At 42.1% G+C, this 57,671-nt stretch carries 42 protein-coding genes (1 of these 42 running past the window's edge); 19 read left to right on the plus strand and 23 right to left on the minus strand.

All coding sequences use genetic code 11. The features are described from left to right. Window positions 1–24: 24 nt before the first annotated feature. Window positions 25–1,539: an OmpP1/FadL family transporter gene (locus AC04NP_RS05995; RefSeq protein ID WP_482858609.1), complete on the minus strand. Its 1,515-nt coding sequence runs from the start codon at window positions 1,537–1,539 to the stop codon at window positions 25–27. Window positions 1,540–1,629: 90 nt separating this feature from the next. Beyond that, window positions 1,630–3,024 (minus strand): hypothetical protein, encoded by a 1,395-nt coding sequence (locus AC04NP_RS06000; protein ID WP_482858610.1) that lies wholly within the window; start codon window positions 3,022–3,024, stop codon window positions 1,630–1,632. 138 nt (window positions 3,025–3,162) lie between these two features. Between AC04NP_RS06000 and proS the strand changes: the two genes are divergently transcribed. The 3 genes from proS (at window position 3,163) to floA (ending at window position 6,188) form a co-directional block, all read left to right on the plus strand. Further along, window positions 3,163–4,638, plus strand: coding sequence for a proline--tRNA ligase (gene proS, locus AC04NP_RS06005; protein WP_482858611.1), 1,476 nt, complete (start codon window positions 3,163–3,165; stop codon window positions 4,636–4,638). A 61-nt stretch (window positions 4,639–4,699) separates the two neighbouring features. Then, window positions 4,700–5,179 (plus strand): NfeD family protein, encoded by a 480-nt coding sequence (locus AC04NP_RS06010; RefSeq protein WP_482858612.1) that lies wholly within the window; start codon window positions 4,700–4,702, stop codon window positions 5,177–5,179. 1 nt (window position 5,180) lies between these two features. Beyond that, entirely contained in the window at window positions 5,181–6,188 is a 1,008-nt protein-coding gene (gene floA / locus AC04NP_RS06015; protein WP_482858613.1) for a flotillin-like protein FloA, read from the plus strand. A 59-nt stretch (window positions 6,189–6,247) separates the two neighbouring features. Here the strand turns inward: floA and AC04NP_RS06020 are convergent, their stop codons facing one another. Together AC04NP_RS06020 and hemA are read right to left on the minus strand one after the other, a co-directional pair. Then, complete coding sequence (locus AC04NP_RS06020) at window positions 6,248–8,563, minus strand: WG repeat-containing protein (RefSeq protein WP_482858614.1); 2,316 nt, start codon at window positions 8,561–8,563, stop codon at window positions 6,248–6,250. Window positions 8,564–8,707: 144 nt separating this feature from the next. Then, on the minus strand, window positions 8,708–10,009 hold the full coding sequence (gene hemA / locus AC04NP_RS06025; protein ID WP_482858615.1) for a glutamyl-tRNA reductase: 1,302 nt from the start codon (window positions 10,007–10,009) through the stop codon (window positions 8,708–8,710). Window positions 10,010–10,215: 206 nt separating this feature from the next. Between hemA and AC04NP_RS06030 the strand changes: the two genes are divergently transcribed. Both AC04NP_RS06030 and AC04NP_RS06035 read left to right on the plus strand, forming a co-directional pair. Further along, a complete protein-coding gene (locus AC04NP_RS06030) occupies window positions 10,216–11,139 on the plus strand; it encodes a ComEA family DNA-binding protein (protein WP_482858616.1) in 924 nt (307 codons plus the stop codon). Window positions 11,140–11,203: 64 nt separating this feature from the next. Continuing rightward, the gene (locus tag AC04NP_RS06035; protein ID WP_482858617.1) at window positions 11,204–15,232 is read left to right on the plus strand and encodes an AAA domain-containing protein; all 4,029 of its coding nucleotides are present in this window, start codon (window positions 11,204–11,206) and stop codon (window positions 15,230–15,232) included. Window positions 15,233–15,239: 7 nt separating this feature from the next. On the opposite strand, the gene AC04NP_RS06040 is transcribed toward AC04NP_RS06035, so the two are convergent. The 4 genes from AC04NP_RS06040 to recQ form a co-directional block, all read right to left on the minus strand. Continuing rightward, complete coding sequence (locus tag AC04NP_RS06040; RefSeq protein ID WP_482858618.1) at window positions 15,240–15,722, minus strand: gliding motility lipoprotein GldH; 483 nt, start codon at window positions 15,720–15,722, stop codon at window positions 15,240–15,242. Between the two features lie 7 nt (window positions 15,723–15,729). Continuing rightward, window positions 15,730–16,863 carry a PSP1 domain-containing protein gene (locus tag AC04NP_RS06045; protein ID WP_482858619.1) on the minus strand — a complete coding sequence of 378 codons (1,134 nt, stop codon included), beginning with the start codon at window positions 16,861–16,863 and terminating at the stop codon, window positions 15,730–15,732. A gap of 139 nt (window positions 16,864–17,002) precedes the next feature. Beyond that, the gene (purD, locus tag AC04NP_RS06050) at window positions 17,003–18,292 is read right to left on the minus strand and encodes a phosphoribosylamine--glycine ligase (protein WP_482858620.1); all 1,290 of its coding nucleotides are present in this window, start codon (window positions 18,290–18,292) and stop codon (window positions 17,003–17,005) included. Between the two features lie 84 nt (window positions 18,293–18,376). Beyond that, complete coding sequence (recQ, locus tag AC04NP_RS06055) at window positions 18,377–20,566, minus strand: DNA helicase RecQ (protein ID WP_482858621.1); 2,190 nt, start codon at window positions 20,564–20,566, stop codon at window positions 18,377–18,379. Window positions 20,567–20,644: 78 nt separating this feature from the next. Between recQ and AC04NP_RS06060 the strand changes: the two genes are divergently transcribed. The 4 genes from AC04NP_RS06060 to AC04NP_RS06075 all read left to right on the plus strand — a co-directional run bounded on the left by AC04NP_RS06060 (window position 20,645) and on the right by AC04NP_RS06075 (window position 25,425). Beyond that, on the plus strand, window positions 20,645–21,613 hold the full coding sequence (locus AC04NP_RS06060) for a KpsF/GutQ family sugar-phosphate isomerase (RefSeq protein ID WP_482858622.1): 969 nt from the start codon (window positions 20,645–20,647) through the stop codon (window positions 21,611–21,613). A 112-nt stretch (window positions 21,614–21,725) separates the two neighbouring features. Then, entirely contained in the window at window positions 21,726–22,796 is a 1,071-nt protein-coding gene (locus tag AC04NP_RS06065; RefSeq protein ID WP_482858623.1) for a mannose-1-phosphate guanylyltransferase, read from the plus strand. After that, window positions 22,796–23,836: a ligase-associated DNA damage response exonuclease gene (locus AC04NP_RS06070; protein WP_482858624.1), complete on the plus strand. Its 1,041-nt coding sequence runs from the start codon at window positions 22,796–22,798 to the stop codon at window positions 23,834–23,836. Before AC04NP_RS06065 ends, AC04NP_RS06070 begins: the two co-directional genes overlap by 1 nt. 2 nt (window positions 23,837–23,838) lie before the next feature. Continuing rightward, the gene (locus AC04NP_RS06075; protein WP_482858625.1) at window positions 23,839–25,425 is read left to right on the plus strand and encodes an ATP-dependent DNA ligase; all 1,587 of its coding nucleotides are present in this window, start codon (window positions 23,839–23,841) and stop codon (window positions 25,423–25,425) included. On the opposite strand, the gene AC04NP_RS06080 is transcribed toward AC04NP_RS06075, so the two are convergent. After that, a complete protein-coding gene (locus tag AC04NP_RS06080; RefSeq protein ID WP_482858626.1) occupies window positions 25,404–26,411 on the minus strand; it encodes an esterase/lipase family protein in 1,008 nt (335 codons plus the stop codon). The genes AC04NP_RS06075 and AC04NP_RS06080 overlap by 22 nt on opposite strands. A 311-nt stretch (window positions 26,412–26,722) precedes the next feature. On the opposite strand from AC04NP_RS06080, the gene AC04NP_RS06085 reads away from it, so the two are divergent. From AC04NP_RS06085 to AC04NP_RS06095, 3 genes are all read left to right on the plus strand, one after another. After that, on the plus strand, window positions 26,723–29,161 hold the full coding sequence (locus tag AC04NP_RS06085) for a ligase-associated DNA damage response DEXH box helicase (RefSeq protein WP_482858627.1): 2,439 nt from the start codon (window positions 26,723–26,725) through the stop codon (window positions 29,159–29,161). A 107-nt stretch (window positions 29,162–29,268) separates the two neighbouring features. Then, window positions 29,269–29,895, plus strand: coding sequence for a ligase-associated DNA damage response endonuclease PdeM (pdeM, locus tag AC04NP_RS06090; RefSeq protein ID WP_482858628.1), 627 nt, complete (start codon window positions 29,269–29,271; stop codon window positions 29,893–29,895). A gap of 10 nt (window positions 29,896–29,905) precedes the next feature. Then, window positions 29,906–30,826: a glutaminase gene (locus AC04NP_RS06095; RefSeq protein ID WP_482858629.1), complete on the plus strand. Its 921-nt coding sequence runs from the start codon at window positions 29,906–29,908 to the stop codon at window positions 30,824–30,826. A 17-nt stretch (window positions 30,827–30,843) separates the two neighbouring features. On the opposite strand, the gene AC04NP_RS06100 is transcribed toward AC04NP_RS06095, so the two are convergent. Then, on the minus strand, window positions 30,844–31,503 hold the full coding sequence (locus AC04NP_RS06100; protein WP_482858630.1) for a DUF2461 domain-containing protein: 660 nt from the start codon (window positions 31,501–31,503) through the stop codon (window positions 30,844–30,846). A 164-nt stretch (window positions 31,504–31,667) separates the two neighbouring features. Between AC04NP_RS06100 and AC04NP_RS06105 the strand changes: the two genes are divergently transcribed. Beyond that, a complete protein-coding gene (locus AC04NP_RS06105; RefSeq protein ID WP_482858631.1) occupies window positions 31,668–31,853 on the plus strand; it encodes a hypothetical protein in 186 nt (61 codons plus the stop codon). 47 nt (window positions 31,854–31,900) lie between these two features. Here the strand turns inward: AC04NP_RS06105 and AC04NP_RS06110 are convergent, their stop codons facing one another. Together AC04NP_RS06110 and AC04NP_RS06115 are read right to left on the minus strand one after the other, a co-directional pair. Next, entirely contained in the window at window positions 31,901–33,058 is a 1,158-nt protein-coding gene (locus tag AC04NP_RS06110) for a fibronectin type III domain-containing protein (RefSeq protein ID WP_482858632.1), read from the minus strand. Window positions 33,059–33,364: 306 nt separating this feature from the next. Continuing rightward, window positions 33,365–33,490, minus strand: a complete 126-nt coding sequence (locus AC04NP_RS06115) for a hypothetical protein (protein WP_482858633.1) — start codon at window positions 33,488–33,490, stop codon at window positions 33,365–33,367. Between the two features lie 352 nt (window positions 33,491–33,842). Here AC04NP_RS06115 and AC04NP_RS06120 point away from each other — a divergent pair, with 352 nt between their 5' ends. Together AC04NP_RS06120 and AC04NP_RS06125 are read left to right on the plus strand one after the other, a co-directional pair. Further along, entirely contained in the window at window positions 33,843–36,803 is a 2,961-nt protein-coding gene (locus AC04NP_RS06120) for a protein O-mannosyl-transferase family (protein ID WP_482858634.1), read from the plus strand. Between the two features lie 39 nt (window positions 36,804–36,842). After that, on the plus strand, window positions 36,843–37,718 hold the full coding sequence (locus tag AC04NP_RS06125; protein WP_482858635.1) for a CPBP family intramembrane glutamic endopeptidase: 876 nt from the start codon (window positions 36,843–36,845) through the stop codon (window positions 37,716–37,718). On the opposite strand, the gene AC04NP_RS06130 is transcribed toward AC04NP_RS06125, so the two are convergent. Next, entirely contained in the window at window positions 37,700–40,225 is a 2,526-nt protein-coding gene (locus tag AC04NP_RS06130) for a hypothetical protein (RefSeq protein WP_482858636.1), read from the minus strand. The two genes, AC04NP_RS06125 and AC04NP_RS06130, sit on opposite strands and share 19 nt — an antisense overlap. 337 nt (window positions 40,226–40,562) lie before the next feature. Between AC04NP_RS06130 and AC04NP_RS06135 the strand changes: the two genes are divergently transcribed. Next, window positions 40,563–40,868 carry an isoamylase early set domain-containing protein gene (locus AC04NP_RS06135; protein ID WP_482858637.1) on the plus strand — a complete coding sequence of 102 codons (306 nt, stop codon included), beginning with the start codon at window positions 40,563–40,565 and terminating at the stop codon, window positions 40,866–40,868. Between the two features lie 53 nt (window positions 40,869–40,921). On the opposite strand, the gene AC04NP_RS06140 is transcribed toward AC04NP_RS06135, so the two are convergent. The 7 genes from AC04NP_RS06140 to AC04NP_RS06170 form a co-directional block, all read right to left on the minus strand. Next, complete coding sequence (locus AC04NP_RS06140; protein WP_482858638.1) at window positions 40,922–42,295, minus strand: cystathionine beta-synthase; 1,374 nt, start codon at window positions 42,293–42,295, stop codon at window positions 40,922–40,924. 106 nt (window positions 42,296–42,401) lie between these two features. Beyond that, on the minus strand, window positions 42,402–43,334 hold the full coding sequence (locus tag AC04NP_RS06145) for an aspartate carbamoyltransferase catalytic subunit (RefSeq protein WP_482858639.1): 933 nt from the start codon (window positions 43,332–43,334) through the stop codon (window positions 42,402–42,404). Window position 43,335: 1 nt separating this feature from the next. Next, the gene (pyrR, locus tag AC04NP_RS06150) at window positions 43,336–43,884 is read right to left on the minus strand and encodes a bifunctional pyr operon transcriptional regulator/uracil phosphoribosyltransferase PyrR (RefSeq protein ID WP_482858640.1); all 549 of its coding nucleotides are present in this window, start codon (window positions 43,882–43,884) and stop codon (window positions 43,336–43,338) included. 85 nt (window positions 43,885–43,969) lie between these two features. Then, window positions 43,970–45,523: a hypothetical protein gene (locus AC04NP_RS06155; RefSeq protein WP_482858641.1), complete on the minus strand. Its 1,554-nt coding sequence runs from the start codon at window positions 45,521–45,523 to the stop codon at window positions 43,970–43,972. Between the two features lie 142 nt (window positions 45,524–45,665). Continuing rightward, the gene (locus AC04NP_RS06160; protein WP_482858642.1) at window positions 45,666–47,156 is read right to left on the minus strand and encodes a hypothetical protein; all 1,491 of its coding nucleotides are present in this window, start codon (window positions 47,154–47,156) and stop codon (window positions 45,666–45,668) included. Between the two features lie 30 nt (window positions 47,157–47,186). Then, the gene (locus AC04NP_RS06165; protein ID WP_482858643.1) at window positions 47,187–47,591 is read right to left on the minus strand and encodes an EVE domain-containing protein; all 405 of its coding nucleotides are present in this window, start codon (window positions 47,589–47,591) and stop codon (window positions 47,187–47,189) included. A 2-nt stretch (window positions 47,592–47,593) separates the two neighbouring features. Next, complete coding sequence (locus tag AC04NP_RS06170; protein ID WP_482858644.1) at window positions 47,594–48,016, minus strand: hypothetical protein; 423 nt, start codon at window positions 48,014–48,016, stop codon at window positions 47,594–47,596. Window positions 48,017–48,173: 157 nt separating this feature from the next. Between AC04NP_RS06170 and polX the strand changes: the two genes are divergently transcribed. Together polX and AC04NP_RS06180 are read left to right on the plus strand one after the other, a co-directional pair. Then, entirely contained in the window at window positions 48,174–49,889 is a 1,716-nt protein-coding gene (gene polX / locus AC04NP_RS06175; protein WP_482858645.1) for a DNA polymerase/3'-5' exonuclease PolX, read from the plus strand. A gap of 13 nt (window positions 49,890–49,902) precedes the next feature. Beyond that, on the plus strand, window positions 49,903–50,400 hold the full coding sequence (locus tag AC04NP_RS06180; protein ID WP_482858646.1) for a SixA phosphatase family protein: 498 nt from the start codon (window positions 49,903–49,905) through the stop codon (window positions 50,398–50,400). A gap of 184 nt (window positions 50,401–50,584) precedes the next feature. Here the strand turns inward: AC04NP_RS06180 and hslU are convergent, their stop codons facing one another. Genes hslU through lon form a run of 3 tightly spaced genes read right to left on the minus strand, consistent with a single transcriptional unit; the run spans window position 50,585 to window position 55,540 of the window. After that, window positions 50,585–51,985 carry an ATP-dependent protease ATPase subunit HslU gene (gene hslU, locus AC04NP_RS06185; protein ID WP_482858647.1) on the minus strand — a complete coding sequence of 467 codons (1,401 nt, stop codon included), beginning with the start codon at window positions 51,983–51,985 and terminating at the stop codon, window positions 50,585–50,587. A 20-nt stretch (window positions 51,986–52,005) separates the two neighbouring features. Further along, window positions 52,006–53,031 carry a type IX secretion system protein PorQ gene (gene porQ / locus AC04NP_RS06190; protein WP_482858648.1) on the minus strand — a complete coding sequence of 342 codons (1,026 nt, stop codon included), beginning with the start codon at window positions 53,029–53,031 and terminating at the stop codon, window positions 52,006–52,008. Window positions 53,032–53,065: 34 nt separating this feature from the next. After that, window positions 53,066–55,540: an endopeptidase La gene (gene lon / locus AC04NP_RS06195; protein WP_482858649.1), complete on the minus strand. Its 2,475-nt coding sequence runs from the start codon at window positions 55,538–55,540 to the stop codon at window positions 53,066–53,068. Between the two features lie 207 nt (window positions 55,541–55,747). On the opposite strand from lon, the gene AC04NP_RS06200 reads away from it, so the two are divergent. Beyond that, a protein-coding gene (locus AC04NP_RS06200) for an OmpA family protein (RefSeq protein WP_482858650.1) crosses the window boundary here: on the plus strand, window positions 55,748–57,671 show its 5' portion. 53 nt of this gene lie beyond the right edge of the window; the window shows 1,924 of its 1,977 coding nt (coding positions 1–1,924); it begins with the start codon at window positions 55,748–55,750; its stop codon lies beyond the right edge, outside the window.

Consider the following 57,671-nt stretch of genomic DNA (forward strand, 5'->3'; position numbering starts at 1 on the left):
CTTTATCTTAATAGGAAGGCTGTACTAAAAATTGAACCCCACAGTCAAAATAGCATTTGTATTGTTCGTGGCAATATTAGCTACAGGGCCGGTGCCATCGAAGAAAGTGTAGGGACTATAATTTCTTTCCTCCGACAAATTAGTAACTACCCCGAGATCTGCATAAAATTTCTTGAATCTCACCCCAGCTCCCAGGGATAGTTCAGTTCTGCTTAAATCGATGTCCTCAGTAGTGTAAGGATCACCATGATAACCTAAACCAGCCCTGAAGCGGAAAACGTCATGCCTGTATTCTCCCCCAACCCTGAAATTGACAACCGAAGTATACAAGGACTCGATCGTTCTGTTGTCAGCAGTTGTGGAAAAATCATTGGAACTCAAGCTGCTGTTTCCGTAATCGATGTATTCAACATCCGCACTGATAAACCCATTTTTACCAAAGAAAAAAGCAACCCCACCATTTAACCTCAACGGGGTGGTAAGGTCATAGGTAGAAATAAATAGGTCTGATTGAACAGTTTCCTCTCCCAAAGTAATGTTCTCAGGTTCATAAAAGAAGTCGTCGTAACTGGCATTGATAATTACGTCACTTTCTTCGTCAAACTGATAATAGGTAGGAGTAACCAAAGAAGCCCCTACCCTGATGTGATCATTTGGTCTGAAAATAAAGCCTACAGTAGCATTAATTCCACTACCATCTATATTTAACCTTTCCCTGATCGTAAAATCATTAATTCCGGGATCAGGGGCATCAAAATTCGACTCGCTGTAGGATTTGGTTTGTTCGTAGTTAACAGAGGTAATACCCAGGCCGATTCCAAAATAAAAACGATCGGCCACATTGCCTCCGTAGGAGATACTCCACTGGCTTTGGGATCCTTCGGTGGTTACTATTTCCCTCTGGACAGGTAAGCCAAAGATAAACGAGTCATAAGCCCCGTCAATAGGATTTCCAACATCATCGATGGCTGGGTTAATCAGAAATATGTCGTAAGCTAGTCCTGTTAAACCATCCAGGTCATTAATCAAAATTCCATTGGCATTCTCAATGAACTGATCTATAATGGAAGAGTTGGGGTTTCTGCCCTCATAGGTAAATTGATCATTAAAGTTATTGGTTTTTGTATAACTAATTCCAAACGATCCCCCTCTCCATGAACTGTTGGCATTGGATCTGGGCGAGCTGAATACAACGCCCAGATTATCGAAACCAAAACGGCCTCCATTGTCTCTTGTATTTAACCCGAAATATTCTGAATCATTGCTGTATAATTTCAGGGATGGGGTAAAAGAAACCTGTGAGCGGTTGAAGAAGCCCAAACCCGCAGGGTTAGAATAAATGTTGCTAACGTCTCCTCCTAATGCAATTTGCGTTCCTCCTATCGCCTGAATACGGGCAGTACCTCCGGGAACTGTTCTGCTGAAGCGTAATGCCTCGTTATAATAACCAATGGCATTTTCATCTATCTGGGCATTGACATTTTCAAAAGTCAATAGCATACCCATGCTTAAACATATAAGCTTTAATATCTTTTTCATACTACTTTTTCGCTATAATTAAATATCGCGGGAATCCAGGCAATGAACTTTTAACTTATCAACCAACCAGGGGGCCAGCCAGAGGGAGTACTAATTCCCTCTCCGGCTGCGGCTTGAACTCCTTGACCCTGAACTGCTGGGTCTGGAGGAGCTGCTTCTTGAATAGCTGCTTCTGCTACTTGAGCCGTAAGAGCGTCCGTAGCTTGAACCACTGGACCGGGTTCTGGAACTGCTTCTTGAAGGTGCGCTTCTCTGGTAGGAGGAGCTACTTCTTCTTGGTGCAGTATAACTACCTCCGGTTCTTGAATTACTCTGTCTTCCGGAGCGTATGCTGCTTGAAGAAGGTCTGCTTGTGTTTCTGTTATACGTAGCGCTCCGGCTTGTACTACGGCTGTTTGTTCTGTAATCATTGCGACTATAACTTCTGCTGGTATTGCCGGTAGGACTTAAGCTCCTGGCCCTGGCTACATTTCTGGACCGGGTAGTTGAGGGTCTCGACCGGTAATATTCATTCTGTGTTCTTGTCGTAGGATTTCTCCGGCTTACCCTGCTGGTGGTGCCACTACTATTTGCCGCACTTCTGACACGGCTTCGCGAACTGTTTTCAATGCTTCTGCCGGGTGTGCTTGCTGTCGTAGTTCGTCCGATACGACTACCCTGGCTGATTCTTCTTCCGGCGCTGTTGTAAAACTCACCATTGTTGTTAACTACATATACATTATTGAATCCACGGTTGAATCCCCACCATCCTCGATTGAAGGCATTGAATCCTATGAAACCTCCATTGAACATAGTAGGTCCGAAAAACGGATCATAGAAAAAGGGATCGTTAAATGGGTCATAGAAAAAGGGATCATAAAATCGGTTCCAACGGTTCCATCTATTCCACCGGTTCCAATGAATGGGACTGCCAAATGACATCCCGATGCCGAATCCCGGCCCCCAGCCGAAGCGGTTGAATCCCGGCCCCCAGCCGAAGCGGTTGAATCCTGGTCCGTAAAAGCCACGCATGAAGGGATCATTGAAGCCAAATCCCGGATTGAAGAAAGGGTCATGGAAAGGATCATAAAAGGTATTGAAATTATTAAATGCCCCAGCCCTGGCATTTGGTACCCTGAAGTTATCATAAGAGTTGTTTGGGCGGTAATTTTCACCTTCGTTGTAATCTTCTTTGAAATATTCAGTATCGTCTTCACCGGTTTCAGCTTCATCTGCCGGAGCACTTTGGTATTTAGCCACATAATCCGGATTTAATGTCCTTGCTGAATAACTATCTTCCTCGTACTGGTATTGCTTACCTTGTTGCTGGCTGCCGGAAGACCTGGTACTGGCAACTGCCGCACTCCTTTTGACTCCGCGATCGCTTGCAGTGAAATACATATCATCATATTCAGATGTCTGGGCAAACTGGTTTTGGCTGCATGACCAGAACCCCGCTGCGGTGAATATGACTAATACTAAATTTGTGATTACTGAAGATTTCATGATTTCCCTTTCTAATTTAGTGAACCTTTACATTTAAATATACGACAAATTTAGAATTTTGGCTTAATTATAAACTGTAAAACTTATATTTGCCGATATTTTTCACATTTAAAAATTAAACAAAATTCATACCAAAAAATGAGTAAGGGCCTACCTAAAATGGGAGATGATTATTCCCAATGGTATAATGAATTGGTAAAAAAGGCGGATCTGGCTGAAAATTCCCCTGTCAGGGGCTGCATGATTATTAAACCTTACGGTTTTTCTATCTGGGAGAAAATGCAATCTGTCATAGACAAAATGTTTAAGGAAACCGGGCACACCAATGCCTATTTTCCTTTGTTTATTCCCAAGTCCTATTTGAGTCAGGAGGCAGATCATGTAGAAGGTTTTGCCAAGGAATGTGCGGTTGTTACTCATTACCGGCTTAAAAACGATGAGGGTGGCCTGGGATTGATTGTCGATCCCGAAGCGAAGCTGGAGGAAGAGTTGATCGTCAGACCCACTTCGGAGACAGTTATCTGGAGCACGTACAAAAACTGGATTCAGTCTTACCGGGATCTGCCATTGTTAATCAATCAATGGGCTAATGTAGTACGCTGGGAAATGCGAACCAGACTTTTTCTACGGACGACAGAATTTTTGTGGCAAGAAGGGCACACCGCTCATGCTACTGAACAGGAGGCAGTGGAAGAAGCTAACAGGATGCTTGATGTATATACGGATTTTGTGGAAAATTATATGGCGGTACCAGTAATCAAGGGAGTAAAGACAGAAAGTGAGAAGTTTGCCGGTGCAGTAGATACCTACTGTATCGAGGCATTAATGCAGGATGGTAAAGCGCTGCAGGCGGGAACATCACATTTTCTCGGTCAAAATTTTGCCAGGGCTTTTGATGTAAAATTTTCTAATCAGGCAGGTAAACTTGATTTTGTTTGGGGAACGTCATGGGGGGTGACCACCCGGCTTATGGGGGCTTTAATTATGGTTCATTCTGATGATAACGGTTTGGTATTGCCACCAAAACTGGCCTCGGATCAGGTGATTATCGTCCCGATATTTAAAAATGACGATCAATTAAATGCCCTCCGCGAAAAAGCTAATCAAATTATCACTAAATTGAGAGGAAAAGGTATCACAGTAAGACTGGACGACAGAACGACTCATAAGCCAGGTTGGAAGTTTGCAGCATATGAATTGAAAGGCGTGCCTGTCAGAGTGGCCATTGGTCCCAGGGATCTTGAAAACAATACTGTGGAGATAGCAAGACGGGATAACCTGAGCAAAGAGGTGGTTTCTATGGATGCTTTGGAGGAATACATTGAAAAGCTGTTGATAGATATTCAAAAGAGCTTGTTCGAAAAAGCCAGGCTATTCAGAGATGAACATATTACGAAAGTCGATACCTACGAAGATTTTAAAGAGGTTTTGGAACAAAAGGGAGGGTTTATTTATGCCCATTGGGATGGCAATGCCATGACGGAGCAAAAGATCAAAGAAGAAACCAAGGCAACCATCCGGTGCATTCCGTTAGATGGGAAATTGGAAGAAGGCAAATGTGTATATAGTGGCAATCCTTCCAAACAACGGGTGTATTTTGCCAGAGCATATTGATATAGTTTTTATTTATCAAAATAATAAATATTTTGTACCTTAATTTTTCTTAACTTCCTTTATGATCACTTGGTTAGTCATTATAGGATTAATCCTACTTGGACTTGGATTAATCATTGTTGAAGTAATTTTTGTCCCGGGAACTACCATTGTTGGAATCCTGGGAATAGTATTAGCCGGGGTCGGTGTTTACCTTAGCTTTTCGAATTTCGGCAATAATACAGGAACTCTTATATTAGTGGCTACCGGAGCTGTCGCCTTGATCGCACTTTTGATCAGTTTTAGAACAGGGGTATGGAAAAAATTTGCCTTAAAAGACCAGATCTCAAGCAAATTTAATGAGCATATTGAGATTACCACGCAGGAAGGAGATGAAGGAGTGGCGCTTTCCTCTTTGAAACCTATTGGTAAAGCTGAAATTAACGACAAGGTTTTTGAAGTGAAAACCAATGGGAATTATGTGGATGCAGGTGAAAAAGTTAAAGTAATAAAAATTGATAAAAATAAAATAATTGTTGAACCTATAAAATCAAACGAATAATATGGACGGTGGCTTTTCATACATTCTTATTATCATAGCGGTAATAATTGTATTTTTCATATTTCTTTATTTTGTGCCCCTGAATTTATGGATTACTGCTATCTTTTCCGGCGTCAGGGTAGGTCTGCTGGAACTGGTGGCTATGCGTATTCGTAAAGTTCCTCCCAGCGTGATTGTCAACTCATTGATCACGGCTAGAAAAGCGGGGCTGGAAGTCAGCACCAGAGAGCTGGAGACTCATTATTTGGCAGGGGGCCATGTACCATCAGTTATCAAGGCATTGATTTCAGCAGACAAAGCCAACATCAACCTGGGCTTCAAACAGGCTACTGCGATAGACCTGGCTGGCCGGGATGTATTTGAAGCAGTTCAGATTTCAGTGAACCCCAAAGTGATTACCACGCCAAAAGTGGCTGCTGTGGCCGCGGATGGTATACAACTGATAGCGATTGCCAGGGTAACTGTTAGGGCCAATATTCAGCAGTTGGTCGGAGGAGCCGGTGAAGACACTATTTTGGCCAGGGTAGGCGAAGGGATTGTTACCTCCATTGGATCAGCGACCACACATAAAGAGGTACTGGAAAATCCGGATAAAATCTCAAAGCTTGTGCTGCAGAGAGGATTGGATGCCGGGACGGCTTTTGAAATCCTTTCCATTGATATCGCTGATGTGGATGTAGGGGCTAATATTGGCGCTAAACTACAAATTGATCAGGCCAATGCCGATTTAAAAGTTGCCGAGGCCAAGGCAGAGGAGCGAAGGGCCATGGCTGTTGCCAGTGAGCAGGAAATGAAAGCCAAGTCACAAGAGGCCCGGGCCAAGGTTATTCTTGCAGAGGCTGAAATTCCAATAGCCATGTCAGAAGCATTCAGATCAGGTAACCTGGGCGTAATGGACTATTATAAACTGGAAAATATTAAAGCCGATACCGGTATGAGAGAGTCCATATCAGGCGAAGGTACCAAAAAGACCCCCGGGAAAGGGGACAAACCAAAGCAAAATGATTAACCCTAAAAGGAAAGATTAAAGCTTTTGAGCCCTGACTCCCCTTTGTCAGGGCTTATTTTTTATTCATTAATAGTAACATTTTCCCAATCTACGGCCTTTAATCCAAAAAAAAGATCACTGGCTTTATCGTATTGTAGTTTTTTATACTTGACAGGGATTGTCCCTGCCCCCTTTTCATTGATTAGTCCGAATTTGCCATAATTGCCCACGATAAAATATCCATTTCCCAGATCAGTTACCGATTCATACTTTGGAAAGATAACCTCATAGCCGTTATTACTTACAAGCCCTGCTTTATTTCGTAAATAAGTAAGATAATTTCCGAATGAATTTCTGGCTATTTTATCGTAGGTAAGCTTCACTAACTCCTGTCCGCTTTTGTTGATGATCCCATAACGGTTATTTTTGCCAACTACCGCAGTTTCATTCTTAAAACTGCCAGCTTTCTGATATTTAGGTTGAATCTTCAGTCTTTCTATTTTATCAATGTATCCCCATCTTCCCAGTAGATTGATGGGTGCCATACTTTCACTGAATTCACCAATTGAATCATAACGATTGGCCACTCTCAATTTTCCATTAAAATCAATAAAACCGTATTTTTTGTTAATCCGAACGCCTATAAAGTCCTCGCTGGCGAGTTGAACTTCCTCGAGCCCGTCTTCCAAACCGATTAATATTCCACCTGCCCGTTTGAGTAAGCCCTTTTTCCCATCTTTTCCAAACACATGCAGCCTGCCTCCCACAGCTACTTTTATATCATCGTATTCACTGGTTAAAATTCTTTGGCCTCTTGGATCAAACAATCCTACCTTGCCGGAGTTGGTTTTTTCAATGATAAAACCATTTTCTCCGTAAAGGGGATAATAGCCCTGGTAAATTCCACCTACTCCTCTTTTATAGATAGCAAAAATAAAATGAGATTTAACCACAAAAACATTAGGATTGATGATCTCGACCCTGTGAAAATTCGGTGGCACTATATATCGCCCGAATTTATCAATAACAGCATGTTTCTTTTTGTGATGAACCACGGCAATACCCTCATTGAAGTTGAAAACAGCGTCATATTTAGCCTTGATGACTTCATGACCGTATTCATTGACAAATCCCCACACACCGTTTTTTTTAACACTGAAATACCCGTCACTCCATTCGCCGATTTGATCATAACTTATTTTGTTGATTTTCTGTCCTTTGCTGTTAAAAATGGCCCATTCATCATCCTGAGAAACCTGCCTTCTGGTAACAAAAAAATCCCTGTATTGGATAATGGAATCATAAATAGCCGGAATGACTATTTCGCTGTAATTGGCAATCGCCCCGTACTTACCCTCTTCTTTAAAAGTAGCAAAACCGTTTCTAAACTCCCCAAATTTTCTTTTTCCCAATTGGATTACAGGGTGATCTCTGTGGTCGATGATGTATTCATACTGTCCTATTGTCGCCTTCAACAAAGAACGGTTGATGGCTTTTAAGGTGTCATATGCAAGGTGTTGCAACAATTGATTTTCCGCGGTCAGCAAATCCCACCCCGAAAAAGGCAGTCCCTGCAGGTTCCCATCTTCTTTTCTGGCAATTTTTTTATAGGTAGGGTTTACCAAGACTTTTCCGTGGGTGTCGATAACACCTTTTTTGCCATTTTTATCGATTAAATGTAAATTTTTATCCAACACTAAAATGGAATCATATGCAAAAGGTGTAAGCTGAATACCATCATTTGAAAACAATGCTGTTTTGTTTTCATTATTAACCACACTCAATTGTCCACCCACCAGTGCAGATATTTTATCATAGACAAACGGGATAATCACACCCTCCTTTTTGCTGATAAGACCATATTTGTTTTTATTATCAACCGGTTTGGCTGCAATGAGTCGAACCCCTGCAGGTGTTAAGAAATTATATTTAAAAGAGATTACCACCTTTTCGTTGGTGTTGATTACACCATAGCTTCTCTGTACAGTTTTCACCCCTCTTTTACTGGCTACTACCAGGTTTTCGCCATATGGAATGACAGATGTATAGTTGGCAGAGGTGACTTTAGTTGATTTGAGATGCAGCAAGCCCCACAAGTCGTTATTTTTGTAACCTATATAACCATTTACCGGTGTATAAGAACCATTTACCCATCCCACTTGTTGATAACCAACAGCAGTTACATGCCTGCCATTTTCATCTGTAATGGTGTGCAAATTGTTCTCAACAATAATTTTATAACCATCAGTTAGATCAATGACAGCAGGACTTTCCGGCGCTTTGTGAGATTCATATAAAAAAGTATCGTTTGTAGTTTGGTTGTATGCTAAAAAGCTGATCCCCAGACACCCAAAATACAGCACTATTATCTTAAAAAATAAGTCCCTTGTTTCCAACCGTGCTAATGTATAAATGTATATGAAAGCAATATAGAAAGTTTATCTGATATAGTTTTCTATGACTTTGCTGAAATTCTTACAATTTCGGTAAATAGCGAATATTTATTAAACCATGGAAAGAAGAGGTTAAAAAACAGGCAATTATGCAGACAGACTTTTCTTATCCTGTTTGTCGGAAGGTGATTTTTCCAGGTCAAACAAATCGCTTAGCACGTCAATTAACGTCTCTGCTTCTCCTCTTTTACAGGCGGCCTTCAATTGTAAAACCGGAAGTTTAATAATTTTCTGCATGATACTTTTAGTCAACTTATCGACCATCTTGGCCTGTTGCAGATCCGTCCCCTTCAAATAGCGGGCTACTTCCTCCTGTCGTATTTCTTCCAGGGCATCTTTTAATTTATTAATGGTTGGGGACACTACCATTTCGCTGGACCATGTAGAAAATTCGGTGATAGACTCCTCGATAATCTCCTTTACCCTGGGGATGGCCTTCATCCTTTTTTCCAATGCTGCGTTGGCTTTGGATTTTATATCATCGATATTATAAAGTAATGCTCCGGGTAGCTCATCCACCTCATCTTCAATGCTGCGGGGTACCGATAGATCAAAAAAGTACTTGTGTCCCTGAATATTCAGGTTTTTGACCATTTTTGCAGAGATAAAAGGCTGTTCGGAAGCGATAGACGAAATTATTACATCGGTATGGATAAGTTGGGATACTGCTTCATCGAATGGGATTGTATCGAATCCGCACTCGGCAGCCAGCTTTTCTGCTTTATGGGCTGTTCTGTTGGCAATAAAAACATTTTGGAGGCCTGCATCGGCAAGGTTACGGCATACATCTGCCCCGATTTCACCAACCCCCAGTATTAAAATATTTGGATTGATGATCTCTGCTGCCAGATCCTTTACCATATCCGCTGCTACATAGGATACTGAAGCAGCGCCATCGCGGAAGGTTGTCTCCTGTACCACTTTTTTGTTAGTGAAAAAAGTGGTGTGCATTAACCTGTGTAAAAAAGGACCCGCTAAACCTGCATCCGCACTTGACTGATAAGCCCTTTTAACCTGGTTAGAGATTTGCAGGTCCCCGACCACCTGGGCTTCCAACCCTATCGCCACGCGAAAGAGATGCTGAACAGATTGCTGATGATTATCTATATCAACAAAATACTTTTGATATTTTCCGATCTTTTCTATCCCATTCTCAATACCAATGAGTTTGATGATTTTCTTGCTTTTATTGCCGATCGCCTGATAATATATCTCAGTGCGATTGCATGTGGAGAGAATTAGCGCTTCTGAAACATCTCCGAATTCCTTAAAGTATAAAAGCAATTTATTGACCTGATCATGATTCAGGGCCATCAATTCCCTTACCGCTATCGGTGCGGTTTTATGAGAGATAGTAACTACTCTGAAATTAAATTGCATAATACTCATTAACAACTCACAAAAATAAACGATATAGTATCAAAATGAAACAAAGCCTTACGCTAAGTATTAATTTATAACAGTTTTAAATAGAATTAACTCGATTTAAAACAATATTTTTGATATAAAAATGATTTTGATCATTTATCACATCCATAGGAATAAGCCTGTTTCAGGTTTCAATTCTTTGATAAAAACTTTAATTTAGAATTTTTATGATAAAGCAATTGAAATCCCGGATCAGAAAGTACTTTGGTTTTTCCGGAACTGAAACCAAAGGTTTCATGGTTTTAGTCATGCTATTCCCCATTGTACTGACCCTGCCAGCGTTTTTAAAGATTTTTATCAACCAAAATACCACTGACATCACCGTTAAAACAAAACAACTGGATAGTTTAGTTGCATTAATGGAAGAAAAAATTGTTTCGCGGGAACAGGCAAAGTATAATAAAAAAGCAACCGGGAGCGTTGAGCTCACCCGGTTCAATCCCAATCTTGTCAGCTATGAGGAAATGCTGGCTCTTGGGTTGACCCCCAAAGTTGCAGGCAGGATCATAAATTATCGCAAAAAAGGGGGGCACTTCAAGGTAAAAAAAGATTTCAAAAAGATTTATGGCCTTACAGAAGCTCAATTTAACCGGTTAAAGGGTTACATTGACTTACCTAACGACTATCAATACAAAGAAGAAAGGCCGGAAATCATCGAAAAAAAACATGAGTTTTCCGATAAAGTTTTAAATTATCATTTTGATATCAATCGGGTTGATGAGGAACAGTTAAGGTCGATTCGAGGTATCGGACCTACGTTATCCGTACGTATTGTAAAGTTTAGAAACAGATTAGGAGGGTTTGTAGCCATTGAACAGGTTGAGGAGGTTTATGGGTTATCCGTAGAAATAAAGGAAGTGTTGCAGGAACGAGGTTATGTGGAAAATGATTTTCGGCCCGAACTAATTAATATAAACCATGCCAATGCCGATGAACTTAGTGTACATCCTTATATCACCGGGAAGCTGGCAAACCAAATGATAAAATACAGATCGCAACACGGAGCATTTAAGAACCTGGAACAACTCATGAATATTCATATCATCGGGAAGCATGATTACGACAAACTGAAACCCTATCTTACTTTATAAAATATTCGTTAATATTCTTAGTTATAAAAAGGTTAAATAAATACAAATAAGGAGTAAAATATTCATGAGACGTATTCTGCAATCTTATTTGAGAAAACTTACTAATTTATCGACCAACAACAGGTCACTGTTTCTGTTGCGATTGGTAAATAACCATTTTTTGGATTTACATGAACTGGATTTTATCAATAATGCCCCTTCATTTGGGATTATTGAATCCCTGTTGACACAAAAGCCAAAGATTAACATATGCCAGGAGTCTGATAGCCGTCATGAACCTACCAATATGATCAGCCATCAACTAAAGAAAATTGACCGGACTGAAAAATTCATATACGAGGAGCGCGGAGCAAAAGATTTGTATATAGCCTGGCCATTTGTACGAGGTAAATTTAAAGATGGAACACCCGTTCGTGCGCCACTGATATTTTTTCCGGTTACCCTGGAGTTAAAACAAGGGAAATGGATATTATCATCACGGAGCGAAGTCAATGTTACTTTTAATAAAAGTTTTATTCTGGCTTATGCTTATTACAACAAGGTGAAGCTGGATGAAACATTAATAGAATATAATTTTGAAGAAGGATTTGAGGATAGCAGGGAATTCAGGACGTCCTTGTATCGACTGTTACAAGAAAGCAATCTGGAAATAAACTTCAATCAGGAAAACTTTGCGGATCAGCTTTCATCATTTGAAATCTTCAAAAAGAGGGATTTTGAGGTACAGCAGAAAAATGGAAGGCTAACGTTATTTCCCGAGGCTGTTCTGGGCATTTTTCCCCAAGCCGGTTCTTATATTGTGCCTGATTATCTGGATTTAATCGAAAGGCCTTATGTACCTGATCTGGAAGAATTCTTTAGTAAAAGATCAACCGAGGATGCACCTGACCAAAAAGCGGGGTACGCTGATGTTTACAGGTTTTTGGATAAGGTAAAAGAAGAACAGACCTTTACCCCCTACCGTCTGGATGCCTATCAGGAAAATGCATTGAAGGCCGTTAAAAAAGGGAACTCTGTGGTTATTCAAGGCCCGCCAGGCACCGGCAAATCGCAATTAATATGTAATCTCATATCTGATTTTATCGCCCGGGGCAAAAAGGTTTTGATGGTTTGTCAGAAAAGGGCCGCTTTAGATGTAGTATACAGGCGGTTGAAGGAAAAGGATTTGGCAGACTTTGTCGCTTTGGTTCATGATTTCAAAAATGACCGTCGTGACATATACGCGCAAATCGCCGGCCAGGTAGATAAATTGTACGAGTACAAATTGAAAAACAACAGCCTGGATTCGATTCAAATGGAAAGAAAATTTCTTCAGAGCAGCCGAAGGATCGATCAGATCAGTGAAGAGTTTGAGGAATACAAATTTGCTTTGTTCGATGAAGCAGAGTGCGGTATATCGGCAAAAGAATTATACCTGACCTGCGAACTGGTAGAGGAAACTATCAACCTGAAACAGGAATACCGCTTTTTTAAGTTTGATACGCTCGACGATACACTGAGAAAATTCAGAAACTACTTTAGCTATGCCCTTGAGTTTGACCGGTTGGGCCACCCATGGTATGGCCGGAAAAGCTTTAAAGACTTTGGCATTGCTGATTTAAAAAAAATAAGCAGCATCCTCAATGAAATACCAAAATTTCAGGAAGAAATCTCCAAAGAAGCTACCGGTATTGTCAACAGTGAATTAAAAATAGAGGATTGTGAGGCGGCCTTGTATAAAGAAAAAGAGATCCATAAGCTTATCGATACTTTGAAGTCTGAGAAAGTGTACAAGTACTTTCGTCAGATGATGGCTGTGGATAAGGTGGAGACGGATCTTTTATGGCTTACCAACACAGAGCGGGTATTGTTGGATTGTTTTAAGGGGGAGGGGCCGGAGATCAGTTTGAAAGCCTCTGAATTAGGCAGATTTCAGGAGGTATTGCAGCGGGCCATTGCCAGCAGGAAAAACCTTTTCCGGTCTTTGCATTGGCAATTATTTTCGAAAGACAAGTTTTGGATCAAAAGGGTTATTGTTGCCAATGATATATCCAGTGACAAAAAATCATTCAGCAAATTGATCGAAAAAGTGGATAACCGCTTAAATTTTGAGCATAATTTAAGTAAGCTGATAGCATGCGAGTGGTTGATAGATTTGCCCGAAGGGTTCAGAAAGGCAGATTTTCAGTCCTGGTTTTACGATCAAAAATCGGCTTTGGCCTCCAAACTGGCCTTTGTTTCACTGAGAAACTTTAAAGCCTATTTTAATGTGCTGAAGCTGGATTATCCGGACCTAAAATCCGGAATGGAAGCATTGCTGGATTTGTTCAAAAAGGTTGTGGAAAGAAAACAAACCTGGCTTGAATATCTGACACCATTTCAGATAAATCATATTCTGGAAAATTCCGATCACATAGATTTATTGGATAAATCGTTAAAAGCAGACTTTGATTCTATTTGCGAATTCGATCAATTGAGTGCGAACCTTGAAAACCATGAGCGGCAGGTGATTAATAAACTACTTGAGTCAAGTGAGAGCCCGCAGTTGGATGAATTGCTGGCACTTTTTGACAATAGCCTGCGGTTAACCTGGCTTGATCATATTGAAACCAAATATCCTATTCTGAGATCAGTATCTTCCCTGAAATTTGAGCAGATGGAGCTGGAAATGCAGGAAAATGTAGCGGAAAAACTCATTATCAGCAAAGATATTCTTTTGCTGAAAACCCGGGAAATTACCTATGAGGATGCGCAATACAACCGGCTGAACAACATGATTACCTATAAGGAGTTATATCACCAGGTTACTAAAAAGCGGAAAATCTGGCCTATTCGTAAGGTTATTGCCAATTTTTCCGATGAATTGTTCAGGTTAGTGCCTTGCTGGATGTCCTCGCCAGAGTCGGTTTCAGCGTTGTTTCCCATGGAAGAGTTTTTTGATCTTGTAATATTTGACGAAGCATCTCAATGCTTTGCAGAAAAAGGAATTCCAGCCATGTACCGGGGCAAGCAGATTGTAGTGGCAGGTGATGATAAGCAGTTAAGGCCCAATGATTTATATAAAGTCAGGTGGGAGGAGGAAGAGGAGGAATTGGCTGAACTGGAGCTGGACTCCCTGTTGGAACTATCGGCAAAACATTTAATGCAGTTACAGTTGCAGGGACATTACCGGAGCAAGTCTTTGGATCTTATCGATTTTTCAAACCGGTATTTTTATGATGGCAATTTAAAACTACTCCCTGATTTTAAAGATATTAACTACCCCGAGCCACCCATACATTACATAAAAGTAGCGGGTATCTGGAAAAACAATATTAATGATATCGAAGGTCAAAAAGTGGTCGGGCTTGTACGGGAATTTATAAAGGATCATCCGGAAAAGGAAATTGGGGTAGTGACTTTTAACATAAAACAACAAGAGCACATACTGGACTTGTTGGATAATGCCGCTAGCAATGAAGGTTGGTCTTTACCGGAGTCTTTTTTTGTTAAAAACATTGAAAACGTACAGGGCGATGAAAAAGATATCATTATTTTTTCAACCGCCTATGGCCCTGATGAAAGAGGTAAAATCATTATGCAATTTGGTAGCCTGAATGCCACAGGGGGCGAGAACAGGTTAAATGTGGCCATTACCAGGGCCAGGGAAAAGATTTATATTGTCAGTAGCTTGTTGCCATCACAGTTAAAAGTAGATGACAGCAAAAATGAAGGTCCGAGATTGCTTAAAAAATACCTGCAGTTTGCCAAGGATGTCTCTGAAGGTAATTTCACGCCACAGCCAAGAGCCACCAAGGCCTATCATATTAACTGGTTTCTGAAATCAAAAATAAATGAGATAGCCGCCGGAATGGATGACAGGTATGAACTGGCCAACGAGTTACCGTTTACCGATTTGTCAGTGAAGGAAGGGCAGTATTACAAAGGGCTGGTGCTCACCGATGATGATATTTATCACCAAAGCATTTCGGTGAAAGAACCACATGTTTACAGGCCTTTTACCCTGCTTAGCAAAAACTGGAAGTTTATTTCCTTTACAAGCCGTCAATTCTGGCAAAACAGAGAAGGCATGAAAGAAAAACTGATGCGTTTTTTCAACCGTCTGGAAGAATAGCTGCCAACTATTCATTATCGACCCGCTTAACCCGGATGCCTATGGCCAGGATTTCAGGTAATGTATCCCTTCTCATAAATTGTTGAATGGTGAACGTGTATTTACCGGGCTGGTCAAATGAATAGTTCTCAACAGATAACACCTGTAAATCAAAAATATCTCCCAGGCCATTTCCCAGTGGCCTGCCGGTTTTTTCGTCAAAAATATTCATATTTTGCAATTCAGATAATAGCTTGTTGCCATTGGTATCTTCCAGCGAGTAGGTTAGATACAGGTTGTGAAAAGGGAATGCTACGGAGCTCCGGATGTTGTAATAAATGTTGTAGGGTTGGCTGGTATCGGTAATCTCGAAGTCAAAACGCTTGATATCATCTTTGGGCCATTTCCGGTTCTCAATATCGATGTTCTGCTCAAAAACCATTTGGCTGTTACATCCCCATAAAAGAAAAAGTGAAATGAATGAAGTGAAAATAATTAACCTGAACTGCATATTTAATCTATTGAGGGCGATTCTTTCCTCTTTTTCGGCTTTGCCGTTTCTTTTTTTTCTTTTTTGATTTCTGATTGAATTTCTTGTCCATTTTTACCAGGTCACTATTAAGTTGTGCCTCTTCAATATTGTTGGTCTCTTTATTTTCCAACAGCGAAAATGGTTTTTTGCCCTGTTGGTTAAACTTGATTATTTCAGCTACCCTGGTAGCGGGCACAGCGTGCCAGGAATTTTCATTTTCATAACCGAACCACATTATTTTTCTGAAAATATCGGTTTTTTGCAGTTTAGCATCACCTTTTTCAGTCAGCAGGGGCTTCTCCAATTCCGGGATATCTTCCAATGCTTCCATATATGTCTCCAGTTCGTAATTCAGGCAGCACTTAAGCCTTCCGCACTGACCTGACAATTTGCTGGGATTGAGCGAGAGGTTTTGATAGCGGGCAGCGGTAGTAGAGACGCTTTTGAATTCACCGAGCCAGGTAGAGCAGCATAATTCCCTGCCGCAGGAACCAATCCCCCCCAACCTTCCGGCCTCTTGCCTTAAGCTGATTTGTCTCATTTCCACCCTGATCTTAAACTCACCTGCCAGTACCTTTATCAGTTCCCTGAAATCCACCCGATCATCGGCTGAATAATAAAAAGTCGCTTTGGTATTATCCGCTTGATATTCAATATCGGATAATTTCATCGACAGGTCGTGTTTCTGGATAATTTCACGCGTGCGATAGAGCGTGGGCATTTCCCTTTTTTTAACTTCTTCAAATTTCTGGAGATCTTTATCGGTTGCTAACCGATACACTTTCCGGATATCTTCGTTGTTTACTATCTTCTTGCGTTGCATTTGTAACCTGACCAATTCCCCCTGCAAGGAAACATAACCTATATGGTGGCCATTCGGAACATCTACCACCACCGGGTCTCCTGTGGTAATATCCAGTTTATCGGTATTCCTGAAGAAATCCTTTCTGCCTCCTTTGAATCTGACTTCTACAACATCAAAGCTACTCGTCACTGGCATTTCCATGTTAGAAAGCCAATCAAATACATTCATTTTGTTACACCCGCCGGTAAGGCAACCCCCATTATTTTTACAACCGGCTACCGAGGCATTACTGCCGCATGATTTACAACCCGACATTACTTCCTGTATATATTTATACTTTTTCCGGTCAGGGAAAAAGGTTGGTTCAAAACTTTATAACTATCCTAAAGTTAGTTGTAAAAAAAATCAATTTCAAATTCACAGCAATTAAAAGTTCAAACATGGATTGTCTCCTTTAATTGCTGATTCTGAGTATATCCTGTCCTATATCCTTTCTGAAATTCACTTTTTCCCAGCTAATTTTGTTTACATCCCTGTAAGTTTTCTCAAGACTTTCCTGAACGGTTTCCCCCATGCCTGTAATGGCCAGCACCCGTCCCCCGTGGGTAAGCACCTGGTTTTCTTTCCCTAACCTCGTACCGGCATGAAAAACGGTTGTTTCCTGAATGCCATCCGCGCCGGTTATCGGAAAACCTTTTTCATAGGCACCCGGGTAGCCACCGGAAACCAATACTACTGTAGTTGCTGTTTTAGGATTTATTTTGATGTTTTGGTTTTTCAGTTTTTTGTCTGCGGCTGCCTCCAACAGATCAACCAGATCATTTTCGATACGGGGTAAAACGGCTTGTGTCTCAGGATCACCCATTCTTACATTGTATTCAATCACATAAGGATCCCCCCCCACATTCATTAATCCAATAAAAATGAACCCGCAGTAATCAACTCCGTCCTTCTTAAGCCCGGCAATGGTTGGCTGTATGATTCTTTTTTCCACCTTTCCCATAAATTCATGATTGGCAAACGGCACCGGTGAAACGGCCCCCATACCACCGGTATTGGGCCCGGAATCATTATCCCCTATTCTTTTATAATCTTTGGCCTCAGGCAGGATCACATAATCCTCTCCATCCGTTAAAACAAAAACGGATAATTCGATGCCCGATAGAAACGCTTCAATCACCACCTTGGCACTGGCTTCCCCAAATTTTTTCTCAACCAGCATTTCAGTCAAAACCCCGGAGGCCTCCTCCCTGCTTTGGGCAATGATTACGCCTTTGCCCGCAGCAAGGCCATCGGCCTTTAGCACAATAGGCAATGATAAGTCTTCCAGGTAACGTAGCCCCTCATCCAGTGATGCTTTTGTGAATGTCTTAAAACCGGCCGTCGGTATTCCATATTTTTGCATGAAATCTTTGGCAAAGTCCTTACTTCCTTCCAATTGTGCACCATTTTTCCCCGGGCCAATTATCCTGATATGGCTTAGCTCTTGTGTTGCTTTAAAATAGTCTGCGATTCCTTTTACCAACGGCGCTTCAGGTCCGATTACCATCATAGCTATGTCGTTTTCCAATACAAATTCCCCTATCCGTTCAAAATCGTCAATAGCTATGTCTACGTTGCGACCGATAGCAGAGGTGCCTGCATTTCCGGGCAAAATAAATAGATTTTCACATTTTTGACTTTGTCTTATTTTCCAGGATAAGGCGTGTTCCCTGCCTCCGGAACCGATGATAAGTATATGCATAATAACAGGACTGAAATAAAACCTCGCCAAAAATACTTTAATAAAAAGAATTTGCAAGTTAATCAGGCAATTGATTGGGACCCGTCAATTGGCAAATTCAGAGAGGAATTTGATACGCATAATTCTCAGCTCCTCTTCCGCGTAGTCTTCATCTTTCAGCTCCTGCATGGCGACATTGATATTGTCGGTTTCGGCATTCATAAAATAATCATATATATCCTCCTGCCGCTCGTGATCCATGGTTTGATCAATGTAGTAATCCAGGTTTAGTTTTGTACCTGAGTAGCATATGTGTTCAATTTCATCGATGAGCTCTTCCATGGTGATGCCTTTTGATTCGGCAATTTCTTCCAGCTCCACCTTTCTGTCGATTTGCTGAATGATGTATATCTTGGTTTTGGATTTGTTTACAGTAGATTTTACTACCACATCTGAGGCGGTTTCAATTTCGTTCTCATCGACATACTTATTAATGAGATCAATGAAATACTTCCCGAATTTTGCCACTTTACCCATTCCTACCCCATTTATCTGGGCAAGTTCCTCTTTGGTTGTCGGATATATCGTTGCCATTTCTTCCAAGGATGGATCCTGAAAGATTACATAGGGGGGAAGGTTTTTTTCCTTGGCGACCTTTTTTCTCAATCCTTTGAGCAGTTCAAAAAGGCTTTCATCATAGGCCTTGGAGTTAATCACTTCCCTTTCAGGCTCTTCTTCCTCACCCAGGTCACTGTAGTCGATATCTTTCGACAATATGAGTTTGTATGGATCTTCCAGAAATGACCTGCCTTTTACAGATATTTTCAAAACCCCGACATTGTCAATATCTTTTTCCAAGAGCTCATTTAGCATCGTTTGCCTTAACACGGAAGCCCAGAATTTATCGCACTCATCTTTCCCTGAACCAAATACAGGGAGTTGATCATGGCTATAACTCTTGGTATATTGATTTTCAGATCCGATCAGCACATTGGCCAGATGGTTTATTCCGAAACGTTCGCCCGTTTGTTCTGCCGCCTGGAGCGCCTTCAATACATAATCCTGACCTTCGAATTTTTCCCTGGGTTTTAAACAGGCATCGCATTTGCCACTTTCCTTGCAATTCTTCTCATCGTATTCCTCACCGAAATAGTGCAACAGTTGTTTCCTTCTGCAAACGGAAGATTCAGCGTATGAAACCATCTCATCCAAAAGGATTTTGGCATTTTCCCTTTCCGTGACGGGTTTATCTTTGCTGAATTTTTCAAGTTTTATAATGTCATTATAACTATAAAACATGATACATTCACCTTCCAGGCCATCTCTTCCGGCTCTTCCCGTTTCCTGATAATATCCCTCCAGGGACTTGGGGGTGTCATAGTGCACTACAAATCGTACATCAGGCTTGTCAATACCCATACCGAAGGCGATGGTGGCCACAATAACATCTACCTCTTCATTGAGGAAGTCATCCTGGTTTTTCATCCTGACAGCAGCTTCGAGACCTGCATGGTAGGGGGCGGCATTGATATCGTTGATTTTAAGAAGATTGGCAATTTCTTCCACCTTCTTCCTGCTTAAACAATAGACAATACCTGATTTGCCTTTGTGGTTTTTAATAAATTTTATCAGTTGCTTTTTCGTATTTTGCTTTGGTCTTACCTCATAGTACAGGTTGGTGCGGTTAAATGATGATTTAAACACGTCCGCATTTTCCATCTGCAGGTTTTTCTGTATATCAAGCTGTACCTTTGGTGTAGCCGTAGCAGTGAGGGCGATGATTGGTAACTCACCCAGTTGCTGAATAATGGATTTTATCCTTCTGTATTCCGGACGGAAGTCATGACCCCATTCCGAGATGCAGTGGGCCTCGTCGATGGCAGCAAATGATATGTTGGCTTTTCTCAGAAAATCAACGTTATCTTCCTTGGTCAGGGATTCGGGGGCGACATAGAGCAGCTTGACCTTTCCTTCCAAGGTGTCATTTTTGACCCTGGTCATTTCAGCTTTGGTCAGCGTTGAATTTAAGAACTGGGCATTAACCCCCAAAGCGATGAGTTGATCTACCTGATTTTTCATCAGGGCGATCAAGGGTGAGATGACTATGGCAGTACCCTCCATCATAACTGCAGGTAATTGATAACACAACGATTTACCGGCGCCTGTCGGCATAATTACGAATGTATTTTTACCATTAAGGATGTTATGAATAATGGCTTCCTGGGTTCCTCTGAAGTGTCCGTATCCAAATACGTCTTTAAGCTTATCTTTTAATTGATCCAACTGTGCTTCCACCTTGAATTAACTTTATTTCTTATAATAATTGTTGAATTGTTTATCTTTACGGCAAAAATAAAAAGAAGCTTGCACATTTTGAAGATAGCAAAAAATATTAAATATACCGCTAAAGAAGTATTATTAAATGAGGCTAAAGCGGTTGAAAAATTAGTCGATTATTTAAACGAAGATTTTGAGTTATGTGTTGCAGAAATTCTGGCCAGTAACGGAAGAGTGGTAGTCACCGGCGTCGGAAAAAGTGCTATCATCGCCAGCAAGATTGTTGCTACTTTTAATTCTACGGGCACACCGGCCCTTTTTATGCATGCAGCAGACGCTATCCACGGAGATTTGGGCATGGTACAGGATAATGATCTTGTTATTTGCATTTCAAAAAGCGGTAACACGCCCGAAGTAAAAGTATTGGTTCCGTTACTCAAAAGAACCGGAGCCAGGCTCATTGCCCTTGTGAGCAATACGCATTCCTTTCTGGCAGAGCATGCCGATTTTGTGCTCAATGCAACCGTGGATTCCGAAGCCTGCCCCAACAACCTCGCCCCTACCACCAGCACCACTGCACACCTGGCGTTAGGCGATGCGCTGGCGATATGCCTGCTTAAAGCCCGGGGATTTTCTGACGAGGATTTTGCCCGTTATCACCCGGGAGGAGCCCTGGGGAAAAAACTGTACCTGAAAGTAAACGACATATACCCTGGCAATCAGGTGCCGGTGGTACAACACGATGCACCCATAAAGGATATTATCATAGAAATTTCGGGCAAAAGACTAGGGGCCACAGCGGTGGTTGGCCCCGATACAAAGCTGATTGGCATCATCACAGATGGGGATCTCAGAAGAATGTTGGAAAAAAACATAGAAATTGGTAATATACAGGCCAGTGATATAATGACTCAAAATCCGGTCACTATCGACAAAAACGCATATGCAATAAGGGCACTTAATATCATGCAAAACAAAAATATCACCCAACTGATCGTGGAAGAACAAGGCGGCGTCATAGGATTTATCCATTTGCATGATATTCTCAAAGAAGGGATTGTTTAAGAGGTGATAGGGGTGATTCCCGGATTTTAATTTAGAAAATACCACCCTCTTTTCAATATTGCCCTTCACGGTTAAAGATTTCTATGGTTTAAAAAACAATCGGTAATGTGAAATGAAAAATTATTATGCAGTAATTATGGCTGGTGGTATCGGCAGCCGTTTTTGGCCCTATAGCCGGGACAAGTTTCCCAAGCAGTTTTTAGATGTATTAGGTACCGGGAGCTCGCTTTTAAGACTGACTTATGAAAGGTTTTTAAACATTTGCCCGGTAGAAAATATTTACATAGTAACCAGCCGGAATTATGAAAACCTTGTAAAAGAACAATTGCCGGAACTGACATCTGACCAAATATTGCTTGAGCCTTACCGAAGAAACACAGCCCCGTGTATTGCTTATGCCAGCTACAAAATACGAAAGCAAAATCCTGACGCCATCACCGTAGTCACCCCATCTGACCATGCTATATTTAAAGAAGATGTATTTGTCAATGCCATAAAAATAGCGATGGAGGAGGCCTCTGACTCGGACAAGCTTATTACGCTCGGCATTCAACCTACGCGCCCCGAAACCGGATATGGCTATATTCAGTACCTCCCTGGCGACGAAAGACTTAAAAAAGTAAAAACTTTCACAGAAAAGCCAGCCTATGAGTTGGCAGTAAAATTTTATGAAAGTGGGGAGTTTCTATGGAATGCCGGCATATTTATCTGGAATGTAAACGCTATTGTCAAATCCTTTGAAAACTTTTTGCCGGACATAGCCGAGGTTTTTGAGGAAGGGATTGTTAATTACTTTACCGACCAGGAGCGTTATTTTGTTAATCAGGCCTATGCGCAGTGCAAAAATATTTCGATCGATTATGGTATAATGGAAAAATCCCGGAACGTTTATGTGGAGTTAGGGGAATTTGCATGGTCTGATTTGGGCTCCTGGGGATCGTTGCATGAGATGCGGGAAAAGGATACGAATAAAAATGTGGTAGCAGCTAATGCATTAATTTATGATAGTGAGGATTGTGTGGTGATGGGGCCCAAAGATAAATTAATTGTAGTACAGGGATTGAAGAACTATTTGGTGGCGCAATGTGACAATGTAGTGCTGATTTGCGATAAAGATAATGAAAAACAATTCAGGACTTTTGTAGCTGACGCAAAAGATAAAAAAGGAGAAGATTTTGTTTAATGCCATTATTGCAATTTACAGACCGTGGAATATATTGCAAACAGGCCGGTATTTACATCGATCCGTGGAAACCGGTCGATAAAGCGCTAATCACCCACGGGCATGCCGATCATGCAAGATATGGCCATGGTCACTATCTTTGCCACCATCATAGTAAGCCTGTATTACAACTCAGGCTGGGAACTAACATTGAAATACAAACGGTAACTTATCATGAATCCATCAACGTTAACGGGGTTACCATTTCTTTCTACCCGGCAGGTCATATCATCGGATCGGCACAAATAAGACTGGAATACAAAGGATGTATCTGGGTAGTTTCCGGAGACTATAAAATTGAAGACGATGGGCTTTCCGGGGCTTTTGAGCCGGTAAAGTGTCATTATTTTATTACCGAGTGTACTTTCGGACTGCCTGTTTACAAGTGGCGTCCGCAAAAGGAGGTATTTGACGACATCAATCATTGGTGGCAAAAAAACAAAGAGGCAGGCAAAACCACTGTAATTATCGGGTATTCCCTGGGAAAAGCGCAAAGGATCATCCAGGGGCTGGACACTTCCATTGGCCCCATATTGACCCATGGGGCAGTAGAAAACATCAATCAGGCTTTGCGGAATGATGGAGTCAGTCTCAATGAGACCATTCGGGTCACCGCAGATTTCAATAAAAACCAATTAAACGGCAGCATTGTTGTAGCACCGCCATCGGCAGCAGGCACAACCTGGATGAAAAAATTTCATCCATATTCAATAGGAATAGCCTCCGGCTGGATGGGGCTGAGAGGGGCCAGGAGGAGGAGGTCGGTAGACCGTGGATTTGTGCTGTCGGACCATGCAGACTGGATTGGTTTGAACCAGGCAATTAACGAGTCCGGGGCTGAGTATGTGATAGCCACCCATGGCTACACCAACGCCTTTGCCCGCTGGCTGAATGAAAAAGGAATTCAGGCGGGGGTGGAAAGTACTATGTTTGAAGGAGAGCTATCGGAAATTAACGAAGGCAGCGGTGGTAAAGTGGTAAATGATGAGGTGCAAAATTAGCTATGCAGCGGTTTACAAGGCTTTTTAATGAATTGGACCAAACCACCAAAACCAACCAAAAGGTGGAGGCACTGGTTGATTATTTCCAGGATGCTTCTGAGGAAGATAAAATCTGGACCATCGCTCTTTTATCCGGGAAGCGGCCTCCCAGATCAGTGAATACCAACTTCTTGAGGGCCTGGGCCGCAGAAGTCGGAGAAATTCCCGATTGGCTTTTTGAAGAATCTTATCATGTGGTTGGCGATTTGGCCGAAACCATTTCCCTCATTTTCCCGCAGTCACAGCAAACAGTCAACAGATCACTGACTTACTGGATCAATTTTCTGAAAGACCTGAAAACAGCAGATGAGGAGGAGAAAAAGAAGCAGGTGATAGGTGCATGGTTAAAAATGGCCCCTTATGAAAGGTTTGTATTTAACAAGCTGATCACCGGAGGGTTTAGAGTTGGGGTATCGCAAAAGCTCATGGTCCGTGCCTTATCCAGGCATACCGGTATTGAAGAAAACAAACTGGCCCATAAACTGATGGGTAACTGGCAGCCCGAAAACATTGATTTCCAGAAGTTTTTTTTTAGTGACAATCCCGAGGAAGACCTGTCCAAACCTTATCCTTTTTATCTTGCCTACGCCCTTGATGGTGAAGCCAGTGAATTAGGCGATCCATCACTTTGGCTGGCCGAGAGGAAATGGGATGGTATCAGGGGGCAGGTGATTGTTCGGGATCAAAAATTATATGTTTGGTCGCGCGGTGAAGAACTTGTCACCGAAAAATTTCCGGAATTTGGGAGCCTGAAAGATAAGCTTCCCGACGGTACGGTTATCGATGGTGAGATCCTGGCATTTAAAGAAGGCAAACCCTTATCCTTTAATCACTTACAAACGCGTATCGGAAGGAAAAATGTTTCCGGAAAGGTACTCCGGAATGCCCCGGTTGTATTGATGGCTTATGATATCATGGAAGCCCGGGGTAAAGATATCAGAAACCTGCCACTGATGGACCGCCGGGACAAGCTGGAAGCGTTGGTGGATGAGGCCGACTGCCGGGAAGTTCTAAGAATTTCGGAAATAATTCATGGTAAAGACTGGGACGATCTCGCTCACGAGAGAAAAAGTTCAAGAAAGTACAATAGCGAAGGGCTGATGCTTAAAAAGAAAGACAGCACCTACAAGGTAGGCAGGAAAAGGGGGGACTGGTGGAAATGGAAGGTGGACCCCATGACCATTGATGCAGTCATGATCTATGCCATGCGTGGTCACGGAAGGCGCGCTAACTTATATACTGACTATACTTTTGCAGTTTGGGATAAAGATCGACTGGTGCCTTTTACTAAAGCCTACTCCGGATTAACCGATCAGGAGATCAGGGAAGTAGACACCTTTGTGAAAAAAAATACCATTGAGCGCTTTGGCCCGGTAAGAAGTGTAAAACCTGAACTGGTTTTTGAAATAGCTTTTGAAGGGATCAACAAATCCACCAGGCACAAATCCGGGGTGGCCTTGAGATTTCCCAGAATGCACAGATGGAGAAAAGATAAGCCGGCCAGTGAAGCCAACAGCCTGCGGGATCTTTATGCTTTACTCGAACCGTAGAACAGACTTCTCCGGAATTTGGCTATATTTTCAAAAAAACGGGGTTTTCTTTCATGAAGAAAGTCATGGAGGATCACAACAGTTTCATAGGTACGCAAATAACCAAACGATTTGTGCGGATTTTTTCTCCCTTCATACTCGTAATCGTTTTTCACAAGTATGTCCTTTGGCGCGACCCCTGCCGAGTTGGCCGAATAATCATCCAGGAGGTTATAATCGAGCGCCACATTATCGTCCGGATCCGCCAGGTTATGCCAGGCTTTTTGGATGTTTTCGGGGGTAGGTAATTGCGTTTGGATGGTGTAATCTAATTCAAATTCTTTAAATATTTCCCTTTTTATCATGGGTAACCCAAGCGGTGAACCCAGCGTTACCAGGCTATGAATGTTAATTTCGGGTACCATAAATGTCAGAACATCGTAAGCCACAATGGAACCCATAGAATGGGCGATCAATAAGATTTCCCGCTTTTGATGTATGGTAAGCACATTTTTCAACCTTTCGCGAATGATTTTTTTGGCAGATTCCTCGGGTTTTTTGTTTACACTGATGCCCTTCCTGTAGTAAACATGCAAATCCCTGAAAGTACGGCTTGTGACCCAATCAAATATGTACTCGACATTGATCAGGCTATTTTTACTTAGAAAAAGGCCGTCAGTAAACTTTTCCAGCCGGTCAAGCAGCTTACGTTTAAATGTCGGGGATTCCCTGTTTGGACCGGACAGGGTCGATGGATGATAGGGTTCGTCAAGGTAGAGCCCGTGCTGCTTATCATCGATCAGGGGGTCCAGTGGCCGGGTGTATAGCAGGTCGGCCCAATAAACCACCTCAAAATCAAAATGAGGGAGGTTATATCCGTGTTTTGAAAAACCTTCTTCTATGGCCTTTAAATACCACTTTTTTAATAGTTTTTTAGGTGGTTTATTATCAAGACCGTGGATAAAAATGACAACTTTATTGTTTTTTCTTTTTTTAAAAAGAAACATTTGCGAATACTGGAAAGCTTTTTCTGATTATTCATCAGAGAAATGGGCCATTCTGACTAAATTTGATTATGACAGCAAATATACGATTGTAATCGGTGTTTACTCAACACGTTTACGGAGATAAAAACGCACAAAAATGATAAAGTTTACAGAATGCCTGAATGATTATAAGTAACACCCAGCCTGGTTAAAGGTTTGGAGATAAGCACACATTTCCTTCAAAGGAAAGGACCGATGATACACAAAATACTATTTAATAAATTACCTTTCAATTTGTCATTGATTTTATTCATGAAGGTTTAACCGGCCATATGATCAACAGGGCGCAAAAATGGTTTAAGGAAAAAGGCTGGAGACCTTTCCCATTTCAGGAAGAAGCATGGGAAAGCTATCTTAAGGGTTTTCATGGGTTGGTAAATGCTCCTACCGGTAGCGGAAAAACTTACTCTTTGGCTGTGCCGATATTGTTGGAGTATATGAAAAATCACCCTGACAAGCGACCGGGTAAACCTGGCTTACAGGCTATTTGGATTACGCCTATCAGAGCTTTGGCTAAGGAAATACAAATTTCTGTAAAACGGGCTTGTGACGCTTTCGGAGTAGATTGGCAAGTGGCCATCCGCACAGGCGACACCCCGGCAGGCGAGCGCGCGCGGCAAAAGAGGAGCACACCCGAATTTCTAATCACAACGCCCGAAAGCCTGCACCTGCTCATAGCGCAAAAAGGCTATGAGAATGTGTTCAGGGATCTTAAAGCAGTGGTGGCGGACGAATGGCATGAATTGGTAGGATCAAAAAGAGGGGTACAGGTAGAACTGGCCCTTTCGCGTTTTAAAACCCTTTGCCCTCAGCTAAAGATCTGGGGCATTTCTGCTACGATTGGCAACATGGATGAGGCTTTGCATGTATTATTGGGAAGAGATTACCGGAGCGACAAGGTAAAAGTGATTAAGGCCGACATTGATAAAAAGATAGAAATCTTATCCATTCTGCCCGATACTATGGAAAAGTTTCCCTGGGGAGGACATCTGGGGATTATTTTACTTGAAAAAGTATTACCTATCCTGTATAAAAGCAAAACTACCCTGATTTTTACCAATACCCGTTCCCAGGCCGAAATCTGGTATCAGAGAATTTTACAGGTGGCACCTGACCTTGCCGGTGTCATTGCCATGCACCATGGCTCTATTACCAAAGAATTGAGGGACTGGGTTGAAAACGCTTTGCATGATGAAAGACTAAAAGCAGTAGTATGCACATCCAGCCTGGATTTAGGGGTGGATTTCCGGCCTGTGGAAACCATCATACAAATCGGTGGCCCCAAAGGGGTTTCCAGGTTCATACAACGTGCCGGACGAAGCGGTCATCAGCCGGGTGCCAAAAGCAAAATTTATTTCGTCCCCACCCAGGCCCTGGAATTGGTTGAAGCTGCCGCCTTACGCCATGCCATCGAAATAAATGAGTTGGAGGAAAGGATCCCATTTATCAGATCTTTTGACGTGTTAATCCAATACCTTGTTACGCTGGCTGTTTCAGGGGGTTTTGATCCTGCGGTAATCTTTCCTGAAATCTTGTCTACTTTTTGCTATGAAAGTATGTCGGAGGAGGAGTGGCATTGGGCGCTTAACTTCATCACCACCGGGGGCAGCACGCTGAATGCTTATGATGAGTTTAAAAAGGTGGAGGTGGAGAACGGTATATTTAAGGTGACCAGCAGGCGTACCGCTTTGCGTCACCGGCTTTCTATTGGCACCATCGTGAGCGACAGCATGATGGAAATTAAGTATTTGAGTGGCGGCCGGATTGGTGCTATTGAAGAATGGTTTGTTGCCTCTATGAACATTGGCGACACCTTTTGGTTTGCAGGCAGGTCGTTGGAGCTGGTAAAAATCCAGGGAATGACCGCACTGGTGAGAAGATCCAAAAAAAAGAAAGGTAAATTTCCTAGCTGGCAGGGTGGAAGGCTGGATCTGTCCTCCAAGTTATCTGCCATGTTGCGCATGAAACTCAGCGAAGCTGCTTCGGGAAATTCAAAGGATGTTGAGCTGCAATGTATTATACCCCTGCTCGAAAAACAGCAGGAAGTATCTATGGTACCCGGAACAGATGAGTTTTTGATTGAATCTATCTTCACCGGTGAGGGCCATCATCTTTTTTTTTATCCTTTCGAAGGCCGTCATGTACATGAAGGAATCGCGTATTTACTGGCGCACAGGCTTTCGCAAATCCGCCCTTTCTCATTTTCCATCGCCATGAATGATTATGGCTTTGAATTATTATCGGACCTCGAAATACCTATAGAAGAGGCCCTGGGGATGGATCTTTTCGGTATGGATGACCTGTTTTATGATATTCAGGCCAGCGTTAACACCAATGAAATGGCACGGCGCAGATTCAGGGACATCGCCAGCATTTCAGGCCTGGTATTCCAGGGATACCCGGGCAAAAACATCTCCAACAAACATCTGCAATCTTCCTCCGGTCTGTTTTATGACGTTTATCGCGAATACGAACCCAACAGTCTGCTGATCAAAGAGGCCTTTGAAGAGGTAATGGATTTTCAATTACAGGAAACCAGGATGAGAAATGCGCTGGAAAGAATCAATAATCAGAAGCTCATCTTAAAGTTTCCGGAAAAACCCACACCTTTTTCTTTCCCTATTCTGGTGGAGCGGATTCGCGAGCGGTATACATCAGAAGCGTTGAAGGACAGGATTAAAAGAATGACTTTAAGACTAGAAAGGGATTGATTAATCTGATAGGAATGACTCAAAAATATTGCTGATTAATGCTGAATTTCTTTTCTTTGGAATCCTTTCATCTTTAATTCCGCATGAAGTTCACTTCGGTACAAATTATGGAACAAACCTTTTTACTCCACCCCCTTAAAGCAATGTATTGGGTAGAGGAAAAAGCATTGTTAGTGGCTGATTTTCATTTGGGCAAGGCCTCTCATTTCCGCAAAAATGGCATTGCCGTACCACAGCAAGTGGCTTACTCGAATTATGCGAAATTTAGCCGCCTTTTAAAAGCATTTCCCATGGAAAGGATTATCTTCTTGGGTGACCTCTTTCATAGCGATCACAATGAGGATTGGGAAAAGTTCGGGGCATTGATTAAGGGATATGGTCAGTACCATTTTTCATTAATCTCAGGCAACCATGACATCATGGCGAGAAGGGAATATGATAAATTTAACATACAAGTCCTTGATGAACCCTATGCCATAGGGGCATTTTTATTAAGCCATCACCCGATGAATGAGGTGCCTGAGACTTATTATAATCTGGCGGGCCATGTGCATCCCAGTATTAAACTCAGGGGCAAAGCGAGGCAATCATTGCGGCTTCCGTGTTTTTATTTTTCTGATCAAAACGGGCTGCTGCCGGCATTCGGTAAATTTACCGGCACAGCGATTATAAGACCCAAAAAGACGGATCAGATTTTTGCCCCCGTCAGCGACAGCGAGATTATGGCCTTTTGAAGTAACAGTTATGAACATCGATTATCAGGAAATATTAGACGAAATTTACCAGGAGATCAAACCTTTTAAAGGTGAAGGTGAGGTTGCCGACTACATACCTGAATTGGCAAATATTGACCCGGATAAATATGGTATCAGCCTGCATTGCTTTGATGATCAGGAATATGCCCTGGGTGATAGCCGGGAAAAGTTTTCTATTCAGAGTATTTCAAAGGTACTTACCTTGTCGTTGGCTGTATCGCAGATGGGTGATCGTATCTGGGACAGGGTAGATGTGGAGCCTTCCGGGGATCCGTTTAATTCATTGGTGCAGTTGGAATATGAAAGGGGTATTCCCAGAAATCCGCTAATTAACGCCGGGGCTATCGTGGTGGCCGATGTTTTGATTTCTATTCTTGACAACCCCAAGGACGACCTGCTCCGTTTTGTACGCAGTATTTGTGGCAATGATGGTATTGATTTCAATCCGAAAGTAGCCGATTCGGAAAAGGCGACCGGCTACCGCAATGCAGCCCTTGCCCATATGCTGCGGTCTTTTGATAATATCAAAAATGACGTGGATACTGTGCTGGACTTTTATTTTCATCAATGCTCCTTGGAAATGACCTGTCAGGAGCTTTCAAGGACCTTTTTACTATTTGCTAACCACGGAGCCAGCTATGAAAGCGGTGAGCAGTTACTTTCAAAGCGGTTGACGAAAAGGATCAACGCCATCATGCAAACCTGCGGATTTTATGACGAAGCCGGGGAATTCTCTTTTCGTGTTGGCCTGCCCGGAAAGAGTGGGGTGGGTGGCGGAATTGTAGCTATTTACCCACAGCAATACAGCGTAGCTGTTTGGAGTCCAAGACTGAACCCTAAAGGTAATTCCGTATTGGGCATGAAATCCTTGGAATTGCTTACCACCAAGACAGGACTTTCGATTTTTTAGTTGTCAATTGAAAACCTCTAAGAAATCGCCACATTCAAAAAATCATTAAAGGGTTTCATCTCTTTAAACATTTTGATGCAGTTTTTGGTAAAATCATCGGCCAGCACCTGGGCATCGGTAAAGCGGTGAACGACAATATAGCTTTTGTGTTTTAACAACTCAATGTTGGGGTCGTCCGGATTATAGCCTTTGGGGGCTTTTTTAAGTTTTTCACCCTCCATTTCAGGAAAGTATTGTTTGAAACTCTTTTTGTTCAGGATTTTTTTGAAATCGTCGGCATTATAATCAATTTCCTGCCTGATCTTTTTGAGCTTGTCGGCTTCGGGCATATAAAGCCCCCCGGCGATAAAAGAATTATTACCTGGTTCTATCTGAATATAATAAAAAGCGTTGGCAGACTTCCGGCCACCTTCCCCCATGACTGCCCCAAAATTAGTTTTGTAGGGCGTTTTATCTTTGCTGAAACGAATGTCACGGTAAATTCTGTAAATACATTGTTTTGGCTCCACCTCGGCCAGACTCTTGTCAAATTTGCTAATACCATCCAGCAGTTGTTGTACTGCCGGCTCAAAAGCGTCTTTGGCCTCCACAAACTTTTTTTTGTTGTCGGTAAACCATTCACGGTCGTTATTTTTTTTCAGTTTTTTCAAAAAATCCAGAATAATTTTGAATTCCATAGGTTTATTAATTGTAAAGTTCATGTATTCCTTGAGCGAAAGCCACCCCAAATTCCTCCTCCCCAATTATCCATTGTCAATTGCCAAATCACCCCTTAAAATAATTTATCCCCTCAAAAAACAATAAAATTTCATCATTTGATTTAAGATTAATGCCAAATCACATGAAAAACTTTAACAAAGCCAACATTTATTGGGAATGGGGCTTATTTCCGGTTGCTCTGCTACTTGACCTTGATAAAAAAGAAAAAGCAATGCAAATTGGCCATTACCCTGATGAGTCGCGCAGGTCTGGCGTCGAATTACCATCCGGAGAAGCAGGTAGCCTTGTCTTCCATGCCTGTTCGTGAAAACCTGTTTATCATGAATTACCTGGCCAGGACTTTCCTCCGGATTTTTAACGTCCTATTATCACCTTTTTTCTGTATTGATTTCTACCGGTATACAGGGTAATTATATAAATACCATTTTGCAACTGATCGGTATCTGTTAGTTCAATTTTCCGGATAATCCCTTTTTTCAGAAAGAAAGTTTTGTCAAAAGCCAGGTTTCCTTTTAAGGCATTTAAGGTAATCCTGACAGTATGATGATTGATATTTCCTATTTTAAGCTTCACATTGCCTTCTTTTATAATGGTGGGAATTACCTGGAAAATAATAGAAGATGGTTTGACATGAACAGCAACCGGAGGGAAGTATGTATGTTCACCTTCGAAATCGACCTGTTTGATTTTGTAATAACTTGTGCCAATTACAGGACAGTCATCTACAAAAGTATATTCAATTAAATCGGTAGTGGTTCCATGTCCGGGAACTTCCCCCAGGTATTTAAAATCGACCTCATTGGTTGATCGGTAAATTTCAAACCTGTCGTTATTTAATTCTGAAGAAGTGGACCATGTAACCTTTACTTTTTCACCGTCAAATGAAGCATCGGTGGAAATAAGCCGTACAGGTAATGTGGCATGTACAAAATTATAAAGGCTGCTATTGTTAGCGCTGAGGTCAGATTCATTCAGTAGATTTGCGGAAGAAGTGTTGGGACTTCCATTAAATAAAGCACCTCCCGAACCGCTTGCCGGGCCATAGACGTAGAAACCATCCGTTCCACCAGAATGATTGTTTACGCGGGCACTACCTGAAGATGTCAGACGACCCTTTACAATGATATTACCATTGTTTGTTGAAGAGGCTACCCCCCTACATGTCATGTTTCCATCTACGACAAGAATCCCGCCGGCACGTACATCAATAGATGAACTTTGTGTTACATTGAAGTTACCCGTTATCCAAAGCGTATCATAAACTGTTAACAAGACCGTACCCCTCAGGGTTAAATTACCGCTTCTTACTACATAACCATATATATCGACAAAACCGGTTGCCCCGCCAACATTCGTACCCGGTGTTGTGGGCAGCCAGGTTTGGGACCTCGACCATATCCCGGCATCTGTCCAAAATCCGGTAGAATTGTTATCGGACGTATACCCTCCCTGAGCAAGTATACTTAAAGGGATGAGTGAAATAATCAGAAAAAATATAACTGCTTTTTTCATGTCAGTCATTCGTGATTACACAAATGTTATGACAATGATTAGTCCAAAGTTTCAAAATGAATGTTATTTGTAAAAATTTTATACAAACTGCTTATAAGCAGAGAATTACAATTAAGATATTTTTTTGCTTGAAAAAGAAAATGCTTGAAAAAGTCCAAAAAAAGGAGCAAATTCCTAAAATGGGAATTTTTTGGTAGTTAAATGTATGGGATGTTATGTAAGGTTAATTGGCTGATTAAGTCAGAAAACTTCATCATGAAATCTTTCCTCAACAACCAAATCATCATTTTTATCCCAAATGTCGACCTATTGAACTGCGCCTGAGCCGATGAACTTAAAACGCATACCTGCCAGGTCTCCCAGGCTTTCATTGTAGGTCATTTCATATATTAGGGAACCATTGAGCAGGATGCTAACCTGTTTCTCTTTCATTTCACAACGAACCGTATGCCAATCTTTATGCTGATAACCAAAAGCTGATGATAACAAAGACCATTTAACAACAAACCGACCCAGATTCCGGTTTTCAATAGTTTCGGTGATTTTTTTTGGGGTGTGACCGATTCAACATTTTCAACGGCTTCCCGGATTTGGGGTAGAAGATGTGTATTCCTGAAGGCCGGCCAGCTCTCCCGGAAATTAATGGCGATTAAAACGCTGATCCTGTTAAAAAAAGTTAAACAATATGCATCACCCCGATAAATTACGGACTTCGCTATATTTATTAAATTAATCAGCTATTTTTGCCAAGCTAAAATAATCTTTTAGAAATTTTTTCTCATCCATGGATAATTTTCGAAAAACAAACAACATAGTGGGATGGGCATTGTTTGCGTTGGCATCTATGGTTTATATCATCACTATAGAGCCTACAGCCAGCCTGTGGGACTGCGGGGAGTTCATTGCCGTTTCTTATAAATTACAGGTTCCCCACCCTCCCGGGGCACCATTTTTCCTGCTGCTGGGCAGGATGTTTTCATTTTTGGCTTTTGGAGATGTGGAGAAGGTGGCTTTCTGGATTAATATGTCCAGTGCATTAAGCAGTGGTTTTACCATTTTGTTTTTGTATTGGACCATTGTATTGCTGGGACGCAAGGTGATGAAAATTAAAAGAGGGAAGGAAACAAAAGAACAGGCTTTTCTTTTAGTAGGTGCCGGAATTATCGGCGCTTTGGCTTATACTTTTTCCGACTCATTTTGGTTTTCTGCGGTGGAGGCTGAAGTGTATGCAGTATCCTCATTTTTCACAGCTTTCGTTTTTTGGGCCATGCTTAAGTGGGAATTGATTGAAGACCCAAGCACTGCCAACAAGTGGTTCATCCTGATTGCTTATATGATGGGACTATCCATAGGGGTGCACCTGTTAAACCTGCTGACTATTCCGTCACTGGGCCTGATTTACTACTTTAAAAAATATAAACCCACACGCAATGGCATATTGCTCACTTTGGCTATCTGCGGTATTATCGTGGTTCTGGTGCAATATGGTGTAATCATCGGTTTGCCAAGTGTGGCAGGAAGTTTCGAGATATTTTTTGTTAATAATATAGGCTTGCCTTTTGGTGCAGGTATTATTGTATTTGCCATTCTTTTCTTCGGGGCCCTGATTTATGGTGTATTTTATTCTATCAAGCATCAAAAGGAGGTGCTGAATACGGCGTTGCTTTGCTTTGTATTTATTTTGATTGGTTATGCTTCCTATGCAATAATCGTGATCAGGTCCAGCTACAACCCACTCATTAATGAAAATCATCCTGAAGATATTGTCAGTGTGGTTTCATACCTCAAAAGGGAACAATACGGGGAATGGCCGATACTTTATGGGCCCTATTTCACAGCCGAATTGCAAAGTCAGGAGCAAGGGGACCCTGTATATGTTAAAGGCGAAGAAAAGTATGAAATATCGAGGCACCGGATCAAAAATGTCTACAATGATGATGAACAGACTATTTTTCCAAGGATCCATAGCAGCAGGAATGACCATGTGGAGGCCTACCGGCAGGTGTTGGGTTTGAGGCCCGGGGAAAAGCCGGATTTCGCCGACAACATCCGGTTTTTATTTGTACGCCAGTTCGGACATTTTTATTTCAGGTATTTTTCATGGAATTTCATAGGCCGGGAAAGTGATATACAGAATGCGGGGGTTTTGTGGCCGTTTGAGAGCAGCAAAGACCTACCGGAGGTGCTTGCTGACAATAAGGCAAGGAACAACTATTTTATGCTGCCTTTTATCCTGGGATTAATTGGGATGTTCTTCAACCTGAACTCAGAGAGAAAAACTTTTGCCGTGGTAGCCATGCTTTTTTTTATGACAGGTATGGCCATAATTCTTTACCTGAATCCGCCCCCTGTTGAGCCCAGGGAAAGGGATTATGCGTATGTCGGATCATTTTACGCTTTTGCTATCTGGATTGGCTTCAGTGTAATTCCCATTGCACAGTTTATTGGCAAACACTTAAAATCGGTTACCAACGGGGCTATAGCAACCACGGCTATTTGCCTGATCGTACCGGGAATCATGGCGCAGCAGGGATGGGATGATCATAACCGGTCTAACCGGTATTTTTCGGTGGATGGGGCAAAAAATATTTTAAATGCCTGTGCTCCCAATGCCATCTTGTTTACCGGTGGAGACAATGATACTTTCCCGTTGTGGTATGCCCAGGAGGTGGAGGGATTCCGTACAGATGTCAGGGTTATCGTGCTGACCTATTTCAACACCGATTGGTACCTGCAGCAAATGCGCCGTCAGGCCTACGAATCGGAACCGTTGCCCTTTACCCTCGAATTGGAAAACTATAAACAAGGCGTAAACGATTACCTGCCTTTCATAGAAAACCCCAATTTAAAAGCCGATGCCATCAATCTTACCCAGTTTATGAAACTGATAAAGGATGACCATCCGGCTTTAAAAATAAGGGCTTCATTTGGCGAATTGAACTCTGTACCCGCCAGGAAATTTTACCTGAATGTAGATACTACCGAAGTGTTGAATAAAGGCATTATTCCGGACAATTTCAGGGATAAGGTAACCAACCGCATGGTTATTCCAATGAAAGGAGGAAGTTTGCAAAAACAGGATCTGATGATACTCGATTTAATCATTGCCAATAAATGGGAGCGTCCGATTTATTTCAACAACACTTCCATGCTGGGTGTGAATCTCGATTTCAACAATTACGTGGTTCAGGAAGGAAGCACTTTCCGGCTGTTGCCTGTTTATAATCCCGGTGAAGGTCGTCTCGTGGATACTGATAAAATGTATGAAAACCTGATGAACAGATCTTTCTGGCGGGAACTGGACAACCCTAAGGTATATTACACGACCGAGGATTACATTCAGCGGTCCATTACCCCTTTCCGTTCGCAGTTTAATACCCTGGCAGAGGCATTGTTAGCAGAAGGTAAAACTGACAAAGCCGCCGAAGTAATTAACAAAAGTCTTACCCTGATGCCGGATAACGTGGTTCCCTATGACTTTACGGCCGCCCAAACCATCGACCTGCTGTTGCAGGTAGGCCAAAAAGACAAAGCCATGGAAATTGCCAAGGTCTTTTCGCGACGTACTTTGGAGTTTTTGGAATATTATGTGAATCGTAATATGAGGGGCAATGTGAGGGAATTACAGGTCAATATATATTTATTGAGTAATTTGATTCGCTCCCTGAGTGACGGAGGTGAGTCTGCCCTCGCCACTGAATACCGGGAAAAACTGGATCGCTATTATGAACAGTTGAACAGGTAGTCACGAAACAACCGAAACGGGAACCCTTAGGTTTTCATCATGGAGGACAACCATTCACATCCCGTAATCAAACAAGGCTGGTTGAGGGTAATTATCCTGCTGGTGCCTTATATGCTCATTGCCGGGATGTTTCAAATGCTGGGGATGTTGATAATGGGTTGGGTAACCGGAGATGATCTTATCGAACTGCTCGGTCAACAGGAAAACAACAGGGGCGATCTCCGGCAGTTGTTGATTATACAAATGTTTACGCTGGCAGGTGCTTTGTTGGTCATTTGGATTTTTTGCAGGCATATTGACCGCAGATCGCTGTATTCCCTGGGATTAGATCTGAAAGGTAGGGGAAAGGACATCGTGCTGGGCGTGGCAGCCGGAGCCATTATTATGACCATAGGCACAGCTATTTTGATGGTGACGGGGTTGCTTGTCATAGAACAGACAGGTTTTGTGGCTTCTTCTTTTTTTTTAAGCCTGGTTTTATGTGTATTGATCTCACTGAATGAAGAGCTATTGGTGAGAGGTTACATCCTGGGCAATTTCATGGCGTCATTTAACAAATATGTAGCCCTGGTGCTTTCTGCCATTTTGTTTGCTATTCTGCATATTTTCAATCCCAACACCTCTCCGGTTGGGATACTCAATTTGTTTTTGGCAGGAATTTTATTGGGTGCCAGCTATATTTATACCAAAAACCTTTGGTTTCCGGTGGCGCTGCACTTTAGCTGGAACTTTTTTCAGGGGCCAGTTTTTGGGTTTCATGTAAGCGGACTCGATATGCATGCCATTATTATTCAGAAGCCTCCGGCAGACGAGCTTTTCAGTGGGGGGGAGTTTGGTTTTGAAGGTTCGCTGCTGGCTACTTTTTTGTCGTTGTTAATGATTGGGTGGGTGATCTATTATTTCAGGGGGGAGTGACTTTCACCATCCGCCTCCAGACTGTCGAAATCAATGTACTCATCCTCATTTAATTCTATGGTCTCTTTCTTTTTCCCTTTGTTCCGGAAGATTTCTTTTAGCTCCTGTCCTTCTTTCCTGATGTCCTGCCTGATTTTTTGCTTTACCGCCTGGGTGTTGTATACCACCCTGTAATCTGTGGTCGAGCCTACAATGGTGAGAAAAAGGTTGGTATTTCCCTTGCCATCTTCTTCGATGGCTCCAAAAGCCTCGTCTTTGTCTCTCTTGTCAGGGTTGCGGATGGGTATTTTGAGATCGTAGTTAATCATCTGGCCGAACGTATGAGTTCCTTCTACTTTTATGGTCCTGACATTGGAGCTGATTTCCATAGGAGGTACATAAATAACCTGATTTTCGATACGGATATGGTTTTTTATTTCTGAAAATCTCAGATGGTCGAGACTTTCCCTTCTCACATACTTTGCCACACTTTTCATAGGTTCGAATTTGTTGAGCTCCCCGTTTTTTATAGAGGATTCAACCTTGGCAACCAGGGAGTTAGGATACCATTTCAGGTTTTTGTTGAAAGCCAGTTGTGTATTTACCGTAGAATAGAACTGCCCTTTCAAATGACGGTCTTCCAGAAATGACTGGTTAAAGTTTTCGAATATATAAAAGATACTGTCGACTTCTATATGGTCAAATTTTGTGCGGGTTGAAATCAGGAGGTCATTTTTTGGTTTGGCATCAACGGTACCATTGAGGATTACGGTTCCTCCGGCAGCGTTGAAAGATAGATTCCTCGCTGTGGCTTTCTGATTTTTTACCCAAAGCCCCCCTTTGATATTTTTACCCCTGAACCGGCGAAATTTCAACTTGTCCACATCACAGTTGAAGTCCAGGTTTAACCGTGGTGTGATGTCAAAATAATATTTTACCGGTCCGGCACTTTCATTCCTTCCTTTGTCGATTTCGCTGGATAAAAGCTCGTCCAAATCGATCATCGGGGATTGAAGGTTGGCCTGAATAATTAAGGGTTGTTTTTTGGAAAGTAATTGCCCCAGAAAATTTTTAAAATAACCATCAAGCACAAAGCCACTGTTACCAGCACTAGCCCTGAAATTATTAATCGCCAGATCATTATTTTTAAACAAGAGGTTGCCATGAAAATTTTTGAAATCCAGCTTGTTGGTAGCCAACCTGAAATTCAGGTTTTCAACATTGATTTCCCCGGAATTTTCCACCCTGTTAAGACGGCTGTTTCCCCTAAAATCATCAACCCTGCCTTTAAAGTTGATATCGACATCAATGATCCCACTGGCCCTGGCTATTTGCCTGACCGGAAAAAAGCCCAGAATAGAATTCACGTCGAGTGATGCATCTATCGTACAATCGATATAGTAATTTTTAAAATTTTCCAGAACAAGTTTTCCTGCGATAGGCCTGTTGTCCAGTATGGCTTCGATGTTTTGAATCGATAGCCGTGCCTTGCCCAGGTCATTCACCGAAGGGGTATGAAATGATCCTGTCAGATACACTTGTTGAATTTTTTTGTTGTTTTCAGGATATATGAAAGTCGCATCGGTACATCCAAAATCTATTTGTATTGCGGGTGAAACATTCCTGCCCAATTTGCCATTTACCCTTCCCTGAAAATATAACGCTCCGCGACTCTTGTATTTCTTAAACCTTTGATAAACCTTATCCGGTAGCAGGGAGAACAGGGTCTGTACATTAGCCTTGTCCCCGCTTACCCTCAGATCGATTTCATTTTCTTTGGCTATGAGGTAGTGGCCATCGACGATAAACCTGGCCTGGTTAACCAGCACATCAGAGGGGGAGAAGGAAAGCATCTGTTTTTCCATTTCATAGGTAAAAGCAGTTTTTACCTCGAGGTCTTTGTCTTTGAAATAGCTGTTGTTGTCGACCTCGATCTGTCTGCTCAATATTTCACCGTCAAGATTGATTGACAATACTTTTCCTTTTTGAGACAATTTGGCTTTTGATTTTTTGGCTACCAGATCTATGCGCTCCTCTTTTCTTTGATTATGATAAGTCACAGCTACATTTTTTAGGGATATTTTGTCGATATCAAATCCAAAATCCCGGTTGGCGGTACCCTCGGCTTGCTTTACGATAACGTAATTCAGCTTTCCTTGCCTGGTAACTTTGAGGTGTACTTCCGCGTCCTGCAATGATATCTGATCCACCACATACCTGCCCCTCAGCAAATTGTAAATACTGAAAGTCAAATAGATTTTATTGGCCACTCCGAGTGGATCTTTACTGTCGCTTAAGCTTTCCCTGACATAAACATCTTCCATGACTATGGCCATGTGTGGGAATTTTTCCAAAACCGAAAATCTGATTTTTTCTACTTTGATCGGCGTAAGCAGATAGCTGTTGGCTTCATTAATGAAGATGTTAACGATTTTGTCCTGATAGACATAAGAGGCAACCATACCACCCAGGGCAAAAAGGATAGATAGAAAAAAACCATAAATCAATATTTTTTTCAGCGCTCGCAAAAGAGTATTGTAAACTTTAAAAAGTGATTTTTTGATTTAAGTATAAAGAAAACGATTAATTTCTATTATATATACAAATGCAGGGCCATGAATTTTTGTTTTTAACGGGCTTATGACGGTTTGGCGGCTTTTTAACAGGATAGAATCGGGGCATAATTATCAGGTTAAGACTCCCAATAATTAATAACTACAGGATAAATTACCGGTAGAATTATTAATTTTTTAATCAGCTTCTTCTTTTTTAAAAAAAATAAAAATATTCATCTATCCCTTTGATCTCTCATTTTTATTTGACTTATCTTTGCATAAATGTTTGAATGTTAAATTGTTTGTTGAAATGAGTATTAAAAAACAATACCTAAAAAGTAAGCCGCTATGTAAAGTTACATTCAGCTTACCTAAAGAGTCTGCTAACTCCGCAAAAAAAGTAAATGTTGTCGGTGAATTCAATGATTGGAATGAGAAAGCGCTCCCCATGAAGAAATTGAAGGACGGGTCTTTTAAAGTTACACAGGATTTGTCGGTTGGACAAGAGTACCAGTTTAAATACTTGCTTGATGGCGAGGTTTGGGAAAATGACTCAAATGCTGACAAATACGTGGTTAACGAATTTACAACCGAAAATTCTGTTGTTGTATTGTAAAAGAAATGATGTGGAGACGCAGGATTTTGCGCAAGACGCAGGGTTTTGCTTCTCTACAATGAAGAAATAGCCAGCAACAGATCCTGTTGGGTTAAAATATGTACCCGGTTGGATTCATCCCTTACCAGTAACGCTTTATTGTCCTTATCGATTAAGGATGACAACACATCTACGGTACTATTTAAAGCCACAAACTGGAAAGGCTTGTCCATCACCTCTCTAATGGGGTCATTTTTGATTTCAGGGTTTTCGATGAGCAGGCCCAGAAGGTTGGAGTCTGTTACACTACCTACAAAATGGTCGTCCTGATCAATTACCGGTAATTGGGAAATGCCTTCTTTGCTGAATATTCTGATGACATCTTCAATTTTCACATTGTCCTGTACTGTATACAGGTCGTTATGACCATTGCCCCGTGCGATAATATCTTTGGCAGTAGCAAACTCCCTGGCCAGAAATCCATGATCCTTCATCCAGTTATCATTATAAATTTTTCCCAGGTATCGCGTGCCATGATCAGGAAGGATGATGACCATCATATCATTTTCAGTTAAATTTTCCCGAGCATATTCCAGGGCTCCATACACTGCCGATCCGCAGGACCATCCCACAAACAGTCCTTCTTCCCGTGCTAACCTGCGGGTCATGATCGCACCGTCTTTATCTGTGACTTTTACAAAAGTGTCGATCAGGCTAAAATCTACATTTTTGGGCAGGATATCTTCGCCGATACCTTCTGTGAGGTAAGGATAGATTTCGTTTTCGTCAAACTCACCTGTCTCCTTGTAATGCTTAAAGACCGAACCATAAGTATCGATACCTACTGAAACAAGTGCAGGGTTTTGTTCCTTCAGGAATTTCGCTACGCCGCACATAGAACCACCGGTACCTACGCCGGCAGCGTAGTGGGTGACTTTACCTTCGGTTTGTTCCCAAATCTCCGGGCCGGTAGTTTCATAATGTGCCTTGGTGTTGGACAGGTTATCGTATTGGTTGGGATAAAAAGAGTTTGGCGTTTCATTGTTAAGCTTCCTGGCTACCGAGTAATATGACCGCGGGTCTTCCGGGGGAACATTAGTGGGGCATACAATTACCTCAGCTCCCACAGCCCGCAGAATATCTATTTTTTCCTGAGATTGTTTGTCGGCCAGGGTGAATATGCACTTATAACCTTTTGCAATGGCGGTCAGGGCCAGACCCATGCCTGTATTACCGGAAGTTCCTTCAATGATGGTGCCACCTGGTTTCAATATGCCTTCCTTCTCGGCATCCTCAATCATTTTCAATGCCATCCTGTCTTTCATGGAATTGCCCGGGTTGAAATATTCAACCTTGGCCAGAATGGTACCTTTTATACCCCGGGAAACACTGTTGAGCTTAACCAAAGGGGTGTTCCCGATAGTTTCTACAATTGAATTATAGTACATAGGATTTGATAAGTTTACGCAACAAAATTACTTATATAATTACTCAATTTATAATACGTACCGTACTAATTTAGGAAAGATAATCATACAGTAAAGTGGCGTAATGTTAATTATCAGATGCGATGCCTGCCAACAGGTACAATACGGCCATCCTGACGGCCACGCCATTTTCTACCTGGTTTAGAATGATTGAGTGGTCTGAGTCAGCCACATCACTACTTAATTCAACGCCCCTGTTTATCGGTCCCGGATGCATGATGGTGATGGAGCGGTCCAGTTGATCGAGCAATTGCCTGTTGATGCCGTAATACAGGGCATATTCACGTAAAGACGGAAAATATTTTATTTGCTGGCGTTCTAATTGAATTCTGAGTACATTGGCAACATCACACCATTCCAGTGCAGCTTTTACGTCAAGCTCGACTTTTACACCAATATCGCCAATAAATTTGGGCAACAGCGTGCTGGGGCCGCATACCATTACCTCGGCACCCAGTTTTTGCAGGGCAAAAATGTTGGAAAGGGCTACCCTGGAGTGAAGGATATCTCCAATGATAGCTACTTTTTTACCCGATACAGCGCCGAGCTTCTCGCGTATCGAAAAAGTATCTAACAACGCCTGGGTGGGATGCTCATGGGTACCATCGCCGGCATTTACAATGTTGGCATCGATATGCCTGGCCAGAAAATGCGGCGCACCGGGACTTGAATGCCTGATGACTACCATGTCTACCTTCATCGCCAGTATGTTGTTTACCGTGTCCAGCAGGGTTTCGCCTTTTTTTACGGAACTATTGGATGAAGAGAAATTGATGACATCTGCCGAAAGCCTTTTCTCCGCAAGTTCGAATGACAATTTTGTCCTTGTCGAGTTTTCAAAAAAGATGTTGGCGATCGTAATATCCCTGAGTGAGGGGACTTTTTTGATAGGACGGTTAATTACTTCTTTAAAATTGTCTGCAGTATGGAAAATCAACTCGATATCATCGGCGGTAAGATCCTTGATGCCCAGTAGATGTTTCGAACTTAATTGCGGCATTTTATTTCTCTTTCTTGTCTATTAACCAGATATTATCTTTTTTCTTGCCCTGTTCTTTCAGCTCTACCAAAACTTTTTGAGAAAACAGGGTATTCACATATTTCCCTACATATTGTGGTTGTATGGGTATATCGCGGCTGTAAGTTCTGTCAATTAAAACCAGCAACTCCACCTTTGAAGGTCGCCCAAATGCTGTCATGGCATCGAGTGCCGCCCTTACCGTACGGCCGGTAAATAAGACATCATCGATCAGTACAACTTTTTTGTTTTCTATGATAAAAGGAACATGCGTGGTGTTGGCTTTTAGCGGGGTTTCCCTTCTCCGGAAGTCATCCCTGTAAAAGGTGGTATCGAGTTTACCTGTCTGTATTTCATGCTGAAGCAGGCTTTCCAGTTTTGTCTTGATCCTTTCAGCAACAAAAATACCCCTTGGCTGGAGGCCTAAAATCACTGTCTCTTCAAATCCGCCATGATTTTCTATGAGTTGCTGACAAAGCCTGCTTATGGTAATGTCAAGAAGCTTTGCGTCTAGTAATAGTCTTTTCTGCATGATTCTTGTCACGCAAATATAGATAAAATGCCTGACTCTGATCCATCAAATGCAAAGATCTTTATGGCATTGATGAAAAGCCGGCTTACTGGTAAGTGATTTTATTGATGTAAAATACCTTTCGGCTTAGTTTTGCTTCCCGGTCCTTTAGGTTTTTGATTCGCTGTACCCCGTAGGCATAAAAGAACTTATCATACCATAAGGATAGTCCACCTATTTCATAATCGTTGTTTTTGGCTACATCATCTTCAAATTTCATCTTGATATCGTCGAAGGTTTTGCCTTCCAGAATTTCATCTTCATTGATCAATTTGGAGCGAATGACGTTTTCGTAGAGGTATAAAAGTATCACTCTTTTTTCTTCGATACTGGCATTTACATACTGGTCCAGGCTGAAAGAGGTAACATCATTGATTTCAAAACTGTTGTCCCATAACACTTTCCCTTTTTTATTGAAGGCCACGACCACGGCATGTGTGTATTTATACCCTGCGAAATACATGTTGTCGCCCCACCTTCCCCTGGGAAAATAAGGCCCATAGGCTATGGATGAAAGTGCAGTGTTATTATATTTGGGGTAAAAGGCCTCGCCGAACAGCAGAAACATGTCATCCTTTTCAACAATATCATGTACGAGCAGGCGGTACCGGAATTTCACTTTTTTGCCTTGAACCCTTCTCCTGTTGATCCTGTCTCTCACCCTGGCTTCCCTCTTGGCTTTCATGTAGCTGAAAAAGTTTTTCAGGTCACCATAGCTGATGTAGGTGATGTCCTGTCCGCCTAACGCATCGAGCTTGGCGATAAAGATGCCGCTGGAATAACTCGATTTATTGTTGGAATAAGTCCCTGCGATAAATTGTTCCCTGGCATTGAACCTGGTGGATCTGCCGAAAATTATGTTGTTCGTCCCTTTGGTTTCCAGGGTCCGGTTTTGTAAAAGGGTGCCGTTTTGGTCAAAGGTTTTTATAGCCAGTGTATTACGCTTGTCAAATGTTTTTTCAGTAACCAGGATATTGAAAATGCCGGTATCCTCGTCTACACTGATATCAACCAACTCACTGCGATTGTTATAAATACCGGGCAGGACTTTGACCTTTTTGGAAGATAAATCATAATGAATTACCGCAGGCATGTAGTTAACATACCCGCCCAGAATAGCGGCATTACCGGAGACGGTAAATTCGGTAAGATTTAAAGGGAAAACGTAGTTGATTTCAGCCTCTTCCATATTGCCTGTCCCCAGTGAAAGAACCTGCAATATCATCTTATCATTTTGGTAGTTTACCGGTTTATATAACAAATATACCTTTCCATTCCTGTATTCATAGCCTGTAAAATCATAATTGATGTTAACCAACAGGTTCCTTCTCCAGGACAGGGTCAAATCTGTATTGTATTTCAATACCTCCCAGTTATTTTTACGCGGTTCGGTTTTGTTTTCAACCTGCCTGACCAATACCAACCCTTCTTCCCGGGCTGATATAACTGTGTAGTAATCATCATAGTCATCCAACTCAATCTCCACCCTGTCCGGTTGAATAATCTGGGCATCAGAAGCTATAGCAATTACCATGAGCCACGCCAGTAACAGCCAACTGCCGGGGCTGAATATTGCCCGAAGAGTAAATGTTTTGCACATACGCATTTGGTTTACCAAGTCACAAGACTTTCAGTCAAAAACTTACCCAAAAGAATTGTACATCATGGAAAACCACTTTCGGTTTTCCTTCCCACTTTGTACCCTCTTGTCTCCTTTTTGAAGAGGCATAAACCCTCTTTATCTAAAAACTCATCTTGTTGATGTAAAATATATTACGTTTTTTCTTTACCTCGAGGTTATCCAAATTCTTAATTTTTTGATATCCCCACGCAATAAAGTAATTGTCATACCAGTATTCGGCAGAGCCGATATCGGCCCTTTTTACCTGGTCATTTTGGTATTCGGTCGCCAATGTCAGGGTTTCTTCACTATTGTCAACTTTGTTATTACGTATGGTTAATTTGTTAATGTTGCCTTCCAGGTTGTAAAAAAGTGTAATGTCTTCGGGTTCCACATAAGCCTTCACTTTTTCATTGAGGGCCCGGGTTTTGATGTCATTGATTTTGAAACTATGATCCCACATTAAATCACCACTTTTGCTAAAACCTGCGATCACTGCGTGTGTAAACTGGTTGCCATCGAAAACTGTCTGGTAGTTGTAATACCTCCGGTACCCGAAATAGTCCATGAACCTCTCTGTTCGATATACCGGATAATAAGCCTCTCCAATCATGACATATTGATCCCCCTGACTTACAAGTTCATGAGTCAGCAACCGGTAGTTGATTTTCAGATCCTTGCCTTTTTGCTTTTTTCTTTCAGCTTTATTTTCAATTTTGACCTTTTCGCGGTCATTTAAAAACGAAAAGAAGTTATCCAGTTCGGTAAAACTATAAAACTTCAGGAATTCCTGATTGTCATCAATGAACTTAGCGATGTAAAAACCCTGCGTGTTGGCGTTTTTTCTGTATCCGTAACTACCCAATACCAGTTTGATCCCGGCATCTAAGCTGGTGACCTTTGCCGTATGAAAATCAAACTTTTTGTTTGAAGTAATGACCAGGTCGTCAAATTTGCTTGGGTTTTGTCTGTAGGTTCTGATGATAACATTTTTGTTTTTGTCGAATGTACTTGAAATCACAGCACTAATGGCATTGGTTTTAGCATTTATAAAAACCTCCTGTACCGCCACTGACTTACCTTCCACGATGCTGGGCAATGTTTTGGTTTTTTTTGTTTTAAGGTCTATTTGTTGAATGAGGGGTGTATTTTTGATGGCTCCTCCAATTACCACCTGGTCGTTTTTTACAACAAAGTCTTTAATTTCAGTGCCTTTCACTACAAAAAACTTATAGCTATCGATGGCTGCGGTGGCCGGATTTATTTTCACCACTTCCAAAGATTCCTTGTTCCGGTTATTGAAGATTAAATAAAAAGCATTTTCGAAATAATCGTAAAAATTCAGGTTAAGCTTTTTATTGGTTATTACATTTTTTTCCCAGACTTTTTCGAATTCAGTATTGTAAAAAGCAAATGTTATACTCGATAACCCGTCCTCTTTTTTTTCCCGGGCCGGATTAAAAACAATAATGCCCAGCTTTTCGATGGGCACTATTTCAGGTTGTGGCTCGTTGGGCCTGATTTCAAACTCCAGTCTTGATTTTGATTGTCCATATACATCTCCCAGCCATAAAAGGCCCATCGTTACTATCAAAATTTCTCTTATCCTCATTCCAAATTGACTTTACGTTTTCAACATTTGTTAACTGCCCATGCCCACAACAATATCAAATTCCTCTTTCCTGACCGGCTGGACCGAAAGCCTGGAGTTTTTAACTAAAACCATGTCTTGCAACCTTTCGTCACCCTTAATTTGTGCCAGGGTCACCGGGTTTTTCAATTTTTGCTTTGGTACCACATCGACAACTACCCAGCGGTCATCGGTGGTGGTGGGGTCGGGGTAAAATTCTTTAACCACTTCGGCAATCCCTATAACAGATTTTTCATTAACACTATGATAAAATAGCGCGAGATCACCTTTTTTCATGGCTTGTAAATTGTTTCTTGCCTGGTAGTTTCTTACGCCATCCCAATGATCTCTTTTTAATTTAACGAAGTCATCCCAGGAATAGGTATTGGGCTCTGATTTTATTAACCAATAGTTCATGCTTAATTTTGTATGATTTTTAGTTTTAAAAGGTTTTTCTTATATGAGACAAATTCCAGCCTGAAGTTCCTGTGGCTCCCGTTTTCCCCAAACAAAACAGCGAAGGTGTGATCATTCTCCTTTTCCCACCTTCCCTTTCTTTCCACAATGCCATCGGTTGGTGCAATTTCATAATTGATAAATGTCTTATCCCTCAACATTTTAAATCCCCTTCTTCCCCGTGAGGGTGGAAACTGATAGGTATCGGGGCGGTATGCCTCCACATCCTCATGACCATCTTCGTGTGCATGTACCCATTTAACGTCAAATACCTTATCCATTGGAATGTCCGGCTTTGGTGCGGCACAGAGTTGAATAACCAGCGTCAGTACAACTACCGGACTAAACAACAGGGAGGTCGATGTAAAAAACAGATGATCTTTCATTTAAATCGGAGCTTGGAGTCCATAATATAGTTATGATTCGTTTACTTTGTTAACGAATTTTTTGAAATTAAAGGTAATTTTATGGTCAATGCCCAGGCATTGACCGGTTTCCTATAACTTACAAGCAAATAGTTTACCAAAAATTAAGGCATTACAATTGGAAAACAAAGAAATCATAAAGCGATTAGGATTAATTGCTTCTCTTTTGGAACTACATGGTGAAAACCCCTTTAAGGTAAGAGGTTATAACAGCGCCGTTTATCACCTGGACAAGGCAGATGTACAGGTAACCGGGAAGAGCCGGCAGGAGCTTGAGAAAATTGAGGGCATCGGAAAGAGCATTGCCGCCGTCATCGCGGAAATGAATGAAACGGGGGAGTCAGCCATTTTGAATGATCTATTGGATAAAACACCGGAAGGGTTACTGCCAATGCTTGAAATCAATGGCTTCGGACCTAAAAAAATCCGGGTAATATGGCAGGAACTGGGCATCACGGATGGAAAAGCGCTGTATGAGGCCTGTGAAGCCGGTAAAATTGCCCAGGTAAAAGGTTTTGGTGAAAAGCTCCAGGAAAAGCTGAGAAATGCATTGCAATTCACTTTTGTCAGTCAGGGAAAATTTCGTTACCGTCAGGCCGAGCCATTTGTAATTTCATTGCTGGACGGATTGCGGTCAAACCACCCGTCCGATCTGGTGGAGGTGGCCGGGGAATTCAGAAGAAATATGGAGATCATTGAAACAGTTTGTGTGGTTGTCGGTACCGATAACTTTGAAAAGAGTCAAAAGTTTTTGGATGGTCTTTCATCAATTTCAAAAAATGAACGATCCTCTGGCCCGTTTACCTGGAGAGGGACATTTCAGGAACTCCCCCTAAGTCTGGAAATCCATCTGACCGGTAAAGAAGGATTTCATAATTTATTGATGAAACACACCGGATCTGTGAAGCATTTATCTACTGTTGTTGCGGAAGATAAAACGTTGTACCAGCTTATCTCAGAGCAAATCTTTGAAAGTGAGGAGGCTGCCTATGGTTCAGCCGGGTTGCAATACATTGAGCCGGAGATGCGGGAGGGTACTTTTGAATTTCAGTTATCCAGGGAAAATAAATTGCCCGGCTTATTAAAATTGGAGGATCTCAAGGGTATATTACATAACCACTCCACCTACAGTGACGGCAACAACAGCTTGCGGGAGATGGCCACCTATTGTAAGGAACTGGGTTATGAATACCTCGGGATGGCCGATCATAGCAAAACGGCGGTGTACGCCAATGGGCTGGATGAAGATAGAATCATCGAACAACATGAGGAGATAGATGCGTTGAACCGGGAACTGGCCCCATTCAAAATCTTTAAAGGTATTGAGTCTGATATTTTAAATGATGGAAGCCTGGATTATGATGAAGAGGTGTTGGCTACTTTCGATTTCATTGTGGCCTCAGTTCATGCCCAGTTGAATATGGATATCAATAAAGCAACCAGCCGCTTGTTAACTGCTATTGCTAACCCTTTTACTACGATGTTGGGCCACCCGACTGGCAGGTTGTTACTAAAGCGGGAAGGATACCCTATCAACCACAAAGCCGTAATAGATGCGTGTGCCGAACACCAGGTGATTATAGAAATAAACGCTCATCCCTTCAGGCTGGACCTGGATTGGCGTTGGGTTCATTATGCTTTGGAAAAAGGGGTAATGCTCAGCATTAATCCGGACGCCCACAGTACTGCGCAATATGAACTGATGAAATACGGGGTGCTGGTAGGCAGAAAAGGCGGATTAACCAAAAGTCAAACTTTTAATTGCCTGAGTTGTGATGAAGTGGACAGGTACTTTAGAGAACGAAAGGAAAAGTTGCTAAGCAAAGCAACCTGATAAAACGCAAGTTATGAAAACACTTTATCTTGTAAGGCATGCAAAATCAAGCTGGCGTTTTCCGGAGTTGCGGGATTTTGACCGGCCATTGAACAAAAGAGGCAAGAAGAACGCTCCTGAGATGGGGAAAAGGCTTAAGGCGAAGCAAATCCTTCCGGGCCTTCTCCTGGCCAGCCCTGCAAACCGGGCCATTACCACTGCCCGGAAAATTGCTGAAAAGATTGGATATCCGGAGGCGGGTATCAGGGAAAATGACAAGATCTATCACGGCAGCGAGGCCGAATTGATGGATGTCATCAAAGCTACCGACAATAGCATTGGTGAGCTAATGTTGTTTGGGCATAACCCTGGCTTCACGGATTTGGCTAACCTTCTTGGTGATCAATGGATCGATAACATTCCCACCTGTGGCGTTGTGGCCATTGCTTTTGAGGTTGACAACTGGAAGGAGGTAGCCCCAAAGAATGGCAGGAATTTGTTTTTTGATTATCCTAAGAGGATAATGCATTGAGTTTCACTTCCTGGCCTGGCGCCTTAAATCGCGCCAGCGTCCCGCGGGTGTTGCACAAGTTTTCGACCAAATGCTTTGTGTCTCTTTGTGTCTTGGTGCCTTTGTGGTTAACCATTTTTCACCACGGAGGCACCAAGACACAAAGGGGACATTTGCCTTCGTAAAATTATGGTCTGAAACGGCTCTACAAAATGAACTGGCTCAGGTCTTTGTCTTCAACCAGCCCGGCCAATCTTTCGCGAACCATTTCCCGGGTAATCACAATTTTCGCGTTAGCGCTGATTTGATCCGGGACTTCGAACAAGAAATCATTAAGTAAGTGGCTCATGACTGTATGAAGTCTTCTGGCACCGATATTTTCTACTTCTGAATTAATTCTGAAGGCGATTTCAGCTATTTCTTCGAGTGATTCGTCGTTAAAATCCAGGGAAACTTCTTCGGCCAGAAACAGGGCTTCATATTGCTTGCTCAGGGCATTTTTAGGTTCCTTTAATATACGGAAAAAATCTTCCCTGGTCAGATTTTCCAGCTCCACGCGGATGGGAAACCGACCCTGTAATTCGGGGATCAGGTCCGATGGTTTGGAAATATGAAATGCCCCTGCTGCAATAAAAAGAATATGATCTGTGTTGATGATTCCATATTTTGTGTTGACAGTACTGCCTTCTACGATGGGCAACAAATCGCGTTGAACCCCTTCACGGCTAACATCCGGTCCGCTGCCTTTTTTTGATCCACTGGCAATTTTGTCCACTTCATCAATAAAAATGATGCCCGTATTTTGTGCCTTGGAAATGGCTTCTTCTTTCACCTCATCCATATCTACCAACTTGGCCGATTCCTCCTCCAACAAGATCTTTTTAGCCTCTCCAATGGTCACTTTCCTTTTTTTAGGTTTCTTGGGCAGCATTCCATTGATCATTTCCTGGATATTCATCATGGATACGTCATCCATCATACCCCCACCGATCATCCCAATTCCCGGATTCATCGGTTGCCTGACTTCTATTTCGATTTTTCTGTCATCCAGCTCTCCATTCCGGATTTTTTCACGGAATTTTTCCCTGGTCCTTTCATTCAGTTCAGCATCACTGGTCGGCGTTTCACCCTCCCTGGTGGGAGTCAAGCCGGGGGCAGCCATTGAAGCGCTGCTTTTCAAAGGCGGAATCAGTGCATCCAATATAATTTCTTCCACAATTTGAGTAGCTTTTTCCCTGACTTCTTCTTTTTTCCTGGTTTTTACAAGATTTATAGAATGATCAACCAGATCCCTTACCATACTTTCCACATCCCTGCCGACATAACCGACTTCGGTAAATTTGGAGGCTTCTACCTTGGTAAACGGAGCGTCGGCTATTTTGGCAAGGCGTCTGGCTATCTCCGTTTTGCCGACACCCGTAGCCCCAATCATAAGGATATTATTTTGTACTATTTCACCTCTGATATCCGAAGGTGTATTCATTCTACGCCACCTGTTTCTCAAAGCAATGGCAACATTTCTTTTAGCGTCTTTCTGCCCAATAATGTATTTATCGAGTTCTTCTACAATTTGTATGGGCGTCATGTATTTTTTGTTGTCGATCATTTTCTTTCAGATTAATCAAATTAAATACGTTTTTTTCTAATGAGGCTATTGAAATTGCTCGTCACCGTCAAATGGTTGGTGCTGCCGGCCACATGGTACAGGGCTTTTGAATAAGCAAATTCAAAAGCTTTGACCCGGAACATCAGGCCGAATGAGAAACCGGCGCCTCCTGAAACCTCTTCCTGCCTCAACTCACGCCTCATTAAATGGTTGTATCCCACTCTGATATTGAAGTTTTTGCTAGGTACAAATTCTGCGGCAAATACCATATGCCGGAATATTTTATCCGCCACACCCGGTTCATCGTTTGCCTGGCTATTAATATTTCCACGAGGGTCAAAAAAAGCGATATCTGCCTGATACAGGTGATAGGCAGTTGCCGAAAACCTGAATGGCATATAGGTAGGTTTAAAGCTAATACCCAGTTGAGCATCAAAAGGCAGGTCAGATTGGCTCAGTTCGTCGTAATCATTTAATACTACTCCCAGATTCCTGATAACAAGGCCGACTGTCAGGTCTTTTTCGGGATGTTTGAATGCGCCACCTATATCCAGCAACAGGGCACTGGCCTTAAACCCTGCGATATCAGATAATGCAAATTTTAAGCTTCCGCCAAGGCTGAAGACCCCCGTCTCCCGGGCATGTGAGACAGCCAGTACAAATTCATTGGAGTTAAACGTGCCTAATTCAAAGCCTGACGGATCGTAACCGGTGATACTTCCGTAATCGATGTACTTAAGGTTGACACCCCAGGAACCATACTTTTCCAGTGTCCTGGCATAAGACAGGTTACTGAAGTCAACCCCTCCCAGATAGTTCAGATAGCTTATTGAGAGGTGATTGTGCAGGGTAGTGTCCAGTAAGGCAGGGTTTTGTGCAAAGCCATTTACATCACCATTGGCCAGGGTTACATTAGCGCCACCCAGGGCCGCAGTCCGGGCATCACCGGGAATGTTGAGAAAATCGAATGAACGTTGCCCCCCAACCTGTGCATGCGCATAATGGCAGTAAAGAAATAAAACCACAAGAAGGGGCTTTCGCTTCATTCAATCAAATTTACGATGGGCTCAATTCTATTTTTTAAATGTGTTTCACCGTTTCAAGGACGAAATTAATTGGGTTGTCAGCTTTCTTTTTCATCAGTGCAAATTCCAGCACTTCGTCCACCATGTCTACATAGTGAATTTTTAATCCTTTCAGGTAAGTTTCCTGGATTTCGTCGATGTCCTTTTTATTTCGACTGCATAGAATTATTTCTTTAATTCCGGCTCGCTTGGCTGCCAAAATCTTTTCTTTGATCCCACCTACCGGCAATACTTTTCCTCTCAAAGTAATTTCTCCGGTCATGGCCAGCTTATTTTTGACAATTCTTTGGGTATATAAGGAGGCTATCGAAGTTAAAATAGTGATGCCTGCAGACGGGCCATCTTTTGGGACAGCACCGGCGGGGACGTGAATATGAAGGTCATAATTATCGAAAATGGCATGGTGTATACCCAGGGTTTCACTTTCGGATTTGAGGTAAGAGAGCGCGGTCATCGCCGACTCTTTCATGACATCCCCCAATTGGCCGGACAGGGTCAACTTACCTTTACCCCGGCTCAAGGACGACTCTATGTAAAGAATTTCACCACCTGCAGGTGTCCAGGCCAAACCTGTCACTACCCCCGGGGTTTTGTTATTCTGGTAGAATTCTTTATCATAAATTTCCGCCCCCAGTATGCGCACGACATCGTCAGGGGTTATTTTTTTGTTATAGTCTTCTTCCAGGGCGATGGACTTTGCTATATTTCTGATTACGGCACCAATTTTTCGTTCCAGCCCCCTGACTCCGGATTCGCGTGTATAATCATCGATAATTTTACTGATCGCCTTGTTTTCAAGGCTCACCTGATCGGCTTTCAGCCCATGTTCATTTCTTTGTTTGGGGATCAGATGCCTTCGTGCAATCTGCAGCTTTTCTTCGGCCGTATAACCTGAAATTTCTATGATTTCCATTCTGTCCCTCAAAGCCGGATGTATCGAATCCAGGGAATTTGCGGTCGCGATAAATAGTATTTTGGACAGGTCATATTCCACCTCGAGATAGTTGTCCACGAAAGCATTGTTTTGCTCAGGGTCGAGGACCTCCAGCAAGGCAGAGGAAGGGTCTCCTCTGAAATCTGAATTTACTTTGTCAATTTCATCTAAAACAAACACCGGGTTGGAATATTTAGCTTTTTTAAGGCTTTGTATGATCTTTCCCGGCATAGCTCCGACGTAAGTTTTTCTGTGTCCCCTGATTTCTGCCTCGTCATGCACACCACCTAATGACATTCTGACATATTTTCGGTTTAAAGACTTGGCAATGGATTTGCCCAATGAAGTCTTACCCACGCCCGGGGGGCCATAAAGGCAAAGTATAGGGCCCTTTAAGTCGTTCTTGAGCTTTAATACAGCCAGATACTCAATGATTCTTTCCTTCACTTTTTCCAGGCCAAAATGATCCCTGTTCAAAATTCTCATGGCCCTTTTCAAGTCGAAGTTGTCTTTGGAATACTCCTCCCACGGCAGTTCTACAAGGTACTCTGCGTAATTGAGCGCTACGGGGTATTCAGCCGATGCCGGATTCATCCGCAAAATTTTATCCAGTTCCTTTTTGAAATGGTCCTTTATCTGAACCGGCCAGTTTTTCTTTTCGCCTTTGAGCCGCAATGATTCATACTCCTGGTCCGGCCCTTCAAAACCCAGCTCATCCTGAAGTACCTTCATTTGTTGCCTTAAAAAATAATCCCTTTGCTGAGCATCGATGTCAGAATGCACCTTGTTTTGTATCTCCTGCTTCAATTCCAGCATTTGAATGTCTTTCAGCATAAACTCAAGCAGCAGGGTGGCCCGGGTCATACCGTCATCGATTTCCAGCAATTTCTGCTTATTTGCCACCTCAGCGTTGATATTGGAGGATAAAAAGTGCGTTAAAAAACTGGGGCTGTCGATGTTTTCCAAAGTCACCTGCGCCTCCTGGGGTATCTCAGGGTTCAGCTTCAGAATTTTGAGGGCCGCCTCCTTCAACGATTGCACAATGGCCTTTAACTTTTTGTCTTTCGCATCGGGAAAGGCCTCTTCTACCAGATTTATACTGGCCTCCAGGTACGGATTTTCAGAAATAACTTTGTTTATTCTAAACCGCTGCTTGCCCTGAATAATGATGGTGGTATTCCCATCCGGCAATACCAGCATTTTAATGATTTTTGCTACTGTTCCCACCCGGTAAATATCATCCTTTCCGGGATCTTCGGCTTTTTGATTTTTCTGCGCAATTACTCCGATGATGCGGTCGGATTTATAGGCTTTTTTGACCAGCTTCACTGATTTGTCGCGTCCCACGGTAATAGGTATAATTACCCCCGGGAAAAGTACGGTGTTTTTTACCGGCAGAATTGAAATATTTTCAGGAACGTCAAGCAGGGTTTCTACTTCATCCTCGGGGTTTATCAATTGAATCAACTCGCCCGAGTCCTCTTCAGCAAAATCAGCTAATAGTATTTTATCAAGGTAATTATTTCTTTCATCCATTTTTAGTACCCGTCAAGTGTGTCAAAATGACATAATTTTCTCCGCTACAATGTTTTTAAGGGATTGTTATATATTAGTCAAGACCTGTGCCAAAGTAATTTCTTAGGTAAATATGACTTGTTATAAACTCAAACTTGTCACATATTTGATTGTTTGAGCCCAAGATTTTTATTAAATATAATTATTTAAGAATAAAATTTGGCTGACATGTGTGTAAAAAAAGCCGTGATAATTGTGATGACCATCTTTCTTTGCCTCCCAGCGATCGGGCAACAGAAAAAGAGGAAATTCATGCGGCTTCCTACACTTAGTGACTCTTCCCAAACGGCGCTGTCATTTCAACTGTTTCCTTTTCCAAACGTTAACAAGGTAGCGTATTATGTGGATAAGAACAAGGCAAAATCAATTAATAAATTAGATGGAGCTAAAAACTGGGAAAAGCTCTATCAGCCTCTTGAAGATTACATCAAAAACTTTGGTATTGAAAATTTTTACAAAGAAACAAGGTGGCTCTGGCGTTACGGAAAACTGACAGAGATGCGTGGAGAAATCAATAAAGCCAAGGCGATATACCGCCTTATTTTGAAACATCATAGAAAAGAGCACGATTTAAAAGCGGTTTTCCGGCATCTCGATTCTATGATGGTTAATGAAAAAGACTATTTTGTGCCATTGGAGCATTATTATGAATTGGTAGAATTTCGAAAGCTGGTAGATACCCTTATCCCCCCGCGTGGTGTGCTGCTGAACATGGGCAAACACATCAATTCCGACCTGGCTGATTATGGCCCTACACTGGGGATTCATAACAATACTTTGATTTTTACATCCCAAAGAAACCAGTCAGAAGATGTTTTAAGTAACAGGTCCAATGAGGATTTGTTTTACAGCAAAGGCGAGGATGGTTACTGGGAAGAGGCGCAGGAATTTGAAGGGATCAACTCACCCTACAATGAGGGGTCGGCCTGTTTGTCACGTGATGGCAATACATTGTATTTTGCCCGTTGTAATGCTCCGGGTGGCTATGGTAATTGTGATCTCTACCAGGCCAGATTACAGGATGACGGTACCTGGAGCGATATTAAAAACCTTGGAAGTACAGTCAATAGTAGCGGCTGGGACTCGCAACCATCACTTTCACATCAGGAAGATACACTTTACTTTGCTTCAGACCGGATAGGAGGGTTTGGGCTTTCGGATATATATTTTACCTGTAAAGACAGTAAAGGCAATTGGGCCGAAGCCAAAAACCTGGGGCCTACGGTAAATACCCGTGGGAATGAAGTGAGCCCGTTTTATCACCCGTCCAGTTCGCTGCTGTATTTTAGTTCTACCGGGCATTTGTTAAATTTTGGCGAATATGATATTTACAAATCATATTACCGTGGAGGACGTTGGAGCGAGCCTAAAAACATCGGACCCTTGGTAAACGGGCAGGGAAGCGAATATTACTTTACCATCGATCCCAACTCTCACTACCTGTTTTACGCGAAATCAAAGGATGAAAACCTTAACAACCTCGATCTTTTTTCGTTTCCACTGCCAATGGGTGCACAACCCGATGCTATTGTAAAACTGGAAGGCTCGCTAAAAGAGATAGGAACAGACAAACCACTGGCCGGAATTGTGTCAATCATTGATTTGGATCACGGTATTGAAGTAGCCCCTAAGTTTTTACGGCCTGACGGGTCTTTTAGCTTTGACCTTATCAACAATAATAATTATCTGCTGATTATTCATGGAGATGATTTTTTCAGGATTGAAGAGCTGTTTTATCTGGACGGGGATGCCGAATATCATCGCAAGACCGAGACTTTTTCCAGCAGAATAGAGTTTGCCACCCTGGAGTTCGATAATGGTAAGTCCGACTTGAAAATAGAGATGTATAGCGATTTAAACAAGATTGTGGACTTTATGATGGATAATCCGGAGTTTAACTTAAAAATCTCTGGGCATACGGACTCTGATGGCAGCGAAAAGTTAAATTTGAAACTCTCACAGGACCGCGCGGAATCCATCAAAGAGTATCTGACCTATTTCGGGAAAATTGAAGAGGACCGGATTGAAGCCAGGGGTTATGGCAGTTCCAAGCCCATAGTCGAGGAAAAAACTGCACAGGATAAGAAATTAA

Source organism: Agaribacillus sp. DX54, assembly GCF_056858335.1.

Bases quoted from the DNA above. Each gene is read 5' to 3' on its own strand.
- AC04NP_RS05995 (WP_482858609.1), bottom strand. From the start codon at position 1,539: ATGAAAAAGATATTAAAGCTTATATGTTTAAGCATGGGTATGCTATTG.
- AC04NP_RS06000 (WP_482858610.1), bottom strand. From the start codon at position 3,024: ATGAAATCTTCAGTAATCACAAATTTAGTATTAGTCATATTCACCGCA.
- proS (WP_482858611.1), top strand. From the start codon at position 3,163: ATGAGTAAGGGCCTACCTAAAATGGGAGATGATTATTCCCAATGGTAT.
- AC04NP_RS06010 (WP_482858612.1), top strand. From the start codon at position 4,700: ATGATCACTTGGTTAGTCATTATAGGATTAATCCTACTTGGACTTGGA.
- floA (WP_482858613.1), top strand. From the start codon at position 5,181: ATGGACGGTGGCTTTTCATACATTCTTATTATCATAGCGGTAATAATT.
- hemA (WP_482858615.1), bottom strand. From the start codon at position 10,009: ATGAGTATTATGCAATTTAATTTCAGAGTAGTTACTATCTCTCATAAA.
- AC04NP_RS06030 (WP_482858616.1), top strand. From the start codon at position 10,216: ATGATAAAGCAATTGAAATCCCGGATCAGAAAGTACTTTGGTTTTTCC.
- AC04NP_RS06035 (WP_482858617.1), top strand. From the start codon at position 11,204: ATGAGACGTATTCTGCAATCTTATTTGAGAAAACTTACTAATTTATCG.
- AC04NP_RS06040 (WP_482858618.1), bottom strand. From the start codon at position 15,722: ATGCAGTTCAGGTTAATTATTTTCACTTCATTCATTTCACTTTTTCTT.
- AC04NP_RS06045 (WP_482858619.1), bottom strand. From the start codon at position 16,863: ATGTCGGGTTGTAAATCATGCGGCAGTAATGCCTCGGTAGCCGGTTGT.
- purD (WP_482858620.1), bottom strand. From the start codon at position 18,292: ATGCATATACTTATCATCGGTTCCGGAGGCAGGGAACACGCCTTATCC.
- AC04NP_RS06065 (WP_482858623.1), top strand. From the start codon at position 21,726: ATGAAAAATTATTATGCAGTAATTATGGCTGGTGGTATCGGCAGCCGT.
- AC04NP_RS06070 (WP_482858624.1), top strand. From the start codon at position 22,796: ATGCCATTATTGCAATTTACAGACCGTGGAATATATTGCAAACAGGCC.
- AC04NP_RS06075 (WP_482858625.1), top strand. From the start codon at position 23,839: ATGCAGCGGTTTACAAGGCTTTTTAATGAATTGGACCAAACCACCAAA.
- AC04NP_RS06080 (WP_482858626.1), bottom strand. From the start codon at position 26,411: ATGTTTCTTTTTAAAAAAAGAAAAAACAATAAAGTTGTCATTTTTATC.
- AC04NP_RS06085 (WP_482858627.1), top strand. From the start codon at position 26,723: ATGATCAACAGGGCGCAAAAATGGTTTAAGGAAAAAGGCTGGAGACCT.
- pdeM (WP_482858628.1), top strand. From the start codon at position 29,269: ATGGAACAAACCTTTTTACTCCACCCCCTTAAAGCAATGTATTGGGTA.
- AC04NP_RS06095 (WP_482858629.1), top strand. From the start codon at position 29,906: ATGAACATCGATTATCAGGAAATATTAGACGAAATTTACCAGGAGATC.
- AC04NP_RS06100 (WP_482858630.1), bottom strand. From the start codon at position 31,503: ATGGAATTCAAAATTATTCTGGATTTTTTGAAAAAACTGAAAAAAAAT.
- AC04NP_RS06105 (WP_482858631.1), top strand. From the start codon at position 31,668: ATGAAAAACTTTAACAAAGCCAACATTTATTGGGAATGGGGCTTATTT.
- AC04NP_RS06110 (WP_482858632.1), bottom strand. From the start codon at position 33,058: ATGAAAAAAGCAGTTATATTTTTTCTGATTATTTCACTCATCCCTTTA.
- AC04NP_RS06115 (WP_482858633.1), bottom strand. From the start codon at position 33,490: ATGAAAGAGAAACAGGTTAGCATCCTGCTCAATGGTTCCCTAATATAT.
- AC04NP_RS06120 (WP_482858634.1), top strand. From the start codon at position 33,843: ATGGATAATTTTCGAAAAACAAACAACATAGTGGGATGGGCATTGTTT.
- AC04NP_RS06125 (WP_482858635.1), top strand. From the start codon at position 36,843: ATGGAGGACAACCATTCACATCCCGTAATCAAACAAGGCTGGTTGAGG.
- AC04NP_RS06135 (WP_482858637.1), top strand. From the start codon at position 40,563: ATGAGTATTAAAAAACAATACCTAAAAAGTAAGCCGCTATGTAAAGTT.
- AC04NP_RS06140 (WP_482858638.1), bottom strand. From the start codon at position 42,295: ATGTACTATAATTCAATTGTAGAAACTATCGGGAACACCCCTTTGGTT.
- AC04NP_RS06145 (WP_482858639.1), bottom strand. From the start codon at position 43,334: ATGCCGCAATTAAGTTCGAAACATCTACTGGGCATCAAGGATCTTACC.
- pyrR (WP_482858640.1), bottom strand. From the start codon at position 43,884: ATGCAGAAAAGACTATTACTAGACGCAAAGCTTCTTGACATTACCATA.
- AC04NP_RS06155 (WP_482858641.1), bottom strand. From the start codon at position 45,523: ATGTGCAAAACATTTACTCTTCGGGCAATATTCAGCCCCGGCAGTTGG.
- AC04NP_RS06160 (WP_482858642.1), bottom strand. From the start codon at position 47,156: ATGAGGATAAGAGAAATTTTGATAGTAACGATGGGCCTTTTATGGCTG.
- AC04NP_RS06165 (WP_482858643.1), bottom strand. From the start codon at position 47,591: ATGAACTATTGGTTAATAAAATCAGAGCCCAATACCTATTCCTGGGAT.
- AC04NP_RS06170 (WP_482858644.1), bottom strand. From the start codon at position 48,016: ATGAAAGATCATCTGTTTTTTACATCGACCTCCCTGTTGTTTAGTCCG.
- AC04NP_RS06180 (WP_482858646.1), top strand. From the start codon at position 49,903: ATGAAAACACTTTATCTTGTAAGGCATGCAAAATCAAGCTGGCGTTTT.
- hslU (WP_482858647.1), bottom strand. From the start codon at position 51,985: ATGATCGACAACAAAAAATACATGACGCCCATACAAATTGTAGAAGAA.
- porQ (WP_482858648.1), bottom strand. From the start codon at position 53,031: ATGAAGCGAAAGCCCCTTCTTGTGGTTTTATTTCTTTACTGCCATTAT.
- lon (WP_482858649.1), bottom strand. From the start codon at position 55,540: ATGGATGAAAGAAATAATTACCTTGATAAAATACTATTAGCTGATTTT.